Consider the following 51,794-nt stretch of genomic DNA (forward strand, 5'->3'; position numbering starts at 1 on the left):
TTCAGTTTGGCTATTCAAGCTTGTGATAACGAGCGTGGAGCCACGGTGAAGGAAAGGTTGACCGAGGTATTCCAGCGCTTCGGATTACCGGCTCGCATCAACGTTGATAACGGACCGCCTTGGGGCTCTCCACGTAACCCTGGTGAAATCACAGAGCTGAGTATCTGGTTGATTCGTCTGGGTATTCGGATCAGTTTCAGCCGCCCTTACCACCCACAAACCAATGGAAAGATTGAGCGTTTCCATCGCTCACTCAAGGCCGAAGTACTTGAAGGGCGTCAGTTTTCCACGCTCAAGGAAGCTCAAGCAGCATTTGATCGGTGGCGTGATGTTTATAACCTGCAACGGCCCCATCAGGCGCTGGACTACAAGGTGCCTATGGACCGGTATAGAGCCAGCCCATGGGCTTATCCGCAACAGTTACCAACCGTTGAGTACGGACCGGACGACGTATTAGCCAAGGCTTATCACAGCCGTTTTCGTTTTCAGAAACGCTACTTCAGCATCGCCAAAGGTTTGGCTGGGCATCACATCGCAATACGGCCCAACACTGAAGGTGATGGACTGTTTGACGTGTTTTTCTGCCATCACTTCCTACGAACGATCGACGTGAGCAAACCTGACTATGGTCCATAATGTGTCAACCATGTCCCCGCACATGTGTCCACCATGTGTCCGGTCCATACAGCGCTCTTCCAAAAGTGACCCGCTGTAAGAGCGGAACCCTAAGTAGCCGTTACCGCAGCAACGGATATGTACTCATTCCACTCCAACATCCTGGTCGGCCCCGAGGCCGCCATCGGGGGCAAGTCGAATCGTCGCACCGCCCCTCCCACATATAAGCCGCGGAGCATCAGTTAGATAGTCATAGGCTCCCAAGCCACCACAGGTTCAGGGCCACACCAAAGCCCTGTAGATCCCCACCCCTGGCAACCCCCCCCCCCACTATCCATTTTCGGCACAAATGCGCAAACCCCCCACAGGGCGGAATGGAACTTGCGTAATAACCGCCCCGTAAGCCTTGCAACTGAAAAAGGTTCGGTCAATGAACAACAACAATATGCTGGTGCCCACCGCCTCTGCGCTGGTTCGATCGACATTACCCTTCCAGCGTTGGCAGACGAACGACATCGATGAGCACGCTCGTAATATGGACGGTTGGCACGTTCGCTATGACCAACTATCACCGGGCCCCTTTACAGGGGAGCTGATCGAATTCCGCTCGGGCTGGATGCAACTGGCACGCGACCGCTCTAATCAGGCCATGATCAAAAGGGGAACGGCCTGGAAAGGCGCGATCACGTTCAGCTTGCCCCTGAGTGCCAGCGGCGCGCTGTATTGTTCGGGGCATCCGATCCATGAGCCTAGCCTGCTGGTCGCCCATGGCGAAAATCTTCCCGAACTGCTCACGCCACAACACTTGGATTTGCTCAGTGTGGCGATTGAAGAACAGGCGTTGGAGCATGTCCTGGATCGTCAGGGCAGCCAGTTTCGAATTACCGATCTTCCCAAGTGTTACCGCCTGGGCAACTCATCGGTGCAACGTGAACTCATGGCGCTATTCGATGAACTGGCGGGCTGCGATCAGGGGCGTGATGCGGTGCTGGGGCATGACTCGATCCGTCGCGGCATACGCGATGCGGTGATGCTGCACTTGTTGGAATTGGTGGCGCCGGATCAAGCGCCGCCGCTCAATCCCACGGCTCGCAAAAGGATGGTCGACCGCGCCCGCGAATACGCGTTGAGTCACCTCGACGAGCCGCTGTCGATCCTCGACCTGTGCAATCACATCGGCGCCAGCCGACGCAAGCTCCAGTACTGTTTTCAGGAAACCCTGGGGATCAACCCGGTGGCTTATCTGCGTGCGCTGCGCCTCAATGCGGTGCGACGTGAACTGCGAATGAGCACCCAAGCCCATGGCGTACAGGAAGTGGCGGCGCGCTGGGGTTTCTGGCACCTGAGCCGGTTCTCCAGCGATTACCGCACGATGTTCGGCGAAAGCCCTTCACAGACCCTGCGTCGCACTCAACTCTGCTGAAAACGGATAACCGGCTCACGTCACGCGTTACTAGGATGGCCCACACCACTTGATGGGAGGGGCATTCGATGATTAACAAGAATAATGCAAGCACCGTGCGTGTGACGCTGTTTACGCTGGGACTGGTCGGTTGCTGCGCCAGTGTGCACGGCACCGAGAATGGTTCGCCGACCACGGCCGTTGGTGTCTACGATTTCGGCGCGGGGATGATGCCGCCCGCCACGCCTTTTGGGACAGTGGGGGTGCGAACAGCGTTTTACTCGACCAATGTGCAGAAAGATCGCCACGGGCGTTCAGTTGACAACCATTTTTCTCTGGATGTCTTGTCCATCGCGGCCGCGTATATGCGCATGACGGATCACACCGTGCTGGGCGCTAACTATGGGTTCGGCATGGTGGTGCCATTTTTCAAGATGGACGCTTCCCTCCAGGTACCGACACCGGCCGGCCCGCTGAACCTGGAAGCCGATCCGTTTCGATTGGCCGACGTGCAATTTCTACCGGTGATCCTGCAATGGAATCTGTCGCCGAATCTGTTTATCAACACCCAGTTGCAGATCCAGACGCCCACCGGTGACTACGACAAGAATCGTCTGGTCTCCCCAGGGCTCAATCACTGGACGTTCTCGCCGATCGTCAACGCTACTTACATCACCGACAGTGGCTTTGAGGTTTCTTCCAGCTTTGAAGTCGACGTCAACACCCGTAACCCTGCCACCGATTACAAAAGCGGTGTGGAGTATCGGCACGAGTTTGCCGTCGGTCAGCATGTGGGGCCGTGGATCCTGGGCCTGGGGGGTTACTACTACCGCCAGTTCACCGACGACGATGCGCCCGGGCTGCAATCGGGCAACCGCGCGCGGGTGCTGGCCGTCGGCCCGGCAGTGAGCTACTTCAAGCCCGGCCTGCCGGCCGTGTGGCTGCATGCCTACAAGGAAACCGACGCCGTCAACCGTGCCGAGGGTTACACCGTGGCGCTGCGTATTTCTCAAAGCTTCTAAGGGGCTGGCCATGAACTCATCACATTCCGATTTTCCCGCACCACGGCAAGCCACCGGGCGCCGTGAAGGGCTGGTGCTGATGCTGGGCAGCAGCCTGACCATCATGGGCGCGGCCATGGTGGCGCCGATCCTGCCCAAGCTCGGTGCCGAGTTCGGCCCGCTGGAACCGCGTGCCGACTTGTTGGTGCCGTTGGCGGTCACCGGGCCGGCACTGGCGATTGTGCTGTGCGCGCCCCTGGCCGGCTGGTTGGCCGACCGGGTCGGGCGCAAGGCGTTGCTGGTGATCGCCACCCTGTTATATGCCGTGCTCGGAGCCATCCCGGCCCTGCTGGATAACTTGCCCTCCATCGTCGGTGTACGCCTGCTGTTCGGCGCGGCGGAAGCGGTGGTGATGACCTGTTGCGCCACGCTGATTGCCGACTATTGGCACGGCGAGGAGCGGCTGCGCTACATCAATCGGCAAGTGGTCACCATCGGTCTGGTCGGCTCGCTGTTCTATGTGGTGGGCGGCGCATTGGGCGAACACTCCTGGCGCCTGCCATTCCTGTTGTACCTGCTGCCACTGTTGTTGGTGCCGATGATGATCAAGGTGCTGTGGGAACCCGCGGTCGCCCGCCAACCCGTCGAGGTGGCTGAACAGGGCAGGGTGGCCGTGCTGCCCCTGGTGCTCGGTTATCTGCTGATCCTCAGCGGGATGGTCCTGAGCTTTATCGTGCCGATCCAGGCGCCGGTTTTACTCGTCAGCCTCGGCGTTACCTCAAGCACGATGATCGGGCTGTCGGCGGGGGGCAGCCTGCTGGCGACCCTGGGCGGTTCGTTAGCCTGGCCGCTGTTGCGCCGGAGCATCGGTATCCCCGGCTGCAATGCGCTGTTGCTGAGCCTGTTGGGCTTGGGGTTGTGGCTGCTGGTGCGAGCGCCGAGCTACACCATGGTGTTGCTGGCAGTGCTGATCCACGGCCTGGGCGCCGGGCTTCTGGTGCCTAACGCGATGGCGCCGGTGATGAATGCCCTGAGTGCGAAAACCCGCGGGCGCGGTTTGGGCGGGTTCACGGCTTTTCTGTATTTCGGTCAATTTGTCAGCCCGCTGGTGGTGGCCTTGCTCAGCGTTTACTCGGGTGACGTACGTCGTTCAATCCTGTGGCTGGCCTGCGCCAGCTTCGCCTCGGCCCTGGCATGGGCCCTGGCAGGCCTGCAAGCGCGGCGCAAAGCGCTCACCCAGGCATTCAGATCAAGTCATTCATAATTAATAGGAGATGAACATGGACATCCACAACCTGCTGGACAGCGAGGACGCCACCGGTTTGGCCGAGTGGGTCAGGCGTGGTGAGGTGCAGCCCGGCGAGCTGCTGGAAGCGGTGATTGAGCGTATCGAACGGATCGAACCGCAGCTGAATGCGGTGGCCGAGCGGCTCTACGATTCGGCACGGCAGGCGGCACGCGCGTCGCGACCCGCTCACGGTGTGTTTGCCGGGGTGCCGACCCTGGTCAAGGACCTGTTTTCGCCGGTCAAGGGGGCCGCGATGACCAATGGCTCGCTGGCGTTGGGAGGCGCTCGCGCAGACGTTGAAGCCGAAATAGTCACCCGTTTGCGCGGCACCGGTTGTTTGATTCTCGGCACCAGCACCTCTCCCGAATTCGGCACGTCCTACTCCACCGAGTCCACTCGCTTTGGCGTGACGCGCAACCCCTGGAACCTCGAGCATAGCGCGGGCGGTTCCAGCGGCGGCGCGGCGGCCCTGGTTGCTGCCCGTGTCGTCCCCTTTGCCCATGGCAACGATGGTGGCGGCTCCTTGCGCGTCCCTGCGTCATGTTGCGGTGTCTTTGGTTTTAAGCCGAGCCGTGGCCTGCTGCCGTCGGGGCCGATGATTGGCGAGGGCTGGGCCGGCATGGGCACCCCCCATGGGATTACCCTGTCGGTCCGTGACAGCGCCGCGTTGCTGGATGCCACGGCCGGGATCGACCTGGGCGCCCCTTACGCGGCCCCCCTGTCGGCACAGCCCTATGTCTGCGCAGTGCAACGTGACCCTCGACCGCTGCGGATTGCGTTGGTCGAGCAACTGGGACCCTGGCCGACCTCCGATGAGTCTGTGGACGCCGTGCGCCAGGCTGCCAGTGTGTGCCAAGCCTTGGGCCATCGTGTTGAGCCGGCCACGTTGCCGGTGGTGCTGCCGGAGTTTCTCGATAAGGTCTTCACCATCATTGGTGCAGGTACCCGGCATTACGTCGAGGTGTTGGGCCAGATGCGCGGATGTGCGGTACGGCCTGAGGAACTGGAGGCGCGCACCCGGATCATTCTGCGCACCAAGGGCGACGTCAGCGGCGCGCAGTACGCCGGGGCGGTGGAGTGGATACATGCCTTGGGCCGCCAATTGGCGATGTTCATGCAGGACTACGACGTGATACTCACGCCAACGTTAGCGCGTGAACCGGTACGGATAGGTGAGCTGGACCTGCAAGACGATCGCTTGAGCCTGGAGGCGTTGGTTGAGCGTTTCCACAGTTATTCGCCGTTCACGGCGGTGTTCAACGCCAGCGGGCAACCGGCGATGTCGGTGCCGCTGTACTGGAGCGCTGCGGGCTTGCCGATGGGCGCGCACTTCGCCGGTCGTTTTGGCGAGGAAAGTACCCTGTTCGCACTCGCCGCGCAGTTGGAGCGCGCCCAACCCTGGCGCGGGCGAATCCCGCCGTTCAATGCCTGCCGGCGGCCCGCTTCAGCGCTGTAATCAGGGGCGAAACAGGGTGGCTGCCAATGGTTATCAACGCGTACCACGGGTAGCCCCCTGTCGTTATTTTTGATCTTGAGCTACCCTTCAGATAAGGATTACAAATTATTTCGGAAAAGCTCCAGGCGTCACCACACAAATGCTCCAGCCTGCGGTAGGCCGACTGGTCGGCGTAGGCCAGGCAAGTCGGTGGCGCGATAGTCCATCCAGTCATTGCTGAGTGTTTTACCGCAGGAAGCACAGGGAAGAATCATTCGCGAAGGACAGGCAAAGGAGCTGTAGTGGCTGACGATGAAATGCTGCAAACCCTCGAGAGCGTGCTCGCCTGCCTGTCAGGTGCTGTGGTCGCGCTGGATCGAGCTGCTCGGGTGGTCGCAGGCAATCCCGCGTTCTCACATCTGCAAATCCAAAACGGCGTTCGCCCCGCCACGGGCTGCGAATTTATCTCCCTCCTGCGGTCCGAAGACCATGGGTTGTTTTACGCTGCCCTGGAAAAGGCGGCGGGGAAAACGCGCGCTGTTTTCGCGGCGTTGAGCCGGGTGTCGTGCGGGTTGGACATCTCGCTCACGGTATGGCGCGACGATTATTTTATTGTCGAGGTCATTGCCCGCCAGGCGCCATCGCCCCTGCAATCGAGTACCGAAAGCTTCTCGGACATTCCGCTCAGGTCCATTTTCGATTCCTCGGGTACCGGCCTGGCGCTGGTGGCGCTGGACGGTCGTTGGCTACGGGCCAATGGCGTCATCTGCACGCTGCTGGGCTATAGCGAGGCGCAACTGCAAGCCACCACGTTCATGGCGCTGACCCACCCCGAGGACCGCGAGGTCGGCAAGCAGTTGATCGACGAACTCAAGCGCGGTGCAAGGCCAGGCGCTACGTTGCATAAACGCTATATCCATCGCGACGGGCGCGTGGTGTGGGTCAGGTTGACCGTGGGCCTGGTACGGGATGATCAAGGCCAGCCGGTCTGCTTCGTGTCCCAACTGGAGGACATCACCGAGAATTGGCAGCTTCGCGAAACCTTGATGGGCAGCGAACTCAAATTTCTCACCCTCGCGGAAAACTCACCCAACATCATTGTTCGCTACGACCGCAATCTGTTACGCACTTACGTCAACCCGACCTTTCTGCTCTTGACCGGCCGGTCTTATGACGAGTCGATAGGCGTCAGCCCTGGCGAGGGCGCAGGTCACTATCTCAACCAGCTGCGTCATGTGGTTGCGACGGGGGAAACGGCGCAATTCCTCGACAGTTGGACCTTCGAGGGCAGTACCGAGTATGTCAGTTGTGCGGTCAGCCTGATGGCCGAGCGCAGTCATACCGGTGAGGTGATCGGCGTGCTGGCGCTGGCCCACGACATTACCGAGCTGCGCAAGCAACAGGTCCTGGAAGACGCGCGCCTGGGGATTTTCGAAAAAATGGCGACCGGCGGGGCTCTGGAGGAGACGCTGGCGTTGCTGGTGGGCTATTTGCAAATGGCCTTGCCCCATCGGTCCTGCGGGGTACGGCTGGCAGAGCCGCTCGGCATCGGACTGGCGACGTACAAGGCCTCTGCTGGACTGGCGGCATCCAGTCCCGCTGCTGGCTGGTCCGAACCGATCGTCGACAAACAAGGGCGCGTCCTGGGCATTTTCGAGTTGTCCCTGTCTCCCGGCGACGAGCCGGATGAGAGCGATATCCTGCGCGTACGCCAGACGTGTCACATCGCGGCGATCGCCATCGAACGCTGGCAGTCGGAGTCGTTACTCCGGGAGCGCGAGCGTCGTTACCGGGACATTTTCGACCACACCCTGGACATGCTGTGCCTGCTGGAAATGACCTCGGTCGGTGACCTGCGTTGCGTCGAGGTCAACCCTGCGTTGTTGCGCGCGCTGGGCAAAGCGCATGGCGAGGTGATCGATGAGAGCCTGGCGTCGATCTTTGGTCGGTTGAGCGCGCAAAAAATCCAGGCGCTTTGTGAGCAATGCACGGTGGTCGGACGCGTGATCGAGTCGGATGAGGGCATGGTGCTGCGTGACGAAGTTCGTCAACTGCACTTGACCCTGGTGCCGGTAGCGGACTCGGCCCGGGTGGCTCCGCGGATCCTGGTGATCAGTCGCGACATTACCCTGTTGGCCAGGGCTCGGCAGAAAGAACTCGAACGCCAGCACGACATCAACGCCCTGGTTGAAAACAGCCCGGACGCTATCGTGCGCGTGAGTGCGCATGGCCAAGTGCTGTACGTCAATGCGCAGCTGAAAAAATGGGTGGGCGGGGCGTGGCCGGAACTGATCGGAATGCCCATGGATGCGGTGGCCCCCCTGAACAACCAGGCTCAGCTGTTTCGCGAATTGGTGGCTCAGGTGATCCAGCAGAATAAAGCGACGGAGCAGGAGTTTCTCCTCTCGGGGTTGAAGGCCGCGCCCAAAGTCGTGCTGATCCACTTTGTGCCGGAGGTCGACGGCCAGCGGGTAGTCAGCGTGCTGGCGGTGGGGCGCGACATTTCCAAGCTGCGTGCTGCCGAGCGGCGGCTGGCCAATTCGAATGCACAGTTGCGTGATCTGTCGACCCGCCGCGAAACGGCGCGCGAAGAGGAGCGCAAACTGATCGCCAGGGAAATCCATGACGAACTGGGCCAGCACCTGACCGCACTGCGCATGGGCATATCGCTGTTGAGGTTTCAGTTCGGTGCCAGCACGCCCGAACTTACCCCGCAGGTCGAGCGGCTGATGGTACTGACCGATAAGACCATCCAGGTCGTACGGGATGTCTCCACCAGCCTGCGGCCGTCTGCGCTGAACCTGGGGCTGGTCTCCGGCCTGGAATGGCTGACAACCGAGTTTGTCACCCTGACCCGGGTTCCTTGCACGTTGCACCTGCCTTCGATTCCCCTGACGCTCCCCGATACCCACATCACCGCAGCGTTTCGCATCGTGCAGGAATCGTTGACCAATATCGCTCGCTACGCCGAAGCGACACAGGTCAGCGTCACCCTGAGCCCGCAGGAAACCCACTGGCTGCTGGAGGTCCAGGATAACGGCAAGGGGTTTGACCCGGATGCCGTTGGCCGCAAGACCTTAGGGTTGGCCGGGATGCGCGAGCGTGGCCTGATGCTGGGCGGCAAAGTGATTATTTTCAGCCATCCCGGACACGGCACTACGGTGCAAGCGTTCATTCCGATGCACAAGGATACGTACTGATGATTCGCATGCTGATTGCCGATGACCACACCATCATGCGCGAAGGGCTCAAGCAGTTGTTCATGCTGGTCGCCGACGTCCAGGTGGTGGCCGAAGCCGAGAGTGGTACCCAAGTGATCGAGCTGTTGCGCCAGGTCGAGATCGACCTGCTGCTGCTCGACATGAACATGCCGGGTATCAGTGGCGAGATCCTGATTGCCCGGCTGCATACCCAGTACCCGGATCTGCCGATCCTGGTGTTGAGCATGCATAACGAGATTCACATCGCGCAACGCGCACTGCGCGCCGGTGCGCTCGGCTACCTCACCAAGGACCGCGACCCCGAGACGCTGTTGGCTGCCATGCGTCGCGTGGCCAGTGGTCAACGCTATCTGGACCCCAACCTGGCCGAGCAGATTGCCCTGCAGAGCAGTGGCTTGAAGCAACACACCTACGTGGAAAGCCTGTCCGATCGCGAGTTCCAGATCCTGCGCTTGCTGGCGCATGGCATGAGCGTCAACCAGATTGCCGAGCAGTTGGTCATCAGCAACAAGACCGTCAGCACCCACAAGACGCGGCTCATGGAAAAGATGGGTTTCAGCTCCACCGCAGACATTGTGCGCTTCGCCATGACCTTGGGTATTTCGTGATCAACCCCCGCGGGTAGGGATTTTCCTACCCGGACTCCCGGTATCCCTACCCCAGAATAGGGATGGTCCGATGGCAGCGGTGCCATTATTGGGCCAGCATCTGTCTCAGGCAATCGAACAGCCGATCAACCGGCGACGAGATGCTTTGAATGGGAGACAGACCGTGAGCGAACAGACCACCCCGCCTTCGACCGCTTTGACGCTGTTTCCCGTGGCTTTGGCCGGTCTGCTCGGTGGCCTGGCAGTTGCCTACAGCAATGGCTTCAGTGCGTGGTCAGTGGGCGTGGCGAGTCTGTTGTTGGCGCTGTGCATCGGCCTGGGCTTTTGGGCGAACCGGGGCTACCAGGTCCAGTGGGCCCGCCTGCGCCAGCAGCTCGATCAGCCGGCAGTGGCCTCGGCGGCGTTGGCCGTCGATAACGGCCTGGCAGACGTGTGCCTGAGCGTGCTTCCGATCTGGTCGCGGCAGATAGAAGCGGCTCGAGCCATCAGCGAAACCTCCATCCTCAAGCTCAGCGAACGTTTCGGCACGCTGTCCTCGAACATCAGCCACAGCGTGGCCAGCAATGGCGGGCAAGACGCCTCCCAACAATTGGTCGACTTGCTGGAAGTCGGCCAGCAGGACCTCAACTCCATCGTGGTGGCCCTGCGCACCGCGCTGTCGAATAAAGAGAGCGAACTCAAGGAAGTCATGCAGCTATCGGGTTTCACCGAGCAACTTCAGCAGATGGCCAAGTTCGTCGGTGACATCGCCAGTCAAACCAACCTGCTGGCCCTCAATGCGGCCATCGAAGCGGCGCGAGCCGGTGAGGCCGGGCGAGGTTTTGCGGTAGTCGCCGATGAGGTGCGCAAGTTGTCGAGCATGTCCGGCGAAACCGGGCGCAAGATCAGTGAAACCGTGCTAACCGTCAACGCTGCGATTGCCCGCACGGTGCAGATGTCCCGCCATCACGCCGAGCAAGACACCGAGACCCTCGCCGATTCGGAGCGCGTGGTTTCTCAGGTCATCGAACATTTTCGCGCTACCGCCCAGACCGTCGTACGCAACAGCCATGACTTGCAGCAGCAGAGTGCCGGCGTCGCCGACGAGATTGCCGAGGTGCTGGTCGCCTTGCAGTTCCAGGATCGCGTCAGCCAGATGTTGACCCTGATTACCGGCGACCTGGGCAAGCTGCAGCAGCAACTGGACGAGCGCCAAGCGTCGAGCCTGAGTGGGCATGCGCTCCCTCCGATGCGCAGTGACCGTTGGCTGCAAGAGCTTTCAACGGCTTACACGATGCCGGAGCAGCACGCCATTCATGACGGTCAGCCGCACGCCAAGGCCGAGGCCAACGAAATCACCTTTTTCTAGAGGAGTTTTTCCGATGAGCAAAACCATTCTGATCGTCGACGACTCGGCCTCCATCCGGCAGGTGGTGAGCATCACGCTCAAAGGCGCCGGTTATGACGTCATCGAAGGCTGTGATGGCAAAGACGCACTGAGCAAGCTGGACGGCCGCAAAATCCACCTGATTGTCAGTGATGTGAACATGCCCAACATGGACGGCTTGAGTTTCGTCAAGGCCGCCAAGCTGCTGCCGGCCTACAAGTTCACGCCGGTCATCATGCTGACCACCGAGGCCGGTGATGCGATGAAGCAGCAAGGCCAGGCTTCCGGTGCCAAGGCGTGGATGGTCAAGCCCTTTCAGCCCGCACAAATGCTTACCGCCGTCTCCAAGTTGATCCTGCCATAGCGATGACCAGCGACTGCTGGCCAGGAGGTCTCCATGAAAAGCCCCACCCCGATGCTCCGTCGTATCCAGGTCATGGAAGGCCCCCTGACGATCTACACGGCGACTGAACAAAAAGACGTGTTGTTGTCGTTGTTTCCCCTGGCCCATGAGGTCGAGTTGGACTTGTCCAATGTCGACGAACTGGACAGCGCCGGCTTGCAACTGTTGATCCTCATCAAGCGCGAGTCGCTCAAAGAGGGCACGCAGTTGTTGCTGAGCAACCCCAGCCCGACGGTGACCGAAGCGATACGGCTCAGCGGCCTTGACGACTACTTCACCAATGCCTCTTTCCCCCTGTCGGTCGGAGCATGATCGTATGGCCCAGCCCATGAACATGGATGACGTGCTGCAGACTTTCATTGCCGAGAGTCGCGAACTGCTGTTGCAGATGGAAGATGCGCTGCTACAGATCGAGAAGTCGCCGCAGGACCTGGACACCATCAACGGCCTGTTCCGCGTCGCCCACACCATCAAAGGCTCGGCCGGCTTGTTTGGCTTGATGCCCATCGTTGAGTTCACCCATGTCGCCGAAAGCGTCCTGGATCGGGTACGCAGCCTGGAAGTGCGGGTCGACGAGGCGTTGAGTGCGTTGTTCCTCGACGCCCGTGACCATATCGGCCAATTGATCGACCTGCTGGCCGAGGATGGCAACCTCGATCGATTGGACGAACCGTTGCAGGTCCAGGGCCAACGCCTGGGTGAGCGGCTTGCCCTGTACCTGGACGGCTCGGTCGCGACCGCTTCGCCCACCCCTAAAGGGGAGCCGTCGTCGACGGATGAGCAAGGGGCAAGTCCTGGCCACTGGCATTTGTCCCTGCGCTTTGGCCCGGATGTCCTGCGCAATGGCATGGACCCCTTGGCGTTCCTGCGCTACCTGAGCACGTTGGGGCGCTTGCTGCATACCGTCAGCCTGTTCGACGCGTTGCCGCCCCTGGCGTCCATGGACCCGGAAACCAACTACCTGGGGTTTGAACTCGCGCTGGCCAGCGACGCTTCCCGTGAGGTCATCGACGGCGCCTTTGATTTTGTGCGCGACGACGCGATCGTGCAGATCCTCGCACCCCACGCCACTGTCCAAGCCTGCCGCGCGCACATCGATGCATTGCCGGAAGACAAGGCTGCGTTGCTCGAGCTGCTGGTGCGTTGCGGCACATTGACTGAGCCCCAGGCCGTGCTCGTCGCTCAGGAGGGCAAGCACGCAGCGGCCGAGACGCGCGACGAGCCTGATGCAACACAGGACTCGAACACGCCGGTGATCAAGGCCGGCAAGAGTGCAGCGAGTCATGAAAGCAACCTGATTCGGGTCGATGCCGGCAAGCTGGATCAACTGATCAACCTGGTCGGCGAGCTGATCATCGCCGGCGCCGGAGCCAACCTGGTGGCGGTGCGTAGCGGGATTGGCGAGATGATCGAGGCCACCAGCCTGTTGTCGCGGTTGGTGGAGGAGGTCCGTGACTCGGCATTGACGTTACGCATGGTGCAGATCGGCGCGACGTTCACGCGTTTCCAGCGTGTGGTGCGGGACGTATCCAAAGAGCTGGGCAAGGACATCGTGCTGCACATCGGCGGTGGCGAGACCGAGCTGGACAAGACGGTTGTCGAGCGTATCGGCGACCCGCTGACGCACCTGGTGCGCAATGCCATGGACCATGGCATCGAACCCGCGTCCACGCGCCTGCAACGTGGCAAGCCGGCCCAGGGCACGGTGCGCCTGAATGCCTATCACGAATCCGGCAGCATCGTGATCGAGGTGTCGGACGACGGCGGTGGCCTGGCCAAGGACAAAATCCTCGCCAAGGCCCGCGAGCGTGGCCTGGTGGGCGAAGGCCAGCAACCCGCGGACAAAGACATTCTGAATCTGATTTTCGAGCCGGGTTTTTCCACCGCCGACCAGGTCAGCAACCTGTCGGGGCGCGGCGTGGGCATGGACGTGGTGAAGCGCAATATCACGGCTTTGCGCGGCAGCGTGAGCCTCGAGAGCGAAGAAGGGCAGGGCACCACGGTGCGCATTCGCCTGCCGCTGACGCTGGCAATCATCGACGGTTTCCTGATCGGGGTGGGCAAGGCTTCCTATGTCATCCCGCTGAACATGGTCGAGGAGTGCATCGAGCTGGCGCCGGAGCAATCGGCAGGCACCGGCTACCTGGACCTCAGGGGCGATGTGCTGCCGATCTTGCGCCTACGGGACATGTTTGATGTGCAAGAACTTGGAGGTAACCGAGAAAACGTGGTCGTCGTGCAATACGCAGGCCTGCGTGCCGGCCTGGTGGTCGATCGCTTGCAAGGGGAGTTTCAGACCGTGATCAAACCATTGGGCAAAGTGTTTGGTGAGGCCCATGGACTGGGCGGGTTCACGATCCTTGGCAGTGGAGCCGTCGCCCTGATTCTGGATATACCCAATCTGTTAGGACTCGTTGCCAAGGACGCCACCCACCGTTCGATCCCAAGTCCTTTATCGACTCAATGAAGCGTCATCAGGAGTTCCTCGCCATGACCGTTATCAGAAACATCATGTTGTTGGTTTTCACGGCCGTACTGGGTGTTGTCGTGTTGGGCGGCACCAGCTTTTACCTGACCGATAAAATCAATACGAGCGCCAGTTATGCCAATGCCAATACGGTCCCCAGCTTGCTGGACATCGACCGTGCCGCCGCGGCCTTCACCGACCTTCATGCCTTGCAATGGCAGCATTTGAACGATCCCGAGAAAAATGTCGTGCCGAGTTACGCCGAGAGCGTGGCCCAGCGTTTCAGTGTCATTGCCAAAGCCCTGGATCACTATCAGGCCGAGTTGATCTCCGACGACCATGACACCGCACTGTTGAAGCAACTGCGTGGTCGCCTGGAGGAGTTCGCCAGCTTGCAGGCGCGTTTCGACACGTTCGTCGCCAGCGGCGATCAAGCCTCGGCCCGTGCCTTGATCGAGGCGAGCCAGCCCTTGCAAAACGCGGCGCTGACGGCGATCAGTGATCTGCGCGAATACAACCTGGAACTGGGGCGCAAGGGCCAACTGCTCGCGACCGCCACCGAGAAGAATGCACGCTACATCATCCTGTTGGTGAGTGGCCTGACGCTGTTGGCAACCCTGCTGATCGGTGGGTTGCTGGGGCGTAGCCTGATGCGCCAGCTCGGTGCCGAGCCGTCGGTGGTTCGAGCCTTCGCTGCACGTTTGTCCGCCGGCGAGCTGACGGCAAAGGCAACGCTGCGCCAGGGTGACACCACCAGCCTGATGGCGAGCATGCAGCAGTTGGGCGCGAGCCTGCATGAATTGATCGAGCAGATGGACCGTATGTCCAGTGAGCACGACAAGGGTGACATTGACGTGCAGATCGATGCTGGCCGCTTTCATGGCAGTTATCGCTCCATGGCCCAGGGCATCAACGATATGGTCAACGGCCACATCGCGGTCAAGAAAAAAGCCATGGCCTGTATCCGTTCGTTCGGCGAAGGCGATCTGTCGGCGCCGCTTGAGCGATTCCCAGGCAAAAAAGCCTTTATCAACGAAAACATCGAGCTGTTGCGCACCACTATCCTGGCGCTGATCAATGAGATGCAACACATGTCCAGCGAGCACGAAAAAGGTGACATCGACGTCATGATCGATGTGGATCGCTTCTCGGGTTCGTACCGTGATATCGGCCAGGGTATCAATGACATGGTCAGCGGCCATATCAGCGTGAAGAAAAAGGCCATGGCCTGTATCCGTTCGTTCGGCGAAGGCGATCTGTCGGCGCCGCTTGAGCGGTTCCCAGGCAAAAAAGCCTTTATCAACGAGAACATCGAGCAACTGCGGGCTAACGTCCAGGCACTGATCGAAGACACCCGCCAGATCAGTGACAGCGCGCTGATCGGCAAGCTGGACACCCGCCCTGACGTGACACGGCATCAGGGTGACTTCCGCCGCATCATCCTCGGCATCAATGGTTCGCTGGATGCGATCATCGTGCCGATTACCGAAGCCATGGAGGTGTTGTCGGCGATTTCCGGCGGCGACCTGACCCGTAGCATCAACGGCGACTATCAAGGCAAGTTCCTGGAGCTCAAGCACTCCGTCAACGGCACCGTGGAAAAACTCTCGGAAATCATCGCCGAAGTGCGCGGCTCGGCGGACTCGCTGTCCAGTGCCTCGGAAGAGATCTCCGCGACGGCCCAGAGCATGGCTCAATCGGCGTCCGAACAGGCCGCATCGGTGGAACAGACCTCGGCATCGATGGAGCAAATGTCGGCGTCCATTGCCCAGAACACCGAGAATGCCAAGGTGACCGATGGCATGGCGGGCAAAGCCAACAAGGAAGCGTCCGAAGGCGGTCGAGCCGTCAAGGATACCGTGGCAGCGATGAAGACCATCGCCGAGAAAATCGGCATCGTCGATTCCATTGCCTACCAGACCAATCTGTTGGCGCTCAACGCCGCCATCGAAGCCGCGCGTGCTGGGGAGCATGGCAAGGGGTTCGCAGTGGTGGCGGCAGAAGTGCGCAAACTGGCCGAGCGCAGCCAGATTGCCGCGCAGGAAATCGGTGAAGTGGCCAAGAACAGCGTGGCCTTGGCTGAACGCGCGGGCAACCTGCTGGACGAGATCGTGCCGTCGATCGCCAAAACGTCGGACCTGGTGCAGGAAATTGCAGCCGCCTCCGAAGAGCAATCCATCGGCTCCGAGCAAATCAACAGCGCGATGTCGCAGATGAGCCAACTGACCCAGCAAAACGCGTCGGCTTCCGAGGAACTGGCTGCGACGGCCGAGGAGATGAGCGGCCAGGCCGAGCAGTTGCAGGAACTGATGGGCTTTTTCACCGTACAGACCAAGCGCGCCGGGCGGACGGTCTCGATGCCCGCCACCAGCCGTGCGACGTTCACCCATGATCAGGACAGCCATTCAGAGAGCGGTGGTTTCGTCCGCTTCGGGAGTTGACCCATGAGTGCCTCAGCCGTTATGTCGGGCACTTTCGAGCCACCACTGCAAGTCGAGGAACCCTTGCAGTACCTGACCTTCCTGGCGGCTCAGGAGATGTATGCGGTCAACACCCTGAGTGTTCGCGAAATCATCGAATACAACCAGGTGACCAGCGTGCCGATGATGCCGGCGTTCCTGCGCGGGGTCATTAACCTTCGCGGTTCGGTGGTGCCGGTGGTGGACCTCAAGGCCCGGTTTGGCCAGGGGACGACGGTCTTGGGCAGCCGCACGTGCATTGTCATCCTGGAGGCGGCGAAGGAGGGTGAGTCCCAGGTCCTGGGGGTGGTGGTGGACTCGGTCAGCGAAGTGATCGAGATACTCGATGCGGATATCAAGCCCGCCCCCGCCTTCGGTAATCACATTCGCACCGACTTCATCCGGGGGATGACCAAGGTGCGAGGCGACTTTGTCACGCTGCTGCAAATTGAGCATGTTTTGTGTGTCGATGAGATGGCCGGCTTGATGAAAGTGTGACGCGAACGGCCGCGCCCCCAGGCGCAGGCGGACAGTAACTGATCCGAGGTGAATCATGGCGCTATCCATCGAAAATCCAGGCAATGCCACGGCCTCGAGCCCAGGCCAGTACCTCACCTTTGAGCTGGGGGAGGAGATGTTCGCCGTCGGCACGCTCAACGTACGAGAGATCATCGAGTATGGGCCGATCACCAGCGTGCCCTTGTTGCCCCCCAGCATTCGCGGGGTGATCAACCTGCGAGGCGCCGCGGTACCCATACTGGACCTGGGGGTGCGCTTTCGCGGCGAACGCACCGTACAGACCTCAAGGACCTGCTTTGTGATCCTCGAGGTGCAGACCAATGCCGTGCGCAAGCCGGTGGGCATCATTGTGGATGCGGTCAGCGAAGTGCTCGAGATCGCCGGGCAGGACATCGAACCCTCGCTGAACTTCGGTACCGACGTCAGGGCTGATTTCCTGTTGGGCATCGGCAAGCTGGAGAGCGGTTTCGTGCTGTTGCTGGATGTCGGTCGGGTGCTGTCCCTGGAGCAGGTCGATGCACTGGCGAACCTTGAGTCTTCGCTGCCTGCGACCGTCTGATTCTTTCTTGGAAACGTCCTTATGAACGTGATTCTGTCCGACGCCGAGTTTCAGCAATTTCGCAATCTCATTCATCAGATCGCGGGCATCAGCCTGTCCGATGCGAAGAAACAGTTAGTGAGCGCTCGGCTGGCCAAGCGCCTGCAAGTGTTCAAGCTCACGAACTACGGCGCTTACTACAAGGTGCTGATGCAGGACAGTGCGGAACTGCAGGTGGCGATCGACATGCTGACCACCAACGAAACCTATTTCTTCCGCGAGCCCAAGCATTTTGATTTCCTGCGTGATGTGGCGCTGCCCGAACTGCGCGGCAGCGGGCCGTTGCGCGTATGGAGTGGCGCGTGCTCGACCGGGGAGGAGCCCTATACCCTGGCGATGGTCCTGGCGGACAACCTCGCCGGTCGGCCCTGGGAAATTGTCGCGTCGGACATCAGCAGCCGGGTATTGGACAAGGCCCGCCTAGGGCGCTACCCCCTGGACGGGACACGCGGGATTCCCGAAGCACTGCTGCATAAATATTGCCTCAAGGGTGTCGGTACCAACCACGGGTGTTTCATGGTCGAACCGGCGCTGGCGTCGCGGATCGACTTCCAGGCGATCAATTTGAATAACCCGTTGCCGAAACTGGGGATGTTTGACGTCATCTTCCTGCGCAACGTGATGATCTATTTTGACAACGACACCAAAGTGCAGGTCGTCAAGCGGCTGGTCAGCCACCTCAAGCCGGGTGGGTATTTCATTGTCAGTCACTCGGAGAGCCTCAATGGCATCACCGATGAGCTGCGGCTGGTCAAGCCTTCCATCTACCGGAGGCCACATGCCTGATTCCCGCGAGGTGTTCCTGAATCCCGGCGAGTGGTTTTTCGGCGCTGGCTCGATTCGGCTACGAACCGTGCTGGGGTCGTGTGTGGCCCTGGTGTTCTGGCATCCCCGGCACTTGCTGGGCGGCATGTGCCACTACCTGCTGCCGCAGCGCGCGGTGGCCAAGCCCGGTGTGCTGGACGGGCGCTACGGCAATGAGGCACTCGAATTGTTGCTCGCACGGATACACGCGAGCAAGGTCCGGCCTGCCGAGTTCAGGATCAATGTCTACGGTGGTGGGGACATGTTTCCCGGGCTTGCGCGTGCGGATAACCACTACGTCGGGCAACGCAATGTCGAGCAAGCCAGGCGACTGCTCGACCTGCACCAGTTGCCTTGCCACAACTTCCACGTGGAAGGCGTGGGGTATCGCACCGTGGTGCTCGATCTTGCCACTGGCAACATTGAACTCAACTACCTGGCCCTGCAACGACCCCCCGGCAGACCCCATGGAGAGCGTACGACATGAGCCTTATCAAAGTGCTGATCATTGACGACTCCGCCGTGGTTCGCCAGGTACTGACGGCGACCCTGGGACAAGACCCCGCTATTGAAGTGATTGGCGCAGCCGCGGACCCGGTGTTCGCCATGGAAAAAATGAACAAGCAATGGCCGGATGTCATTGTGCTGGACGTCGAGATGCCACGGATGGACGGCATTACGTTCCTCAAGAAATTGATGGCCGAACACCCCACGCCGGTGGTCATCTGCTCCACATTGACCGAGAAGGGCGCGGCCACCACCATGCAGGCACTGGCTGCCGGCGCGGTGAGTATCGTGACCAAGCCACAACTCAATTTGCGCCAGTTTCTGACCGACAGCGCCGATGAACTGGCCGGTGCCGTCAAAGCCGCAGCCCGGGCCAACATGAAGCGGATGGTGCCGTCCGGGGAGCGGGTCCCCGTCAGGTTGAATGCCGACGCCATACTGCCTGGGAGCACTCAGGCGATGGCGCGCACCACCGAAAACATCGTTGCCATCGGAACGTCCACGGGAGGGACGCAAGCGTTGGAGCTGGTGTTGACCGCCTTGCCCAGGGTCTGCCCAGGCATTGTGATCGTGCAGCACATGCCTGAACACTTCACGGCGGCGTTTGCCGAGCGGCTCAACCGGCTGTGCGAGATCGAGGTCAGAGAAGCCAGGCATGGCGACCGGGTCATGCCCGGCTGTGCGCTGATTGCACCCGGTGGCCGGCACATGTTGCTCAAGCGCAGTGGTGCCCAATACCAGGTAGAAATTGTCGACGGGCCTCCCGTCAGTCGGCATCGCCCTTCGGTGGATGTGCTGTTTCGCTCGGTTGCCCGCAGTGCGGGGGGCAACGCCCTGGGCATCATCATGACGGGCATGGGGGACGATGGCGCCCGCGGCTTGAAGGAAATGCACGACAACGGTGCCCGCACCCTCGGCCAGGATGAACAGTCCTGTGTGGTGTACGGCATGCCCAAGGAGGCCTTCAAGCTGGGGGCCGTGGAGCGTGAGCTGCCCCTTGAGCATATTGCGGCGGCGATTTTGCAGTCGACGCATCAGCGTCGCTGAGGCTTCGGTCCGTGTGTGAGGGGCGGCAGGACACCCTGCGCCCCAGGCTCAAAGACTCGCGTTTCGACAATGTGGTCTGGGGTTCGGGCTAGAGCTTTTTCGCCATGTCCCTTAACACGAACTTCTGGATCTTGCCGGTCGAGGTCTTCGGCAACTGCGTGAACACCACCGTGCGCGGGACCTTGAAGCCCGCCAGGTGTTCTCGGCAGAAACTGATGATCTCGGCTTCGCGGACGTGGGGGTGGTCGGCCTTGAGGGTGATGAAGGCACAGGGCGTTTCACCCCATTTCTCATCGGGGCGGGCGACGACGGCTGCTTCCATGACGGCCGGGTGGCGGTACAGCACACCTTCGAGTTCGATGGTGGAGATATTCTCGCCGCCGGAAATGATGATGTCCTTGAGCCGGTCGCGGATTTCCACATAGCCGTCGGGGTGGGTCACCGCCAGGTCGCCGGTGTGGAACCAGCCGCCTTCGAACGCTTCGGCGGTGGCGGTCGGGTTCTTCAGGTAGCCCTTCATCACGGTATTGCCGCGCATGAAAATCTCACCGATGGTCTGGCCATCATGGGGCGTGGGTTCAAGGGTTTTCGGGTCGGCGACCATCACGCCTTCCAGGGTCGGGTAGCGCACACCTTGGCGTGCCTTGATCTGCGCCCGTTCTTCCAGGGGCAGGGCATCCCATTCGGCGTGCCAGGCGCAGAGGGTCACCGGGCCATAGACTTCGGTCAGGCCATAGACGTGGATGACCTTGATGCCCATTTCTTCCACGGCACCGATCACCTTGGCCGGTGGAGCGGCGCCGGCGACCATGGCGTTCACCGGGTGGTCGATGGCGGCCTTGGCCGAGTCCGGCATATTCACCAGCGCGTTGAGCACAATCGGCGCACCGCACAAGTGGGTGACCTGGTGCTCGCGGATCAGATTGAGGATTTTCTGCGGATCGACTCGGCGCAGGAACACATGCACCCCGGCCAAGGCCGTGATGATCCACGGGTAGCACCAGCCGTTGCAGTGGAACATCGGCAGGGTCCACAGGTATACGGGGTGGTTGCCGATCGCCCAGATCATCTGGTTGCCCAGGGAGTTGAGATAGGCGCCGCGGTGGTGATAGACCACGCCCTTGGGGTTGCCGGTGGTCCCCGAGGTGTAGTTCAGCGAAATGGCCTGCCATTCATCCTCCGGCCACTGCCAGGCGTAGTCCGGATCGCCTTCGGCCAGGAAGGCCTCGTAGTCCAGTTCGCTGACCGGCTGGCCTTCGCCGTATTCCGGGTCGTCGACGTCGATCACCAGCGGCGGATGGTCCAGCATGCCAATGGCGGCATGCACCACGTCATGGAACTCGCGGTCGGCGATCAGTACCTTGGCTTCGCCGTGGGCCAGCATGAACGCGATAGCCTCGGCATCCAGGCGCACATTGAGTGCATTGAGGACCGCGCCAATCATGGGCACGCCGAAATGCGCTTCGAGCATGGCCGGGATATTGGGCAGCATGACGGCCACCGTGTCGTTTTTGCCAATCCCGCGACCAGCCAGGGCAGACGCCAGGCGTCGGCAGCGACGATAGGTTTGCGCCCAGGTGGCGCGCACCGATCCGTGGATCACGGCAGGGTAGTCGGGATAGACGCTGGCGGTGCGTTCGATGAAACTCAACGGCGAGAGGGCGATGTGATTGACGCTGGTCGGCGCGAGGCCTTGCTCGTAAATGGACATGGTGCAAATACCCGGTGGCTGATTATTAGCTCTATTGGTCGAGGTGCTGGTGCTGGCCGCTCGGCGGACAACGCTGGCCTTGAGGCTTTAGCGTAGGCAAGCCGGCCCCAGCAGGAAAAGCGCGGTGACTTCTCCGGCCGCTTTTATATACTGTTCGCACGGATATATGGAAGTACTACCTGAGTTGTATAGTATATCTACTATATTTCGCTCACCGGCTTTCCCTCTGCATAGGTTCGATGATGATAGGCAACTCTGTGCGCGTGCCGCGCTGCTCGCCGCTGCTCGATCATGACCCGCAGCCGAGCCTCCTGTTGGACGCCCAGGCCCGGCCGCTGGAACTCAATGCGGCGCTGCGGGTATTGCTCGAGCAGCTGTCCCTGGCCGAGTGCGAAAGCCTGTTGCCGGTCAATTACGTGTCGCTCGTCCAGGCGTGCCTGGGGCAGGCGCGGGCGATCGAAAATGTCGAGGCGCAGTTCGCCGACCGCATCCTGGTGTGGACCTTTATTCCCGACCCTGGGGGCAATCGCGTACTGGCCCGTTGCCGGGACGCCAGTGCGCAGATTGCCGCCGAGCGCGAATCGGTCAAGGCCAGGCGCTTGTACCGGCTGATCATCGAAAACACCACCGACCTGATTTCCCGGCACACGCCCGACGGCTGTTTTCTCGATGCCTCGCCGGCGTCCTGGGCCTTGCTGGGGTATTGGCCGGGGGAGTTGCGTGGGCGCCCGGCGCAACGCCTGTTTCACCGCCAGGGCTTGGCCAGGCTGGCGCGTCGCGCCCGTGAGGGCCTGGAGCAGGACGGTTACTACACGATGACCTATCGCATCCGCCATCGTCAGGGGCATTACCTGTGGTTCGAGACGGCCTGCCGGGCAATCCGCGAGACCTACACGGGGGCGGTGGTGGAGGTGGTCAGCGTGTCCCGCGATATCACGGCCAGGGTCCAGGCCGAGGAAACCACCCGGCGCCTGGCCGAGGTGGTGGAGGCCCACACCGACCCCGTGTTGTTTATCCAGCCCGGCGGGGCCGTGACCTATCTCAACCCTGCCGCTCGACGCATCCTGGGGTTGCTTGAATCGCCGCAGATGCCGAGCCTGGCGCAGTTTCTCGGCAGCGAGGTCCTGGCCTGCCTGCACCGCGAAGGCTGGAGTAATGCGGAACGCCATGGCCGCTGGAGCCTCGACACGCGCCTGCAACCGCTGGGTGGGGCGGTGACGGTGCCCGTGGTGCTGATGTTGCTGGCGCATCGCTCTGCCAGCGGCGAGCGTTTTTATTCCCTGGTGGTTCGCGACCTCACTGAACGGGAGTTGCGCGAGGCTCAACAGCGTCATCACCAGGATGAACTGGCCCACACCGCGCGCCTGGTGACCCTGGGGGAACTGGCGTCGGGCATTGCCCATGAAATGAACCAGCCCCTGGCGGCCGTGGTGAACTACGCCAACGCCAGCCAGCGTTACCTGAGTGCCCTGGGCAGCGACTCCCCGGCGGCCGAACGGGTGGCGCAGGGCCTGGAGCGGATCTCCGTGCATGCCAACCATGCCGCGCAAGTGATCAAGCGCCTGCGCGCATTCCTGCGCAAGGGCCGACGGCGCATGGAGGCGTTGAACCCCCGGGAGGTGGCCCGCGAAGCGGTACGCCTGTGCGCCTGGGAGGCCGGCGATTGCCAGGTGACGATCGAGGATCGCCTGCCGGATAATCTGCCGCTGATCTACGCCGACCGCGTGCTGCTGGAGCAGGTGCTGTTGAACCTGCTGCGCAATGCCATCGAGGCGAATCGCGAAGCCCATCCCGGCCGGCCCTCGCGCCTGGTCATCGGCGCCGTGGCGCAGCGTGACGGCTGGGTGCAGATCGACGTCAGCGACCAGGGCCCCGGTGTATCACCGGCCCAACTGGAGCAGATATTTACCCCGTTCTACACCAGCAAGGCCAATGGCCTGGGCCTGGGCTTGTCCATGAGTCGCAGCATCATCGAAGGTTTCGGTGGCGAGTTGCAGGCTGTGCCGATGTCGGCAGGCCTGCAAATGTGCTGTCGCTTGCCGGCACATGCCCAGGGCGGTGCAACACAACAACAACAGGAATGAAGGCATGGTCAGCGTGACGGAACAGGTGGTGTATGTGGTGGATGACGACCAGGGGATGCTCGACTCGACCGTCTGGTTGCTGGAGTCGGTGGGCCTCAAGGCGCTGCCGTTTACCAGTGGCCGCGACTTTCTTGAGGCCTGCGACAGCCGCCTCAATGCCTGCGTGCTGCTGGATGTGCGCATGCCCGGCATGGGCGGCCTGAATGTCCAGGAGCACATGCGCAGCCGAGACTTGCACCTGCCGGTGATTTTCGTCAGTGGCCACGCCGACGTGCCGATCGTAGTCCGTGCCTTCAAGGCCGGTGCCCATGACTTTATCGAAAAGCCCTACAACGAACAGTTGCTGCTGGACAGCGTGCAGCAAGCCCTGAGCAAAGCCGATCAACACCACAGCCTGGGCGAAGGGCCTGCGCGGGTCCAGGCGCGCCTGCAACAACTGACGCCACGGGAGCGCGATGTGTTGCTCCCGCTGGTGCAGGGCTACACCAACCGGGAAATCGCCGAGCAGTTGGGTGTCAGCGTCAAGACCATCGATCTGTATCGCGCACGGGTGATGAAACGCATGGCGGCCAGTCATTTACCGGAGCTGGTGGGCATGGCGATTGCCGCCGGCCTGGTCGACCCCCTGCACCTGCGCTGAGGCGGCTCAGGCCACGGCAACCTGCAGGCTCGGCCGGTCACTGGGCCTTGTCGCCAGCATGCGCTCGATGGCACCGGTGAGCAGGTTCTCCAGCAGTTCGGTGCGTTCCGCCTCATCCAGCGCCTGATCGGCCAGCCAGCTCGGCGCGTTGTTCAGCAGCGTGGCGATGGCGTGGCCAGCGGCTTGCAGGGCCTGGGCACTCAGGCGCCGCGGCCGGCCGAGCATCTGCAACAGTCGGCGTTCGTATTGTTCGCGCAACTGCCGCACCCGCAGTTGCTGGTCTTGCGTGAGACAACCGCTGTCACGCTCCACCAGGCGGAAATGCCAGGGCATCTCTTCATGCAGCCTCAGGTGCGCGTGGATCAGCCGTTGCAGATTGTCCTGGCGCGAGCGTGGTCGCTGCTCGACGCGCCCCAGGGTGGTCAGCAGTTCTTCGTAGAACTCTTCGATCAGGTCCAGCAGCAGATGCTGCTTGCTGGGATAGTGGTGATACAGCGAGCCCGGGGTGAGCCCCAGGCTACTCGCCAGCTCGCGCATGCCGACTTGACCGAAGCCTTTGCTGGCCAGCAGTTCCAGGGCCTTGTTGCGGTGTTCGCACAGGCGCGAGCGATATTCAGCCATAGCTATGGAAGCCGCGCCCGGTCTTGCGCCCCAGGTAACCGGCGGCGACCATCTCCCGCAGCAGCGGGGCGCTGCGGTATTTGCTGTCCTGGAAGCCGTCGTAGAAGGCCTCCAGGATCGCCAGCAGGGTATCCAGGCCGATCAGGTCGGCCAGTGCCAGCGGGCCGATCGGCTGGTTGCAGCCCAGGCACATGCCGGCGTCGATGTCTTCGGCGCTGGCCAGGCCCTCCTGGAGCACCAGGATCGCTTCGTTGATCATCGGCACCAGGATGCGGTTGACCACAAAGCCTGGGCGATTGCCGGCGGTGATCGCGGTTTTGCCCAGGTACTGGGCCAGCTCGATGGCCTGGGCGTGGGTCGCGTCACTGGTCTGCAGGCCCCGGATCACTTCGATCAGGCCCATCACCGGCACCGGGTTGAAAAAATGCAGGCCGATAAAGCGCTCGGGGGCGTTGACGCTCGCTGCCAGTTCGGTGATGGACAGCGACGAGGTATTGGAGGCAATCACGCACCGCTCATCGACGTGCGCGGCGATCTGTTGCAACACGCGTCGTTTCAGCTCGAGGTTTTCCGTGGCGGCCTCGATCACCCATTGCACAGGCGCCAGGCTGGTGTAGTCGGTGCTGGTGCGGATCTTGTCCAGGGCGGCGTGCTTCTGCGACTCGCTGAGCAGCCCCTTGCTGACCTGGCGATCAAGGTTCTTGCCCACCGTGGCCAGGGCTTTTTCCAGGGCACCGGCGCAGATGTCCAGCAAGGTCACGTTAATGCCGGCCACTGCGCAGACCTGGGCGATGCCGTTACCCATGGTGCCCGCGCCGATTATGCCGATAGTCTGCAAATTCATCGTCAGTCTCTCTTCTCAAGGTGCGCTGCCTTTGCAGGGCAGGCACGCCTTGCAATACGGAGCATTGGGCGAGAGTCTAGGGCCCGACAATGTGGCGGCCTATGCCGTAACCTGTCAGTTGTATTGGCGTTTCTTACCATGTTCACGCTACAGGACCCCAGAATGATGCCCACGCGGGAAAAGGATTCGGTTGCCGTCTACTTCGTGCAGGTCATGATCCATGCGCTGCGCGACCAGCCTGAGCGGCAGGCCGCGGTGCTGGCCGAAGCGGGCATTGCGCCGGCGCTGCTGAATCAGCCCGAGGCCCGGGTGCCGGCCAGTGCGTTTGCGGCGTTATGGCTGATCCAGATTCGCGAGTTGAACGACGAGTTCTTCCGGCTCGACTCCCATGGCATGCCGCCGGGCAGTTTCGCCCTGATCTGCCGGGGGCTGATCCAGGAACCGAACCTGGGCAAGGCACTCACCCAGTGCCTGGCCAGTTTCTCCCTGTTCCTGCGCGATTTTCGCGGCAGCCTCAGCGTGCAGGGCAAGCGCGCGGTGCTGCGCCTGGAGGCCGGCGGCGGCGATGACGACACCCGTCGTTATGGCGAAGAAACCTTTCTGGTGCTGATGATCAGCCTGCTGTGCTGGTTGGGTGGCCGACGCGTGCCCATCGATCGCGCCGATTTCCGCCATGCCCGTCCGCCCCAGAGCGACGACCTGTTGCTGTGGGGCTACAACCTGACGTTTGGCGCCGAGCGCACCGAAATCGAATTTGCCAGCAGCTACCTGCACCTGGCCGTGGTCCAGGACCTGGCTTCGCTCAAGGTGTTCCTGCGCAGCGCGCCGCAATGGCTGGTGATCCGCTTTCGCAACCCGCATGGCGTCTCGACCCAGGTGTACCAGCGCCTGCGTGGCAGTCACTACAGCCAATGGCCGGCCCTGGAGGACTTGGCGGTGGACTTGCACATGAGCCCCAGTACCTTGCGCCGACGCCTGGAGCGCGAGGGCTGTTCGTTTCAGGAGATCAAAGATGAAGTCCGGCGCAGCATGGCGCTGGAGCTGCTTTGCCAGACACGGGCCAGCATTGGTGAAATCGCCGCGCACAGCGGTTTCCAGGAGCCCAGCGCGTTTCATCGGGCCTTCAAGAAGTGGACCGGTGAAAGCCCTGGCCGTTACCGCGACCGCGTCCAGGGCAAGCCCTAATGCCATTCAGTCAGGGCTTTTTTGTAGGAGCGAGCTTGCTCGCGAAGAACCCGCAGGCGCCGCGTTCATTCAGGAAGCACGCGTTATCGTTGACGTTCTTCGCGAGCAAGCTCGCTCCTACAAAAAGCCTTAACTGAATGAGCCCGCTCCCCACCGTTACAGTGTTCCTCCTTCAGTGAGAGTGTCCGTTTACGTCAGTTTTTCGACGGATTTGGTAATTGCCAGGGCGCACTCGCTCAACGCTCAATAGCGCTATGTGCTGCGGGCTCCGCAGTACACCTGGGTTTTTGCCGATGGCCGTTTGGGTCAATCGCCAGCGGCGAAGGCGGTAGCAGCCTGTCTAACGAGTCAACGAGGAAAGCAGCAATGAGTGGTTATGCCCATCCGTACCGCGATACCGAATTCGTGCTGGAGGAATTGGTCGGGTTTGAGCGGTTATGCGCGAGCGCCGGGCTTCAGGATGTCAATAACGAGTTGGTCTCGGCCATTTTGAGCGAGGCCGGCCGCTTGGGTTCCGGCGTGCTGGCACCGCTCAACCGGGTCGGCGATACCCAGGGGGCGCGGTTGGGCGAGCAGGGTGTGCAGGAAACGCCGGGGTTTGCCGATGCCTATCGGCAGTTCCAGGAGGGCGGCTGGCCCTCGTTGACGGCGGCGGAGCAGCATGGCGGGCAGAACCTGCCCAACGTGATCGGCACGGCCGTCAATGAAATCTGGCACAGCGCCAATATGGCGTTCGCCCTGTGCCCGATGTTGACCCAAGGCGCCATCGAGGCCATTGCCCATCACGGCTCGGCCGAACTGCAGGCGCACTACCTGCCCAAACTGGTCAGTGGCGAATGGACTGGCACCATGAACCTCACCGAACCGGATGCCGGCTCCGACCTGGCCGCGATCAAGAGCCGGGCGGTCCCCCAGGGCGATCATTACCTGATCAGCGGCCAGAAGATCTTCATCACCTGGGGCGACCACCAGATGACCGACAACGTCGTGCACCTGGTGCTGGCGCGGTTGCCAGAGGCTCCGGTGGGCGTCAAGGGCCTTTCATTGTTCGTGGTGCCGAAGTTCTTGCTCGACGCCCAGGGCCGGCCAGGTGCGCGCAATCATGTGCAGTGCATTTCCCTGGAACACAAACTGGGCATTCATGGCAGCCCCACCTGCGTGATGAACTTTGGTGACCCCGAAGGGGCCGTCGGCTATTTGCTCGGTGAACCGCACACGGGCCTGGCCTGCATGTTCACCATGATGAACCACGCCCGCCAGAGTGTCGGGTTGCAGGGGCTGGCGATTGCCGAACGGGCCTACCAGCAGGCGCGTCAATACGCCAAGGACCGCCTGCAAGGCTCGCGTAAGGACGGCAGCCGTTTCTCGATCATCCACTTTCCGGATGTGCGCCGGATGTTGTTGCAGATGAAAGCGTCCATCGAAGCCATGCGCGCGTTGGCCCTGGTGGCCGCGGCGGAAGTCGACCGTGCCGCGTGCGCAGCCACGGCAGACCTTGCGCGCGAGCATCAGGGCCGGGTCGACCTGTGGACCCCGATCGTCAAGGGCTGGCTGACCGAGCTGGCCCAGGAGGTCACCTCCCTGGGCGTGCAAATCCACGGCGGCATGGGGTTTATCGAAGAGACCGGCGCGGCCCAGCATTATCGTGACGCCCGTATCCTCACCATTTATGAAGGCACCACCGGTATCCAGGCGCTTGACCTGGTTGGGCGCAAGACCCTGCTGAACCAGGGCGAGCTGTTGAACAACCTGCTGGATGAAATGCATGAAACCGTCGAGCAACTGCACCGCATCGACGCCCTCGCGTACCAGGCGGTGACGCTGGAGGCCGCACTCGGGGCCGGACGCCAGGCCTTGTCCCTGTTACTCGACCAGGCCAAACACGATGGGGATTGGGCGGGCAGCGTCAGCGTTAACTACCTGATGCTGTTCGGCTACCTGTCGGGCGGCTGGCTCATGGCGCGCTCGGCGGTGCAGGCGCATGCGCGCCTGGCCGCCGGCACGGGCGACGCCAGCTTCCTTGAAGCCAAGGGCATCAGCGCACGTTTCTATGCCGAGCAACTGCTGCCCCGCGTGCACGCCTTGCTGGCGGCGATCAGCGCCGGGAGCGCGAGCATCATGGCGTTGGAGGAAGAGCAGTTCTGACCGCCGCGTTGTAGCGTCTGCAGCCGGGGGTACCTCACGGCTGCAGACGCCATTGGCCAGGGCGGCGTCAGTTGCATGTGTTATGAGGTAATAACGTCGAAATTGGCCGCTGTGGCGATAAATGGGGACAAAAACGCTGCCTGCCATTCAACATTCATAAAAACGTAACAACACTGCTGCAAAGTTCGGGAGCCCTTAAACACAAGGAGTTCCCTTAATGAAAAGCTTGATGAAGTCTGTTGCACTCGCCGTTACGGTATCGCTGTGCGGCACCACGGTGTTCGCTGCCGAGAGCGTCCGCCTGACCGGCTCCGGCGCCAGTTTCCCTGCACCGATCTACCTCACCTGGTTCAAGGACTTCAGCAAGAAAAGCGAAGGTGTCACCGTGGATTACCAATCCAAGGGCAGCGGCGCGGGTGTACAGGACTTCCTGAATAAAACCGTCGACTTCGCCGCCAGTGACTCGGCGATGAAAGACGAAGACATCGCCAAGGTCGCCGAAGGCGCGCAGTTGCTGCCGATGACCGCGGGCGAAATCGTGCTGGCCTACAACCTGCCGGGCAACCCCAAGGGCCTGAAGCTGCCACGGGATGTGTACTCCAACATCTTCCTGGGCAAGATCACCAAGTGGAACGATCCGCAGATCGTCGCCGCCAACCCTGACCTGAAACTGACCGATACGCCGATCACCGTGGTTGTGCGTGCAGACTCCAGCGGTACCACGGCGGTCTTCACCAAGCACCTGGCAGCGATCAATCCGCAGTTCCAGAAAGAGCTGGGTGAGGGCAACACCGTCAACTGGCCAGCCAGCGACAAATTCATCAAATCGCCCAAGAACGATGGTGTGACCGCCACCGTACGCCAGACCCCGGGCGCTATTGGCTACATCGAATACGGCTTCGCCAAGCTGGCCAAGGTTGACTTTGCCCAACTGCAAAACAAGTCCGGTCATTACGTCGTGCCGAACGCCGAAAGCGGTGCCGAAGCCCTGGCCGCGGTGAAAATGCCGGAAAGCCTGGTGGCCTGGCTGCCGGACCCGGACGGTGCCAAGTCGTACCCGATCACCTCCTACACCTGGATGATCTTCCGCAAGCAGAACGGCAACCCGGCCAAGGCCAAGGCCATGCGTGAAATGGTCGAGTACAGCCTGACCGAGGGGCAGAAAATCGCCGACTCGATGGGTTATATCCCGCTGCCGAAATCGGTCGTGGACCAGGTTCGCAAAGCGTCCGCCAACATCCAGTAACGCGCTTAGGGCCTCTCTCGGTGTGTGCTGCCAGCCATGCCGGGAGCGCTTCCCCCCTGTTCCGGAACTCGCCAATGAACACACCTTTTGTCGTACCGGTTAACCCGGATTCTGCCTGCCAGCCACCGTCTACGAAGGATTTCCTGGTTGACCGGACCTTCCGTGCGCTTGCGCGAATAGGGGTGGTGCTGGTGCTGGCATTGGTCTTTGCCTTGGTCTTCGAGGTGGGACGCAAAGCCCTTCCCGGCATGGAAAAGCACGGTTTTGACGTATTGCTCGGCAGCGTCTGGGACGTCAACCAGGGCAAGTACGGCATTCTGCCGGCTATTTGGGGCACGCTGTACAGCGCCCTGATCGCCTTGTTGATCGCCGGGTTTTTCGGCGTCAGCATGGCGATTTTCCTGACCCAGGACTTCCTGCCCGCAAAACTGGCCGCCGTGTTTCGTACCATCGTCGAATTGCTCGCCGCGATCCCCAGCGTGGTGTACGGCCTGTGGGGCATCTACGTGGTGATTCCGGCCATTCGCCCGCTGACGGCCTGGTTGAACACTGAACTGGGCTGGATCCCGTTTTTCGGCACGTCCTTGAGCGGGCCGGGGCTGCTCCCGGCGGCGCTGGTACTGGCCATCATGATTCTGCCGACCATTGCCGCGGTGTCCCAGGACGCCCTGACCGCCGTGCCGATGAAAACCAAGCAAGCGGCCTATGGCATGGGCACCACCCATTGGGAAGCGATCCTCAAGGTGATGGTCCCGTCCGCCGCCACCGGTATTTTCGGCTCGCTGGTCCTGGGCCTGGGCCGCGCGCTGGGTGAAACCATGGCCCTGGCCATGCTGGTCGGTAACGCGAACAACATCTCCCTGTCGCTGTTTGCCCCGGCCAATACCCTGGCGGCCTTGCTGGCGCTGAACTTCCCCGAAGCCGGGCCGAACGAGATCGAGGTGTTGATGTACGCGGCACTGGTGCTGATGTTGATCACGCTGATCGTGAACGTCTTCGGCTCCATGATCATGATGTATGCCCAACGGGGTAATAAGTGATGACTGATCTCACTGCAGCAACCGACCTGACCGCGCCCGCAGGCGCGATGCCCAGCTTGCAGCGCAAGTTCGAAGGCCGCGCCCTGCGTAGCCTGGTATTGACCACTCTGGTCTGGGGCGGCGCGCTACTGGCCAGCGTGCCGCTGATCTCCGTGCTCTACATGCTGATCATGCGCGGCGGGGCGCGCCTGAGCCTGGAAGTGTTCACCGAGTTGCCTCCGACGGGGTTCGAGACGGGCGGTGGCTTCGGCAACGCCATGGCCGGCACCTTTGTGATGGTCGGTATCGCGGCGGCTATCGCCGTACCGGTCGGCATCATGGCGGCGATCTTCCTGGCCGAACTGGGGCCGGACAGCAAGCTGGCCAACGCCTCGCGCTTTGCCGCCAAGATGCTCACGGGGCTGCCTTCCATCCTGGCCGGGGTGTTTGCCTATGCCCTGGTGGTGATGACCACCGGGACCTACTCGGCCCCGGCGGGCGGCGTGGCACTGGCGGTCCTGATGCTGCCCATCGTGGTGCTGACGGCGGAAGAGTCGATGAGGATGGTGCCCAAGATCATGAAGGATGCGGCCTACGGCATGGGCTGCACACGCTCGCAGGTCATCTGGAAAATCGTCTTGCCCACCGGCCTGCCGGCGATCCTCACGGGCGTCATGCTGGCCGTGGCGCGAGCGGCGGGCGAAACCGCGCCGTTGTTGTTTACCGCGCTGTTCAGCAACTACTGGATCTACCACGACGGCAGCCTGGCCGTCATGAATCCGACGGCCTCGTTGGCCGTGCTGATTTACAACTTTTCAGGCATGCCCTTCGACAACCAGCTTGAGCTCGCCTGGGCGGCCTCGCTGGTGCTGGTCATGATCGTGCTGGTCGTAAATATCGTCAGCCGTATTTTCGGCAAGCCCAAGTATTGAGAACGGGAGCACCTGAATTTTGAACGTATCAACTGCGCAACGAGCCGCTCCGTTTGTCACCCAGGCGCCTGTGGTCATGGACTGCAAACTGGACAAGATTTTCTACGGCAACTTCATGGCCGTGCGTGACAGCCATGTGCCGATCGAAAAAAACAAGATCACCGGCTTCATCGGGCCTTCCGGCTGCGGCAAAAGTACCGTGCTGCGTAGCCTCAACCGCATGAACGATCTGGTGAAGGGCTTTCGCTTCGAGGGCCATGTGCATTTCCTCGGGCAGGACGTCTACGGCAAGGGCGTTGATCCAGTGGTCGTGCGCCGCTATATCGGCATGGTGTTTCAACAGCCGAACCCGTTTTCGATGAGCATCTTCGACAACGTCGCCTTCGGCCTGCGCCTCAACCGCTACAAGGGCGACCTGGGTGATCGCGTCAAGCACGCCCTGCAAGGCGCCGCGCTGTGGGATGAGGTCAAGGACAAGCTCAAGGTCAGCGGCCTGTCGCTGTCCGGTGGCCAGCAGCAACGGCTGTGTATCGCCCGAGCCATCGCCACCGAGCCGGAGGTGCTGTTGCTCGACGAGCCTTGTTCCGCGCTGGACCCGATCGCCACCCGCCGGGTCGAGGAACTGATGGTCGAGTTGAAGAAGGACTACACCATCGCGCTGGTCACCCACAATATGCAGCAGGCCATCCGCGTGGCGGACACCACGGCCTTCTTCTCAGTGGACATTTCCCAGGGCACGCGCACCGGCTACCTGGTGGAGATGGGCCCCACCGCGCAGATTTTCGACAACCCGCGCGAACAAATGACCGGGGACTACATCAGCGGCAAGTTCAGCTGACCCACTTATCCAACGTTTCTCAGGATTGCCAATGCCTGCAACACGTCGCCTTGATTTGCCCGCGATCGAACGCGCACTGCGTGAGGTACAGAGCCGCTTTGCCGAACTCAGCCGGCACTTTACCGAGCCGCGCGACCCCTTGACGGACGAAGTGCTGCACAACGTGCTTGAAGGCTACGCGCTGATTGACGATTATGTCGCTCGCGGCGTCGACCTGTTCGATCTGCAGCAACTGAACCTGATGCTGGAGATCAACGCCACCGTGCTCTGCGGCAAGGACCCGGTGCGTCGGCTGGAATACGCCCAGCACCTGGCGGCCACCGAGGAGCACTTTTTCAACAACGTTGAAGGTGGCATCAAGGACTTGTACAACTGGTATTGCGCGTATCGCAGTGAGTCCGTGTGGAAGCGTGCCGCGGGTGTGTATGTGCGCATCCTCAGCAAGCCGCAATTGTTCATCGAGGGCAACAACCGCAGTGGCTCGCTGATCGTCAGCTACTTGCTGATGCGCGCCGGGTTGCCGCCGTTCGTGCTGACGCTGGATAACGCCGAGGGCTATTTCAACCCGTCCTCGGTCATACGCAACTCCGCCAAGCATGGCGTCAAGGCGTTGTACGAATTGCCCAAGATCAAGAAAAAATACGCTGCGTTCCTGGAAGATAAGGCGCCTGATCCAATGAAGTTTTTCCTGAGCGACACCGCCGTGCCTGCCTATCAGGGAGGCCTTTGATGGGACGGTATTCAGTGACCGACACGCTCCAGCGCCTGTTCAAACGCCCGCGCATCCGTATCTCGTTTGATATCGATGACACATTGGCCTGCCAGCTCCACCATAGCGCCGTCGAACGCAGCCGGCTGCCGGCCTGTGTCCACCGGTTGCTCGGCGAGCCGCTGCGCCTGGGGACACGCGCCCTGACCCGCGAACTGCGCCGCCAGGGTTGCAGCATCTGGGTCTATACCTCGTCCGGTCGCACACCGTCCTATATTCGGCGTTGGCTCATGCTGTATGGCATCCGTGTCGACGGTGTGGTCAACAGCGTGCTGCACAACCGTGCGCTGACGGTGCATGGCCTGTCGAATACCCCCTCCAAATTTCCGCCGGCCTTCGATATCGACTTGCATGTCGATGATTCCGAAGGTGTGCGCAGTGAAGGCCATGACCATGGTTTCCGCGTGGTCGTGGTGGACCCGCAGGACGAAAACTGGGCACAGCGAGTGCTGGATGCCGTCGCTCATGTCCAGGCGCAACTCGCCCGGCAGCAACCGCTCAGGCACCCACAGCCTGCGCGACCACGGGCGCAAGTGTTCTCCTCCTGAGCATGGGTATCTGCTTGGGCTCAACGCTGAACACCCGGTAGATAGGGGCTGCTGTGGCGAGCGGGCTTGCTGTGGTGAGAGGGCTTGCTGTGGCGAGCGGGCTTGCCCCGCGTTGGGCTGCGCAGCAGCCCCAGTCAAGAAGAGCGCGGTGTATCAGACACTCTGTAGAGGCTGGTTTTGGGGCTGCTGCGCAGCCCAACGCGGGGCAAGCCCGCTCGCCACAACAGGTCTGTGTGCCGGGGCGATCGCCGGAATACGCCTTTCAGCGCATATGCAGAATAATCGGGCTGCTGCTGGCCGGGTCTGTATGCCCGCGCAGCTTGGCCACCGCCTTCGCGTCGACCGCGCCACCGCTGTTGCCCCAACTGCTGCGCACGAAACTCAGAACCTCGGCGATTTGCGCGTCGGTCAGTTGCTCGCGGAAGGCCGGCATGCGGTACGCGTCCGGCACGCCGGCGGCGACGATGCGTTGCGAGCCGTTGAGGGTGATGTTGATCGCCGAGGCGTCTTCCTTGGCCAGTGCCGAGGTGGCGCCGGCCAGCGGTGGCATCCACTTGGGTTGGCCCTTGCCGTCAAGGCCGTGGCAGGAGGCGCAGCGGGTCGCGTAGGTGTGCGCGCCGGGGGAGTCCGGGCGCGCTTCGGCGGTCACGTAGTGCCAGGGTGTGCCGTCGCGCTGCGGGTCGCCGGGCAGTGACTTGAGGTAGCGCGCGATGGCCGCCAGGTCGTCGTCAGCCATGAACTGGGTGGAGTTGTTGAAGGCTTCGGTCATCGAACCGTAGACCACCGCGTGTTGATTACGCCCGCTCTTAAGGAACTGCACGATCTCCGGTTCGCTCCAGCGCCCCAGCCCGGTGTTGGGGTCCTGGCGCAGGCTGGGGGCGTACCAACCGTCGAGCAGGGCGCCGGCGAGGAACGGCGCGCCGGATTCGTCGAGGGCCTTCTCGTTGAAAGCCAGGCCGCGCGGCGTGTGGCAGCTGCCGCAGTGGCCCGGCCCCTGGACGATGTAGGCGCCGCGGTTCCACAGCGCGTCCTGGCTGGGCTTGGCCGCGTAGGTGGCGGTCGGCGCGAACAGGCCATTCCACAGCGCGATGGGCCAGCGCATATTCAGCGGCCAGGGAATATCGCTGGGGATATTCGGCTGCTTGGCCGGTTGCACGCCATGCATGAAAAACGCGTACAGCGCACGCACGTCGTCGTCGCTGAGCTTGGCATAGGACGGGTAGGGCATGGCCGGGTAGAGGCGTCGACCACCTGGCGCTACGCCGTGGCGCACCGCGCGGTCGAAGTCGGCCAGGCTGTAGGCGCCGATGCCGGTGCCCTGGTCGGGGGTGATGTTGGTGGCGTGGATAGCTCCCAGCGGCGTGGCCATCTCCAGGCCGCCGGCAAACGGTGCCTTGCCCGGCAGGCTGTGGCAGGCCACGCAGTCGCTGAGGCGGGCGACGTACTCGCCACGGCTGATCAGGGCCGGCTCGCTACTGGCGGCCGCTTCCTGTGCGAAGGGTGAAGCGGGCTGGCGGTTGACATACCAGGCCAGCAGCGCGGCGGCGACCAGGCCGGCCAGCGCGAGCCAGCCTACGGTTCTTGCGAATCGGCGGTTGTTCATGGGCGTTCCTTGTCGGTTAGCTGAAGGTGTATCGGCTCAATGGCAGGCTGCGGATGCGCTGGCCAGTCAGCTGCGCGACCGCATTGGCCACCGCCGGCGCCACGGCAGGCAGCGGTGGTTCGCCGATACCGCCCATCTTTTCGCCACTTTCGACGATCTTGACGTGCACCTGGGCCATGCGCGAAGGCGGCAGGATCGGGTACAGGTCGTAGTTGCGCGCACGTGGCTTGCCGTCCACGTACACCGCTTCCTCCAGCAAGGTTTGCGACAGGCCCAACGCCACGGCGCCATTGACCTGGGCCTCAATGATCGCCGGGTTGACGATGCTGCCCGGATCGATGGCTTCCCAGATCTGGTGCACCTTGACCTGGCCCTTGTCGATCGACACTTCGGCGATCACTGCGGCGTGGGAGCCAAACGGCGAAGCCATGGCCACGCCGCGCGCGCGTCGGGTGCCATCCTCGGCGGTGTAGGGGCCACGCTTCCAGCCACCGGACAGCTCGCCCACCGCGTTGAGCAAGGTGGTCAGCCGTGGGTTGTCGCGCAGCAGGTGCAGGCGCAGCTCAAAGGGATCGCGGCCGCCTTTGTCCGCCAGTTCATCAAGGAACGCTTCGTAGAAGAAGTCGTTGAGCGAATTGCCCACCGAGCGCCAATAGCCGAGCATGGCCGGGCCCTTGACGTAGATCTGCGCGATGCGTTTGTTGGGGATGGCGTAGCTCTTGCCCGACAGCCCTTCAAGGGCCGTGGGGTCGAGCTTTTCGCCCTGTTTGCCGGCGATGGCTTCGGTGGGGCCTTCGGTGGCGCTGACTGCCTCGATTGCCACGGGCAAGCCTTCGGCGTCCAGCGCGGCGCGGAACTTGACCACCGCCACCGGGCGCAGCACATCGCGCAGAAACTCTTCCTCGCGGCTCCAGATCAACTTGATCGGACGGCCCACCGCCTTGGCCAGGGCGATGGCCTGCGGGTACGGGCTGGCCGAGTCATACAGGAAATGGCGGCCGAAAAAGCCGCCCAGCAGGGGCGAGTGCAGGTTGATTTTGGACGGGTCGAGACCGGCGCGCTTGGCGATGTCGGCGCGGAACAGGTCGGGCGCCTGGTTGGGCAGCCAGATGTCCAGCGTGCCGTCGGGGTTGAAGCGTGCCAAGGCCGACGGCGGCTCCAACTGAGCGTGGTTGACGTATTGATTGTGGTAGGTGGCTTCGACCTGAGTCTTGGCGCTTGCCAGGGCGGCGGCGACGTCGCCTTGGTTTTCGTCGTCGCGGGCCGGGCCTTGTTGGGCCGCAAGAAAATCACGGTACGTGTCGCTGGAAAAATTCGCCGGCATCACGCGCACGCTGGCATCGGCGGCAGCTTCCTGCCAGTCGACCTGGATCGCCTCGACGGCGCGCTTGGCGTGCCACCAGCGTTCGGCCACGACGGCGACCGCCCCAGGCAGTTGATGCACCGAGTGCACGCCTTTCATGGCTTCGACCTGGGCCTGGTTGCGCAGGCCGCCCACGCTCATGCCCAGGCGCGGCGCGTGCTGCACGGCGGCGTGGAGCATGCCGTCGACCTTCATGTCGATGCTGTATTGCGCCTTGCCGGTGGATTTGTCATAGGCATCCAGGCGCTTGACCGGCTTGCCGATCCAGCGGAACTGGCTCGGGTCGCGCAGGGTGATGCTGGCCGGGTCGGGCACCGGCATGTCCAGCGCGCGACTGGCCAGCTCGCCGTAGCCCAGTGAGCGGCCAGACGCGGCATGAACCACACGGCCCGGCTGGGTGGTCAGCTCGGCCAGCGGTACGCCCAACTGCTCGGCGCCGGCCTGCAACAGCATGGCGCGGGCCAGGGCGCCGAGGCGGCGCATGGTCGGGTAACTCATGCGCACCGACATGCTGCCGCCGGTAATGCGCATGCCGTTTTCCATCACCACATACGCTTCACCGGGCGGCGCGGCTTCGACGATGAACGTGGCGGGGTCGGCGTCCAGCTCTTCGCCGACAATCTGCGCCATCGCGGTATGGGTGCCTTGGCCACCTTCCATGAAGGGGCTGAGCAGGCGCACGCTGCCGTCCGGGCGGATCTCCAGGAACGCCGGCACCTGGGTGCCGCGTTCCGCCGTGGCGGCGGCCTGCACCCGGGCAGAGCCCAGCGGCAAGCCGAATCCGATGACCAGCGCGCCCACGGCCGTGCTGGCCAGAAAGCGCCGGCGCGACAGGTTGATGGGCTCGCTCAGCGACAGGTCGGGTAGCTCGTAGCGCGTGTTCATCAGGCGTTCTCCTGCTTGGCCAGGTCATGCACCGCGGTACGAATGGCGTTATAGGTGCCGCAGCGGCACAGGTTGACCATCGCTGCTTCGATCTGCGCATCACTCGGCGCGGGGGTGTGCTTGAGCAGCGCGGTGGCGGCCATCACCTGCCCGGACTGGCAGTAACCGCATTGCGCCACTTGATGCTCGACCCAGGCGGCGACCACCCGCTGGCCCACCGCATCGGCCTCGATGGCCTCGATGGTGGTGATCTCGCGACCGACCACACCCGCCACCGGCGTGACGCAGGAACGCACCACGTTGCCGTCCACCAGCACCGAGCAGGCGCCGCATTGCGCCAGGCCGCAGCCGTACTTGGTACCGGTCAGCCCAAGGTCATCACGGATGACCCACAGCAATGGCGTGTCGGCGTCGGCATCGACCTGATAGGACTTTTGGTTGATTCGTAGCTCCATGATGCATGGCTCCGTGGCTCATCGGCTGATCTTCGGTCGGTGGGGCTTTTTTCTTATGCGAGCGACAGGCGCTCATTGTCGAACTCTAGACCAGGGGGCAAGGGCTATCTATCAAAGCGCCGATAAGTCGGAGGATCAGGCAAGTATTCAAGAGGATTGGGCGATCGCGGCGCGGCAGGCCGCTCCCGGTGCGGACCTGTTCGGCTTTCGGGGGGCGTCTGGTTGGGGGCGGTGTATCAGTTGGCAAAGCAGCCGTAGGCGTGGCGGAACATCCCCACCGGCCTACGGCTCATATCAATCAACGAAACGCTGGCACGACCTGCTCGATAAACAGCGCCAGGGATTTCTTCTTCTCGGCGTGGGGCAAGCTGTTGTCGCACCAGAAGCTGAACTCATCCACGCCCAATTCCTGGTAGTACTTGATGCGCGGGATGATCTCTTCGGCGGTGCCGATCATCGCGGTCTTGTGCAGGCTGTCCAGTTCGAACTCGGGGCGGGCGGCGAATTTTTCCTCCGGGCTTGGCGCCAGGAAGCCGTTGACCGGCACCTCTTTGTTGCCGAACCAGGCATCGAAGGTGCGATAGAACTTGGAGATCGCCTTGGCCCCGACTTTCCAGCCCTCTGGATCGTCGGCGGCGTGTACGTGGGTGTGGCGCAGCACCATCAATTGCGGGCGCGGCACCGCCGGGTTGTTGTCCAGGGCGGCCTGGAATTTGTTCTTCAGGTCGAGCACCTCTTCATCGCCTTTCATCAGCGGCGTGACCATCACGTTGCAGCCGTTGGCCACTGCGAAGTTGTGTGAGTCCGGGTCGCGGGCGGCGATCCACATCGGCGGGTTGGGCTTTTGGATCGGTTTGGGCACGCTGGTGGAGGTGGGGAACTTCCAGAGGTCGCCATCATGGGCGTAGTCGCCCTGCCACAGTGCGCGCACCACCGGCACCATTTCGCGCAGGGCCTGGCCACCGTTGGAGGCGGGCATGCCGCCGGCCATGCGGTCGAATTCCACCTGGTAAGCGCCACGGGCCAGGCCGACTTCCATGCGGCCGTTGCTGATCACGTCGAGCAAGGCGCATTCACCCGCCACCCGCAGCGGGTGCCAGAACGGCGCGATGATGGTGCCGGCGCCCAGGTGAATGGTGGTGGTCTTGGCCGCGAGGTAAGCCAGCAACGGCATCGGGCTGGGCGAGATGGTGTATTCCATGGCGTGGTGCTCGCCAATCCATACGGTGCTGAAACCACCGGCTTCGGCCATCAGGGTCAGTTCGGTCAAGTCTTCGAACAGCTGGCGGTGGCTGATGCTTTCATCCCAGCGCTCCATGTGTACGAACAGGGAAAACTTCATGACGCTTACCTCGGATCTATTGTGATCGGCCTGTCGACTGCGGGCCCTTGAATGCTCACGCCCTTGTGAAGCCTGCCAGTGATGACGGCTGTTCGGCGGATTGATTGTTGGTATACCATAATACGGAATATCCGCAAAACTTTTCTCTCCAACGGTCGCACTCTCACCTCACAAGGAAGGCGAGCTAGATGAACATAAAACAAAAATTGATCCTGGCCTTTACGGTGATCGCCAGCCTGCCGGTGATTCTGGTGGCTGTGATGATCATCCTCAACGTGCGTCATGAAGCACGGGATGGCTTTATCGACGGCAGCGAGCGCGAGATCCGCCAGGTCGACAACGCCATGCAGCTGTTTTTCGAGGGCATCAGCCAGAACGTCGCCTACCTGGCAGCGCACCCGCAGTTGCAGGGCATTGATGGCGATGTGAAACGCTACCTGGCCGCCGATGCTGCGCGCGTCGCCCCCGGCGTGCGTGACGAGCAGGTGTTCAAACTGTTCGAAGGCTTGGCCAAGAGTCATTCGGCCTATACCTATCTGTCCTTGGGCACCGAAGACGGTGGTTATGTGTTCTGGCCCGGCGACCCCCAGCTCGCCAGCTACGACCCGCGCACGCGTCCCTGGTACAAAACCGCGATGGCGCAGCCGGGCAAGACCCTGCGCACCCAGGCCTACTACTGGGCCGCCGACGATGTGGTGCTGGTCAGCACCGTGCAAAGTTTCAACAGCCGCCAGGGCAAGCCGGGTGGGGTGGTGAATATCGACGTATCGCTCAAGCAACTGACCGACCTGGTCAAGCAGATCAAGTTGGGCGAGAGCGGCTACCTGATGCTGATGGAGGCCGACAATACCGTACTGGTCGACCCGAATGACCCGTCCCATAACTTCAAGGCGCTGGGCGAGTTGGGCGAGGGCTACCGGCAGTTGAGCGAGGCCGGCCAGGGTTTGGTCCAGGTCGAGCTGGCGGGGGAGCGCTACATGGCGCTTGTCTGGCCATCCAAGGCGTTGGGCTGGCGATTTGTCGGGGTGATGCGCGAAAGTGAAGTGATGGCCGGCGCGGCGCGCCTGACCTGGCTGATCGCGGCCATCGCGCTGGTGTGCGCGGTGCTGTTTGCCGGGGTCGGGGCCTGGTTTGCCGGGCTGATCGTCAAGCCGATTCGCGGCGTGGCCAGTGGCCTGGAAGGTATCGCTCAAGGCGAAGGTGACCTGACCGCGCGCCTGGCGATCAAGGGCCGCGACGAGACGGCGCAACTGGCCGGCTGGTTCAACCAGTTCCTCGAAGCGATCCGCACGCTGATTCAACGCATCGGCCAGGCCGCCGGGCAGATCCACAGCAGCTCTGGCAGTGCCACTGAAGTCTCGGTGGAAATGGCCGAAGTCGCCTCGCGCCAGCGCGAAGCGGTGGATATGGTCTCCACCGCGTTTCATGAAATGGTCGCCACTTCCAACGAAGTCGCGCGTTCCTGCAGCCAGGCCGCCGACTCGGCCGACAACGGCCAGCGCCAGGCCCATACCGGGCAGCAACAGATCGACGCGGCGGTGAACAGCGTGGGGCGCCTGAGCGAAGAAATCGGCCACTCCGCCCAGGCCATGGAGCAACTGGAAAAAGACAGCAACGACATCCAGTCGATCCTCGGCACCATCCGCTCCATCGCCGAACAGACCAACCTGTTGGCGCTGAACGCCGCCATCGAAGCCGCGCGGGCGGGTGAGCAGGGCCGTGGTTTTGCGGTGGTGGCGGACGAGGTGCGCGCGTTGGCCAAACGCACGTCGGACTCCACCGGCGAAATCGACGGGCTGCTGGGTAACCTGGCGCGGCGCACGCACCAGATGGGCAAGCAGATGCATGCCAGCCTTGAGGTGTCCCAGGAAACGGTGGTGTCGATCAACGACGCTCGCGAAAGCTTCGGGTTGATCCGCGAGTCGGTGGACGTGATCCGCGACATGAACACGCAAATCGCCACCGCCGCGGAAGAGCAGCACCAGGTGGCCGAAGACATCAATCGGCATATCAGCCAGATTCACGGGGATGCGCAATTGGTGGCAAGCCTGGCCGACGCCACACGCCAGGATGCACAGCAATTGACGGCGTTGTCGCAGACGTTGAATCAACTGGTCAGCCGGTTTCGAACCTGACCTGTATCTGGCCGTCATCCCGCAATCAAACTGTGGGAGGGGGCTTGCCCCCGATGGCGGTGGGTCAGCGACAAATAAGCGGGCTGTCCCACCGCGATCGGGGGCAAGCCCCCTCCCACATGTCTAACCGAGTACACCAGACACGACTCCGGTTGGCTCTAAGGCACACAGAAGCCAGAGCAAAACCTGACCGAGGGCTGCCTGATGATTGTGTGGCTCAGGCCGGCAGCGGCAGGGCGCCCATCTTGCCGTGACAGTACACCAGTGGCCCGGCGTTCTGCTGGGGCACGATCAGGTTCTTCACCGAGCCGACCATGATCGCGTGGTCGCCGCCTTCGTATTCGCGCCACAACTCGCACTCGATCACCGCCGTGGCATTGGCCAGGATCGGGTTGCCCAGTGCGCTCAAGGTCCATTCGATGCCTTGCGCCTTGTCCTTGCCCTTGCGCGCGAACGCGTAGGCTTCGCTTTGCTGGCCTGCGGAAAGGACGTGGATGGCAAAGCGCTTGTTCTTGATCAACACCGGGTACGAGTCGGAACTGTAGTTGGGGCAAAACAACACCAGGGCCGGGTCCATGGATAACGAGCTGAAGGCGCTGGCCGTCAGCCCGACGATTTGCCCATCATCATCGAGCGTGGTGATCACGGTGACCCCGGACGGAAACGAACCCATCACTTGTTTGTAGATGGCGGCATCGATCATGGGACGGTCCTCTGCGGTTTAAGCGGCTTTTATAGGTTTGTAGGTATGATGGTATACCGTAATACAGTCCGTGCAACCGCTTTTTCAATCACCCGATGAACGTCGATCCTGGCTCTTACAGCCAATAAATACGGGGACTATGCCAGGAAATAACCGCGTGCCCTGTGGCACACTTGCGGATCAGATGCGCGCTGAGACTACGGATCAGTCTTGTGAAAATGTTGGAATACCATAATATGGTGTTCATCTGAGGGGCGGCCGCAGAGCTCCCCCGGTTTGGCGTCAAACAACTATAAGATCAGACAAACGCGAGTTCATTTCCATGCCCCAGATGTCCCGGCAAGACCCCCTGATCGAGCATCACACGGTCGATTACGTCCCCCTCGCAGAGCGCCATGGAAAGGCCCGCGACCTGTTCACCTTATGGTTCAGCACCAACATTGCACCGCTGCCCATCGTCACCGGCGCCATGGTGGCCCAGGTGTTCCATCTCAACCTGGTGTGGGGGCTGTTGGCGATTGCCCTTGGGCACCTGCTCGGCGGCATCGTGATTGCCCTCGCATCGGCGCAGGGCCCGCGCATGGGCATCCCGCAGATGGTGCAGAGCCGGGGCCAGTTCGGCCGTTACGGTGCGCTGCTGATCGTGTTCTTCGCCGCGCTGATCTACATCGGTTTCTTCATTTCCAATATCGTACTGGCGGGCAAGTCCATCGTCGGCATCTTGCCGTCGGTCCCGGTGCCGGCAAGCATCCTGATCGGCGCGCTCGCCGCCACGGCTATCGGCGTGATCGGCTACCGCTTTATCCATAGCCTCAACCGTATCGGTACCTGGGTGATGGGCAGCGCGTTGCTGGCGGGGTTCGTCTACATCTTCGCCCATGACCTGCCGGCGGACTTCCTCACCCGTGGCGGCTTCAACGCGGCCGGCTGGCTGGCCACCGTATCGCTGGGGGTGATCTGGCAGATCAGCTTTTCGCCCTACACCAGCGACTACTCACGCTACCTGCCGGCGGATATCGGCATCACTCGGCCATTTATCGCGACTTACCTGGGCGCGACCCTTGGCACCATCCTGTCCTTCGCCTTTGGCCTGGTCGCGGCACTGGCCACCCCCGAAGGCACCGAAGCCATGCTCGCCGTCAAGCAAGCCACCGGCTGGCTGGGGCCGATCCTGATGGTGCTGTTCCTGCTCAACATCATCAGCCACAACGCCCTGAATCTGTATGGCGCGGTGCTGTCGATCATCACCTCGGTCCAGACCTTCGCCAGCCACTGGACCCCCAGCATCAAGGTGCGCGTGCTGCTCTCAGGCGTGATCCTCGCCGGTTGCTGTGTCGTCGCGTTGGGCGCGTCGGCGGACTTCATTTCGCAATTTATCGGCCTGATCCTCGCGCTGTTGCTGGTACTGGTGCCGTGGGCCTCGATCAACCTGATCGACTTCTACGTCATCAAGCGCGGGGTCTATGACATTGCCTCGATCTTCCAGGCGGATGGCGGGGTGTACGGGCGTTTCAATCTGCATGCGATCGTGGCGTATTTCCTTGGCATCCTTGTGCAACTGCCGTTTGCCAATACCTCGCTGTATGTGGGGCCGTGGGCCAACCTGGTGGAAGGCGCGGACTTGTCGTGGCTGGTGGGGTTGGTGGTGACGTGTCCGTTGTATTACTGCCTGGCGACACGTCAACACACCCAGAAGGTCAGGGCGGGGCGGTTGGGCTATACCGACTGATCCACGCCGCCAAACTCCTCCAATGCATCCACTAACGCGCCCTCGAAGTATTCCTTCGAGGCGCGATCCCACAGGATATGAAACGCCGGCACCTCCACACTCCCTGTGTGGATGACAATCCCATTCACCCGCGCCACCGACGTCTGCGCCACCATGCCCGGTTTGAATGTCGGGTGGCTGAGGTCGACGCCGCACAGCTTGGCCATGACCTGGGCAATCACACCGCCGCTGAGCCGCACACAGGCATGGCTGTCCTGGCGCGGCAGCAGGTAGTTGGCGCGGTGGTCGAGTTCCCAGCGCGCTTCTTCATCGGCGATGCGCTGGCCCTCATCCTGGGGGCTGCCCAACAACAGGTATTCGTTCTGCGACAGGCGCGCCACCCAACCGCCGTCGGCCTGCGCGAGTGCGCGGTTGGGCGCACCGGGCAGGGTGAAGCCGCGTGCGCTGAGGTACTCGGCGCTTTGCGTACCGCGAAAGCCAACCCGGGGCAGGTCGGTCTGATCTTGCAACTGGCAGGCAGGCGTGAACAATTCGTGGGCTTTCAGACTGGTCATGGCTTAACCCTCCTGGCGTTGGTTGGTGGGGTCGAAGAACGGCAGTTGCACCACCTCGGCCTGGACGACGATGCCGCCCTCGACGCGAATCGGAATGCGCTGCCCCGGTGTGCTCTGGTCGATCCCGGCATAGGCCAGGCCGATGATACGGCCCAGGCTGCTGGAGTATTCGCAGGAGGTGACGTTGCCGCTGATGTCCGCGCCGTTGAGCACCAGGTGGCCTTCCAGCGGTTGTACGCTGCCCTTGGGCAGGCTGAAGCCCACCAGTTTGCGTTTCAGCGGTTGGGCTTCGAGGATGTCCACCGAGCGGCGGCCGACGAAAAACGGCTTGGTGCGGCTCACTGCCCAGCCCATGTCGATTTCCGCCGGGTGGGTCATGCCATCGGTGTCCTGGCTGATGATCACGTGGCCTTTTTCCAGGCGCAGCAGGCGTTGGGTCTCGACGCCGAAGGGGCGAATGTCAAAGGCCTTGCCGGCCGTCATCAACGCGTCCCACAACGCCAGGCCGTGGCGCGCCGGTACGTGGATTTCATAGCCCAGTTCGCCGACGAAACCCACCCGCAGCAGGCGGGCCTTGGTCCCGGCCACCGTGCCCTGGCGCACGCCCAGGTAGGGGAAGCCTTCAGCACTGAGGTCGAGGTCGCTGCACACCTGTTCCAGCACCTTGCGCGAATCCGGCCCGGCCACGTTCACCGCACAGATCGCTGCCGTGACGTTGGTCACGTCCACGTCCAGGCGCCACTGCGCGTTCCACTTGAGCATCTGCTGGTAGATGCGGTCGACGCCGCTGGTGGTGGCGGTGACGTAGAAATGCTTGTCGGCCAGCCGCGCGCACACGCCGTCGTCGATCACCACGCCGTGTTCGTTGGTCATCAGCGCATAACGCGAACGGCCCACCGGCTGCTTGAGGAACGCAAAGGTGTACATGCGGTTGAGCAGTTCGGCGGCGTCCGGGCCGCGTACATCCAGGCCGCCCAGGGTCGACACATCGATCAGGCCAACCTTGTTGCGCACGTGCAGCGCTTCGGCCTGCATGCAGGCTTCGCGGTCCTCGGGCTTGCCATAGTAGGCCGGGCGTTGCCAGATACCGGCAGGCATCATCTTCGCCCCGGCTTGCACATGGCGCGCGTGCATCGGCGTTTGGCGGTAGGGGTCGAAGGCACGCCCGGCGACATGCGCGAGTTTTTCCGCCACGAATGGCGGCCGTGCGGTGGTCACTCCGGTTTCACTGATATTGCGCTGGGTCGCCCAGGCCACCAGCCGCGCGGTCGGCAGCGCCGAGTGGCGCCCCTGGGACGGGCCCATGCCGACCGTGGAGTAACGCTTGACCAACTGCACATCGCGGTAGCCGATGCGGGTGGCGTTGACGATGTCCGCCACTTGCAGGTCTTCGTCAAAATCCACGAAGTCCTTGCCCTTGGGGTGCGGGAAGATTGGCCAGTGGAAGTTGACCTGGGCTTCGCTGCGCAGCGGCACGCGCGGGCTGGCAGTCTTCAAGCCGAGGGCGAGCACACTGTCGGCGGCGGCATTGGTGGCGTCTGCCAGCACGTTGTCCAACTGGTGCCGACCGTGCACGGAGCCGGCCACATTCAGGTTCTGCGGTAAACCGCTGAGGCTGAACTCCGCACGCGAGTCGTCATAGGCCAGCTTGCCACCGGCCTGGCACAGCAACTGATAGACCGGCATATAACCGGCGGACATGCACAGCAGGTCGCAGTCGATCACTTGCCCGCTGGCGCTGACCTGGCCCTGGCCGGTGATCTGACGCACGTCGACGCCCTTCACATGGCGCAGGCCTTTTTCATGCAGGGCCTCGAACACCGTGCTGTTGGTCAGGCACGGGATCTTACGCTGGGCCAGGGCCGCGGGCAGGGCGTTGTCTGCCGGAGCGTGACGCAGGTCGATCACGGCGGCCACGTCGACGCCCTGGTCATGCAGGTCGAGGGCGGCGAGGTAGCCGTCATCGTTGCCGGTGAGCACCACGGCGCGCTTGCCGGGCTTGACCGCATAGAGCTTCATCAGGCGTTGCGCGGCACTGGTGAGCATCACCCCCGGTAGATCGTTGTTGCGGAAAACCACCGGTTGGTCGAACGAACCGCTGCACACCAGGCACTGTTGCGCGCGCACCTTATACAGGCGCTTGCCCTGGATCACCGGCAGGTAGTTGTCGGTAAACCAGGCATTGCAGGTGGCGTCGGTGAGCACTCGGATATTCGCGTGCTGCTGCACCGCGTCCAGCAACTCGCGGCGCAAGGTGTCGGCGCGGGTGCCGGCGATATCGAAGCGCGCATAGGTCAGCGACCCACCGAGGATCGGCTGCTGTTCGATCAGCAACACCTTGGCTCCGGCATTCGCGGCGGTCAGCGCGGCCTGCAAGCCGGCGGGGCCGGCACCGATCACCGCGAGGTCGGTAAACAGGTAGGCCTTGTCGTAGTACTCAGGTTGGAATCTCAGGTCGAGCACGCCCAGGCCGGCCTTTTTACGGATGATCGGCTCCCAGACTTTCCACATGCCCTTGGGCTTGTAGAACGAGCGATAGTAGAAACCCACCGGCATGAACCTGGAGAACTTGCCCAGGTAGGCGTCCTTGTCGTTGTCCAGCGAACCGTTGACGTTCTGCGCCGTTACGGCCAAGCCGGCGGACAGCGCGTGGGCATCGGCCAGCACGTTGGGTTCGCGGGGCAGTTGCACCAGGCTGTTGGCGTCCTGGCCGGCCATGGTCAAGGGGCCGCGTGGGCGGTGGTATTTGAACGAACGCGACATCAGGAAGCGCCCGTTGGCGAGCAGGGCACTGGCGATGCTGTCGCCCTGTAAACCTTGGTAGGGCAGGCCGTCGAAACTGAAATCGAGTGGCTGGTCACGCTGGATCAGCAGGCCCATGGGGGCGGGGAGGCGGTTCATCCGGCGATCTCCTTGGCGGTGGTGAAGTCGACGCGGGTGGTGAATAACTCGCGGGGATCGAAGGTGCGCAGGATTTCATCGGTGACCGTGTGGCGTTCGGCGAGGAACCAATAGCTGGAGGGCGTGTGCATCCACCATTCGCGCACCACACCGGCGAGGTTGTCGGTGTTGAACACGTAGTCGGCCCATTCGGCATCGCTGCACGTCACTGGGTCGGGCATCGGTTTGAATTCACCGCCATAGGTGAACTCGCTGATATTGCGTGGCCCGTTGAGCGGGCACATCATGATTTTCATAGTCCGCTCTCCGTCAGTGACTGGCCGCCGTGGCGCCCATCTCGTTGACTTGCTGGAAGGTCGAGAAACGTTCGAGACCAAACGGCTTGATCAGCTCCGGCACCTTGCCGCCGCTGGCGACCAGCTCGGCCATGGTCTTGCCGCAGATCGGCGTGGCCTTGAAGCCCCAGGTGCCCCAGCCGGCGTCGAGGTAGTAATTTTTTACCGGCGACAGGCCCATGATCGGGCTGTAGTCGGGGGTCATGTCGGTGATCCCGGCCCACTGGCGCATCAACTTGGCATTGGCGAGGAAGGGGAACATCTCGATGGCATGGGCCAGCAGGCTTTCCTTGAGGTCCAGGGTCGAGCGCGTGTTGAACAGCGGGTAAGGGTCGGAGCCACCGCCGAACACCACTTCGCCGCGGCTGGTTTGCTGCACGTAACAGTGCAGCGCCGAGGAACTGACCAGCGGATCGAGGAACGGCTTGAACGGCTGGGTGACCATGGCTTGCAGCGGGAAGGTCTGGATCGGCGAGCGAATGCCGGCCTTGGCCATCAGCAGCGAGCTGTGCCCGGCAATCGCCTGCACCGCGCAGCCGCACCGGATGGTGCCGCGATTGGTCTTCACCGCCGTGATGGCGCCGTTCTCGATCACCAGGTCCTGCACTTCGGTGAGCTGATGGATTTCCACGCCGCGTTTGGCCGCCTGCTTGGCGTAGCCCCAGGCCACGGCGTCGTGGCGCGCGGTGGCGCCGTCGATATGCCAGAGCCCGGCGATCACCGGCAAGTGGCCGGGGTCGAGGTTGAGGCTGGGCACCAGCTCGCGGATCTGCTGGCGGTCGATCATTTCCGTACGTCCGCCGAAGTGCTTGTTGACCTCAGCGCGCTGGCGGAACGAACGCACGGTGGCGTCGGTGTGGGCCAGGGTCAATTGGCCGCGCTCGGAGTACATGATGTTGAAGTCGAATTCGTTGGACAGCGACTGGAACATCTTCACCGACTCGGCATAGAAACGAACGCCTTCGCTGGTGAGGTAGTTGGAGCGGATCACCGCGGTGTTGCGCGCCGTATTGCCGCCGCCCAGGTAAGACTTTTCCAGCACTGCGATATTCGTGATTCCGTGGTACTTGGCCAGGTAGTAGGCGGTCGCGAGGCCATGGCCGCCGGCGCCGATGATCACGACGTCATAGCTGGCCTTGAGTTCCTTGGGCGGCGGTAGATCCACCTCCACCGGGTACTCCGAACTCAGTCCGTATTTCAATAGATTGAATGGCATACGGCCTCCGATTGGCTGCGTAAGGTGTGGTGTTGCGCGAGGGCGGCGGCCACGGTGTTTTTCATCAGGAAGGCAATGGTCATCGGCCCGACACCGCCGGGCACCGGGGTGATGGCGGCGACATGGGGCAGGGCGCTGTCGAAGTCGACATCGCCCACCAGGCGGCTGCGGCCGTCGTCGTCGATGCGGTTGATGCCGACATCGATCACCACCGCGCCAGGCTTGAGCCAGCTGGCGTCGATCAAGCGTGCACGGCCTACGGCGGCGATCACGATATCGGCCTGTTTGCACAGGGCCTGGGCATTTTGGCTGCGCGAATGCAGCACGGTCACCGAGCAGTCCGCCTTGAGCAGCAGCGCGGCCATGGGTTTGCCGACGATGTTCGAGCGGCCGATCACCACCGCGTGTTTGCCGCGCAGGTCGCCGCAGGTTTGCTCCAACAGGTACAGGCAGCCGCTCGGCGTGCACGGCGTGAGTACCGCGCGCCCCTGGCTGAGGCCGCCGACGTTCTGGCTGTGAAAACCATCGACGTCCTTGTCCGGTGAGATGGCCTCCAAGGCACGCAGTTCGTCCATCTGCGCCGGCAACGGCAATTGCAGGAGGATGCCGTGGATCGCCGGGTCGGCATTCAATTGGCCGATCAGGATCAACAGTTGTTCGGTGCTGGTGTCATCGGGCAGGCGATGCTCCACGGAGCGGATGCCCACCTCCTCGGCGCGCAGGATCTTGTTGCGCACATAGACCTGGCTGGCCGGGTCGTTGCCCACCAGGATCACCGCCAGGGCCGGTTGAATGTCTTGCGCATGCAGGTGCGCCACGTCCTCGCGCACTTGCAGCAGCACCCGCGCGGCGGCGGCTTTGCCGTCGATCAGTGTGGGCGCGCTCACCGGAACACCACCGTTCTGTCCTGGTTGAGGAAGACGCGGTGCTCCAGGTGGTACTTGACCGCCTTGGACAGGGCCACGGTTTCGGTGTCGCGGCCGATGGCGACGAGGTCGTCGGGCTTGTACACGTGGTCGACGCGCTGTACTTCCTGCTCGATGATCGGGCCCTCATCCAAGTCGCTGGTCACGTAGTGCGCGGTGGCGCCGATCAGCTTCACGCCGCGTTGATAAGCCTGGTGATAGGGCTTGGCCCCCTTGAAACCGGGCAGGAACGAATGGTGGATATTGATCGCCCGCCCCGACAGTTGCCGGCACAGGTCGTCGGAGAGGATCTGCATGTAGCGCGCCAACACCACCAGTTCGGTGCGGGTGTCGTCGACGATCTTCATCAGCTCGGCTTCCTGCGCGGCCTTGTTGTCCTTGGACACAGGCAGGTAAATAAAGCGAATACCCTCACGCTCGGCCATGGGCCGCAGGTCGAGGTGGTTGGAGACGATGGCGGTGATGGTCATGTCCATCTCGCCCTTGTGGTAGCGGTAGAGCAGGTCGGTGAGGCAGTGGTCGAACTTGCTCACCATCAGCATCACGCGCATCGGCTCGCGGGTGTCGTACAGTTCCCACTGCATATCGAAGGCCTGGGCGACCTCGGCGAAACCGTCCCTGATCTCTTGCAGGTTGCCCGCATGGCCATCGTTGAAACGGAACACCGCGCGCATGAAGAAGCGGCCGCTGAAGTCATCGTCGAACTGCGCCATCTCCCCGATGTAGCACGCCTTGTCTGCCAGGTAGGTGGTGACGGCAGCGACAATGCCGGACACCGCGGGACAAGTGACTTTGATGATGAAATGGTTTTTTTCGTGTTGCATGACACGTCCTCGGGATGATGGCGGCAGCTCATCGCATAGCGAAAAAATGTCTGAGGACAGCAGGCTCATTCCTTGAGCGCGTTTTCTTGTGGGGAATAAAATATTCCTGAAGTGGCTTTATAGGGGAATGGGGGCGGGGCGTCTAGGGGTTTTGGGAAAGATTTTTAACTGGGGGGAAATTTTTTGGTTGGGTTGGGTTGGGTTGGGTTGGGTTGGGTTGAGTACATATCCGTTTCTGCGGTAACGGCGGCTGGCGGTTCCGCTCTTACAACGGGTCACTTTTGGCAAACGCCCGGGATGCCGGCCCAGCCAAAAGTAACCAAAAGGTCTGTGCCCCACCACTCGGCACCTCGCCTAGGCTCGGTGTGCCCTCACTCCGGCTTTGGAGCGTGGGCCGCCGTCATGGGCCATCCCTGGCCCAGGACGGCTAACCCGGCGTCCTGCCGGGTTACCCACGCTCCAAAGCCTGCGTTCGGCCAGCGTGGTTTAACGGGGCGCCGA

At 62.3% G+C, this 51,794-nt stretch carries 42 protein-coding genes and 3 pseudogenes; 31 read left to right on the forward strand and 14 right to left on the reverse strand.

Annotated elements, in window-relative coordinates:
- The 18 genes and pseudogenes from AC1Q6I_RS29010 to AC1Q6I_RS29095 all read left to right on the forward strand — a co-directional run.
- A partial coding sequence (locus tag AC1Q6I_RS29010) for an integrase core domain-containing protein (protein ID WP_492618411.1) occupies positions 1 to 636 on the forward strand: 636 nt, incomplete at its 5' end.
- A gap of 409 nt (positions 637 to 1,045) precedes the next feature.
- Positions 1,046 to 2,038, forward strand: a complete 993-nt coding sequence (locus AC1Q6I_RS29015; protein WP_102624670.1) for a helix-turn-helix domain-containing protein — start codon at positions 1,046 to 1,048, stop codon at positions 2,036 to 2,038.
- A 68-nt stretch (positions 2,039 to 2,106) separates the two neighbouring features.
- Positions 2,107 to 3,039 (forward strand): SphA family protein, encoded by a 933-nt coding sequence (locus tag AC1Q6I_RS29020; RefSeq protein ID WP_102624671.1) that lies wholly within the window; start codon positions 2,107 to 2,109, stop codon positions 3,037 to 3,039.
- Between the two features lie 10 nt (positions 3,040 to 3,049).
- The gene (locus AC1Q6I_RS29025) at positions 3,050 to 4,282 is read left to right on the forward strand and encodes an MFS transporter (protein ID WP_102624672.1); all 1,233 of its coding nucleotides are present in this window, start codon (positions 3,050 to 3,052) and stop codon (positions 4,280 to 4,282) included.
- Between the two features lie 16 nt (positions 4,283 to 4,298).
- Positions 4,299 to 5,762 (forward strand): amidase, encoded by a 1,464-nt coding sequence (locus tag AC1Q6I_RS29030; protein ID WP_102624673.1) that lies wholly within the window; start codon positions 4,299 to 4,301, stop codon positions 5,760 to 5,762.
- A 281-nt stretch (positions 5,763 to 6,043) separates the two neighbouring features.
- Entirely contained in the window at positions 6,044 to 8,941 is a 2,898-nt protein-coding gene (locus AC1Q6I_RS29035) for a sensor histidine kinase (RefSeq protein ID WP_256581281.1), read from the forward strand.
- Complete coding sequence (locus AC1Q6I_RS29040; protein WP_024074636.1) at positions 8,941 to 9,570, forward strand: response regulator; 630 nt, start codon at positions 8,941 to 8,943, stop codon at positions 9,568 to 9,570. The genes AC1Q6I_RS29035 and AC1Q6I_RS29040 overlap by 1 nt, the downstream gene beginning before the upstream one ends.
- Positions 9,571 to 9,640: 70 nt before the next feature.
- The gene (locus AC1Q6I_RS29045; protein ID WP_102624674.1) at positions 9,641 to 10,918 is read left to right on the forward strand and encodes a methyl-accepting chemotaxis protein; all 1,278 of its coding nucleotides are present in this window, start codon (positions 9,641 to 9,643) and stop codon (positions 10,916 to 10,918) included.
- Positions 10,919 to 10,931: 13 nt separating this feature from the next.
- Positions 10,932 to 11,300, forward strand: coding sequence for a response regulator (locus AC1Q6I_RS29050; RefSeq protein WP_024074638.1), 369 nt, complete (start codon positions 10,932 to 10,934; stop codon positions 11,298 to 11,300).
- Positions 11,301 to 11,333: 33 nt separating this feature from the next.
- Complete coding sequence (locus AC1Q6I_RS29055; protein ID WP_102624675.1) at positions 11,334 to 11,651, forward strand: STAS domain-containing protein; 318 nt, start codon at positions 11,334 to 11,336, stop codon at positions 11,649 to 11,651.
- Positions 11,652 to 11,655: 4 nt separating this feature from the next.
- A complete protein-coding gene (locus AC1Q6I_RS29060) occupies positions 11,656 to 13,806 on the forward strand; it encodes a chemotaxis protein CheA (protein WP_173903826.1) in 2,151 nt (716 codons plus the stop codon).
- Between the two features lie 23 nt (positions 13,807 to 13,829).
- A pseudogene (locus tag AC1Q6I_RS29065) lies at positions 13,830 to 15,125 on the forward strand (MCP four helix bundle domain-containing protein); the annotation flags it as partial.
- Positions 15,126 to 15,212: 87 nt separating this feature from the next.
- Positions 15,213 to 16,247, forward strand: a complete 1,035-nt coding sequence (locus AC1Q6I_RS29070) for a methyl-accepting chemotaxis protein (RefSeq protein WP_431196647.1) — start codon at positions 15,213 to 15,215, stop codon at positions 16,245 to 16,247.
- Between the two features lie 3 nt (positions 16,248 to 16,250).
- Entirely contained in the window at positions 16,251 to 16,763 is a 513-nt protein-coding gene (locus tag AC1Q6I_RS29075) for a chemotaxis protein CheW (RefSeq protein WP_223840712.1), read from the forward strand.
- 55 nt (positions 16,764 to 16,818) lie between these two features.
- The gene (locus AC1Q6I_RS29080) at positions 16,819 to 17,343 is read left to right on the forward strand and encodes a chemotaxis protein CheW (protein ID WP_069075672.1); all 525 of its coding nucleotides are present in this window, start codon (positions 16,819 to 16,821) and stop codon (positions 17,341 to 17,343) included.
- 21 nt (positions 17,344 to 17,364) lie between these two features.
- Positions 17,365 to 18,168, forward strand: coding sequence for a CheR family methyltransferase (locus AC1Q6I_RS29085; protein WP_024074644.1), 804 nt, complete (start codon positions 17,365 to 17,367; stop codon positions 18,166 to 18,168).
- Positions 18,161 to 18,673, forward strand: a complete 513-nt coding sequence (locus AC1Q6I_RS29090) for a chemotaxis protein CheD (RefSeq protein ID WP_024074645.1) — start codon at positions 18,161 to 18,163, stop codon at positions 18,671 to 18,673. The genes AC1Q6I_RS29085 and AC1Q6I_RS29090 overlap by 8 nt, the downstream gene beginning before the upstream one ends.
- Entirely contained in the window at positions 18,670 to 19,740 is a 1,071-nt protein-coding gene (locus AC1Q6I_RS29095; RefSeq protein WP_024074646.1) for a protein-glutamate methylesterase/protein-glutamine glutaminase, read from the forward strand. Before AC1Q6I_RS29090 ends, AC1Q6I_RS29095 begins: the two co-directional genes overlap by 4 nt.
- Before the next feature lie 88 nt (positions 19,741 to 19,828).
- On the opposite strand, the gene AC1Q6I_RS29100 is transcribed toward AC1Q6I_RS29095, so the two are convergent.
- A complete protein-coding gene (locus AC1Q6I_RS29100) occupies positions 19,829 to 21,451 on the reverse strand; it encodes an acyl-CoA synthetase (protein ID WP_024074647.1) in 1,623 nt (540 codons plus the stop codon).
- Between the two features lie 239 nt (positions 21,452 to 21,690).
- On the opposite strand from AC1Q6I_RS29100, the gene AC1Q6I_RS29105 reads away from it, so the two are divergent.
- Positions 21,691 to 23,535, forward strand: a complete 1,845-nt coding sequence (locus AC1Q6I_RS29105) for a PAS domain-containing sensor histidine kinase (RefSeq protein ID WP_069075673.1) — start codon at positions 21,691 to 21,693, stop codon at positions 23,533 to 23,535.
- A gap of 4 nt (positions 23,536 to 23,539) precedes the next feature.
- On the forward strand, positions 23,540 to 24,175 hold the full coding sequence (locus AC1Q6I_RS29110) for a response regulator transcription factor (RefSeq protein ID WP_081329171.1): 636 nt from the start codon (positions 23,540 to 23,542) through the stop codon (positions 24,173 to 24,175).
- Positions 24,176 to 24,181: 6 nt separating this feature from the next.
- Here the strand turns inward: AC1Q6I_RS29110 and AC1Q6I_RS29115 are convergent, their stop codons facing one another.
- Both AC1Q6I_RS29115 and AC1Q6I_RS29120 read right to left on the reverse strand, forming a co-directional pair.
- Positions 24,182 to 24,796, reverse strand: coding sequence for a TetR/AcrR family transcriptional regulator (locus AC1Q6I_RS29115; RefSeq protein ID WP_069075675.1), 615 nt, complete (start codon positions 24,794 to 24,796; stop codon positions 24,182 to 24,184).
- Complete coding sequence (locus AC1Q6I_RS29120; RefSeq protein WP_024074651.1) at positions 24,789 to 25,640, reverse strand: 3-hydroxybutyryl-CoA dehydrogenase; 852 nt, start codon at positions 25,638 to 25,640, stop codon at positions 24,789 to 24,791. Before AC1Q6I_RS29120 ends, AC1Q6I_RS29115 begins: the two co-directional genes overlap by 8 nt.
- A 162-nt stretch (positions 25,641 to 25,802) precedes the next feature.
- Here AC1Q6I_RS29120 and AC1Q6I_RS29125 point away from each other — a divergent pair, with 162 nt between their 5' ends.
- The 8 genes from AC1Q6I_RS29125 to AC1Q6I_RS29160 all read left to right on the forward strand — a co-directional run bounded on the left by AC1Q6I_RS29125 (position 25,803) and on the right by AC1Q6I_RS29160 (position 34,322).
- Positions 25,803 to 26,825, forward strand: a complete 1,023-nt coding sequence (locus AC1Q6I_RS29125) for an AraC family transcriptional regulator (RefSeq protein WP_024074652.1) — start codon at positions 25,803 to 25,805, stop codon at positions 26,823 to 26,825.
- A gap of 366 nt (positions 26,826 to 27,191) precedes the next feature.
- A complete protein-coding gene (locus tag AC1Q6I_RS29130) occupies positions 27,192 to 28,970 on the forward strand; it encodes an acyl-CoA dehydrogenase family protein (protein WP_069075676.1) in 1,779 nt (592 codons plus the stop codon).
- Positions 28,971 to 29,187: 217 nt separating this feature from the next.
- Positions 29,188 to 30,216, forward strand: a complete 1,029-nt coding sequence (gene pstS, locus AC1Q6I_RS29135; RefSeq protein ID WP_069075677.1) for a phosphate ABC transporter substrate-binding protein PstS — start codon at positions 29,188 to 29,190, stop codon at positions 30,214 to 30,216.
- A gap of 74 nt (positions 30,217 to 30,290) precedes the next feature.
- Positions 30,291 to 31,256: a phosphate ABC transporter permease subunit PstC gene (gene pstC / locus AC1Q6I_RS29140; RefSeq protein ID WP_024074655.1), complete on the forward strand. Its 966-nt coding sequence runs from the start codon at positions 30,291 to 30,293 to the stop codon at positions 31,254 to 31,256.
- Positions 31,256 to 32,167 (forward strand): phosphate ABC transporter permease PstA, encoded by a 912-nt coding sequence (gene pstA / locus AC1Q6I_RS29145; protein WP_024074656.1) that lies wholly within the window; start codon positions 31,256 to 31,258, stop codon positions 32,165 to 32,167. Before pstC ends, pstA begins: the two co-directional genes overlap by 1 nt.
- Positions 32,168 to 32,243: 76 nt before the next feature.
- Positions 32,244 to 33,005: a phosphate ABC transporter ATP-binding protein PstB gene (gene pstB, locus AC1Q6I_RS29150; RefSeq protein WP_017847588.1), complete on the forward strand. Its 762-nt coding sequence runs from the start codon at positions 32,244 to 32,246 to the stop codon at positions 33,003 to 33,005.
- 31 nt (positions 33,006 to 33,036) lie between these two features.
- Positions 33,037 to 33,735 (forward strand): hypothetical protein, encoded by a 699-nt coding sequence (locus AC1Q6I_RS29155; protein ID WP_024074658.1) that lies wholly within the window; start codon positions 33,037 to 33,039, stop codon positions 33,733 to 33,735.
- Entirely contained in the window at positions 33,735 to 34,322 is a 588-nt protein-coding gene (locus AC1Q6I_RS29160; protein WP_024074659.1) for a hypothetical protein, read from the forward strand. Before AC1Q6I_RS29155 ends, AC1Q6I_RS29160 begins: the two co-directional genes overlap by 1 nt.
- Positions 34,323 to 34,584: 262 nt before the next feature.
- On the opposite strand, the gene AC1Q6I_RS29165 is transcribed toward AC1Q6I_RS29160, so the two are convergent.
- From AC1Q6I_RS29165 to AC1Q6I_RS29180, 4 genes are all read right to left on the reverse strand, one after another.
- Complete coding sequence (locus AC1Q6I_RS29165) at positions 34,585 to 35,925, reverse strand: c-type cytochrome (protein WP_102624676.1); 1,341 nt, start codon at positions 35,923 to 35,925, stop codon at positions 34,585 to 34,587.
- 16 nt (positions 35,926 to 35,941) lie between these two features.
- The gene (locus tag AC1Q6I_RS29170) at positions 35,942 to 38,173 is read right to left on the reverse strand and encodes a xanthine dehydrogenase family protein molybdopterin-binding subunit (protein ID WP_102624677.1); all 2,232 of its coding nucleotides are present in this window, start codon (positions 38,171 to 38,173) and stop codon (positions 35,942 to 35,944) included.
- On the reverse strand, positions 38,173 to 38,628 hold the full coding sequence (locus AC1Q6I_RS29175; RefSeq protein ID WP_024074662.1) for a (2Fe-2S)-binding protein: 456 nt from the start codon (positions 38,626 to 38,628) through the stop codon (positions 38,173 to 38,175). Before AC1Q6I_RS29175 ends, AC1Q6I_RS29170 begins: the two co-directional genes overlap by 1 nt.
- 298 nt (positions 38,629 to 38,926) lie before the next feature.
- Positions 38,927 to 39,970, reverse strand: a complete 1,044-nt coding sequence (locus AC1Q6I_RS29180; RefSeq protein WP_102624678.1) for an LLM class flavin-dependent oxidoreductase — start codon at positions 39,968 to 39,970, stop codon at positions 38,927 to 38,929.
- Positions 39,971 to 40,314: 344 nt separating this feature from the next.
- Between AC1Q6I_RS29180 and AC1Q6I_RS29185 the strand changes: the two are divergent.
- Together AC1Q6I_RS29185 and AC1Q6I_RS29190 are read left to right on the forward strand one after the other, a co-directional pair.
- Positions 40,315 to 41,247, forward strand: a pseudogene (locus AC1Q6I_RS29185) (cache domain-containing protein); the annotation flags it as partial.
- A 261-nt stretch (positions 41,248 to 41,508) separates the two neighbouring features.
- A pseudogene (locus AC1Q6I_RS29190) lies at positions 41,509 to 42,105 on the forward strand (methyl-accepting chemotaxis protein); the annotation flags it as partial.
- Positions 42,106 to 42,322: 217 nt separating this feature from the next.
- Here the strand turns inward: AC1Q6I_RS29190 and AC1Q6I_RS29195 are convergent.
- Positions 42,323 to 42,808, reverse strand: coding sequence for a flavin reductase family protein (locus tag AC1Q6I_RS29195; RefSeq protein ID WP_024074665.1), 486 nt, complete (start codon positions 42,806 to 42,808; stop codon positions 42,323 to 42,325).
- A gap of 322 nt (positions 42,809 to 43,130) precedes the next feature.
- On the opposite strand from AC1Q6I_RS29195, the gene AC1Q6I_RS29200 reads away from it, so the two are divergent.
- Positions 43,131 to 44,537, forward strand: coding sequence for a purine-cytosine permease family protein (locus AC1Q6I_RS29200; RefSeq protein WP_102624679.1), 1,407 nt, complete (start codon positions 43,131 to 43,133; stop codon positions 44,535 to 44,537).
- Here AC1Q6I_RS29200 and AC1Q6I_RS29205 read toward each other — a convergent pair.
- Genes AC1Q6I_RS29205 through purU form a run of 6 tightly spaced genes read right to left on the reverse strand, consistent with a single transcriptional unit; the run spans position 44,525 to position 51,293 of the window.
- On the reverse strand, positions 44,525 to 45,091 hold the full coding sequence (locus tag AC1Q6I_RS29205) for a sarcosine oxidase subunit gamma (protein WP_069075683.1): 567 nt from the start codon (positions 45,089 to 45,091) through the stop codon (positions 44,525 to 44,527). The genes AC1Q6I_RS29200 and AC1Q6I_RS29205 overlap by 13 nt on opposite strands.
- 3 nt (positions 45,092 to 45,094) lie before the next feature.
- Positions 45,095 to 47,992, reverse strand: coding sequence for a 2Fe-2S iron-sulfur cluster-binding protein (locus AC1Q6I_RS29210; protein WP_069075684.1), 2,898 nt, complete (start codon positions 47,990 to 47,992; stop codon positions 45,095 to 45,097).
- Positions 47,989 to 48,288, reverse strand: coding sequence for a sarcosine oxidase subunit delta (locus AC1Q6I_RS29215; protein WP_024074671.1), 300 nt, complete (start codon positions 48,286 to 48,288; stop codon positions 47,989 to 47,991). The genes AC1Q6I_RS29210 and AC1Q6I_RS29215 overlap by 4 nt, the downstream gene beginning before the upstream one ends.
- A 13-nt stretch (positions 48,289 to 48,301) precedes the next feature.
- Positions 48,302 to 49,543, reverse strand: coding sequence for an FAD-dependent oxidoreductase (locus AC1Q6I_RS29220; RefSeq protein WP_024074672.1), 1,242 nt, complete (start codon positions 49,541 to 49,543; stop codon positions 48,302 to 48,304).
- Complete coding sequence (gene folD, locus AC1Q6I_RS29225) at positions 49,525 to 50,430, reverse strand: bifunctional methylenetetrahydrofolate dehydrogenase/methenyltetrahydrofolate cyclohydrolase FolD (RefSeq protein WP_069075685.1); 906 nt, start codon at positions 50,428 to 50,430, stop codon at positions 49,525 to 49,527. Before folD ends, AC1Q6I_RS29220 begins: the two co-directional genes overlap by 19 nt.
- Positions 50,427 to 51,293, reverse strand: coding sequence for a formyltetrahydrofolate deformylase (gene purU, locus AC1Q6I_RS29230; protein ID WP_024074674.1), 867 nt, complete (start codon positions 51,291 to 51,293; stop codon positions 50,427 to 50,429). Before purU ends, folD begins: the two co-directional genes overlap by 4 nt.
- Positions 51,294 to 51,794: the final 501 nt, after the last annotated feature.

The sequence above is a fragment of the Pseudomonas sp. MPR-R2A5 genome (assembly GCF_058793055.1).

Excerpts from the sequence above, each read along its gene's own strand:
- AC1Q6I_RS29015 (WP_102624670.1), top strand. The coding sequence starts at position 1,046 with ATGAACAACAACAATATGCTGGTGCCCACCGCCTCTGCGCTGGTTCGA.
- AC1Q6I_RS29020 (WP_102624671.1), top strand. The coding sequence starts at position 2,107 with ATGATTAACAAGAATAATGCAAGCACCGTGCGTGTGACGCTGTTTACG.
- AC1Q6I_RS29025 (WP_102624672.1), top strand. The coding sequence starts at position 3,050 with ATGAACTCATCACATTCCGATTTTCCCGCACCACGGCAAGCCACCGGG.
- AC1Q6I_RS29030 (WP_102624673.1), top strand. The coding sequence starts at position 4,299 with ATGGACATCCACAACCTGCTGGACAGCGAGGACGCCACCGGTTTGGCC.
- AC1Q6I_RS29040 (WP_024074636.1), top strand. The coding sequence starts at position 8,941 with ATGATTCGCATGCTGATTGCCGATGACCACACCATCATGCGCGAAGGG.
- AC1Q6I_RS29045 (WP_102624674.1), top strand. The coding sequence starts at position 9,641 with ATGGCAGCGGTGCCATTATTGGGCCAGCATCTGTCTCAGGCAATCGAA.
- AC1Q6I_RS29050 (WP_024074638.1), top strand. The coding sequence starts at position 10,932 with ATGAGCAAAACCATTCTGATCGTCGACGACTCGGCCTCCATCCGGCAG.
- AC1Q6I_RS29055 (WP_102624675.1), top strand. The coding sequence starts at position 11,334 with ATGAAAAGCCCCACCCCGATGCTCCGTCGTATCCAGGTCATGGAAGGC.
- AC1Q6I_RS29060 (WP_173903826.1), top strand. The coding sequence starts at position 11,656 with ATGGCCCAGCCCATGAACATGGATGACGTGCTGCAGACTTTCATTGCC.
- AC1Q6I_RS29075 (WP_223840712.1), top strand. The coding sequence starts at position 16,251 with ATGAGTGCCTCAGCCGTTATGTCGGGCACTTTCGAGCCACCACTGCAA.
- AC1Q6I_RS29080 (WP_069075672.1), top strand. The coding sequence starts at position 16,819 with ATGGCGCTATCCATCGAAAATCCAGGCAATGCCACGGCCTCGAGCCCA.
- AC1Q6I_RS29085 (WP_024074644.1), top strand. The coding sequence starts at position 17,365 with ATGAACGTGATTCTGTCCGACGCCGAGTTTCAGCAATTTCGCAATCTC.
- AC1Q6I_RS29090 (WP_024074645.1), top strand. The coding sequence starts at position 18,161 with ATGCCTGATTCCCGCGAGGTGTTCCTGAATCCCGGCGAGTGGTTTTTC.
- AC1Q6I_RS29095 (WP_024074646.1), top strand. The coding sequence starts at position 18,670 with ATGAGCCTTATCAAAGTGCTGATCATTGACGACTCCGCCGTGGTTCGC.
- AC1Q6I_RS29100 (WP_024074647.1), bottom strand. The coding sequence starts at position 21,451 with ATGTCCATTTACGAGCAAGGCCTCGCGCCGACCAGCGTCAATCACATC.
- AC1Q6I_RS29105 (WP_069075673.1), top strand. The coding sequence starts at position 21,691 with ATGATGATAGGCAACTCTGTGCGCGTGCCGCGCTGCTCGCCGCTGCTC.
- AC1Q6I_RS29110 (WP_081329171.1), top strand. The coding sequence starts at position 23,540 with ATGGTCAGCGTGACGGAACAGGTGGTGTATGTGGTGGATGACGACCAG.
- AC1Q6I_RS29115 (WP_069075675.1), bottom strand. The coding sequence starts at position 24,796 with ATGGCTGAATATCGCTCGCGCCTGTGCGAACACCGCAACAAGGCCCTG.
- AC1Q6I_RS29120 (WP_024074651.1), bottom strand. The coding sequence starts at position 25,640 with ATGAATTTGCAGACTATCGGCATAATCGGCGCGGGCACCATGGGTAAC.
- AC1Q6I_RS29125 (WP_024074652.1), top strand. The coding sequence starts at position 25,803 with ATGATGCCCACGCGGGAAAAGGATTCGGTTGCCGTCTACTTCGTGCAG.
- AC1Q6I_RS29130 (WP_069075676.1), top strand. The coding sequence starts at position 27,192 with ATGAGTGGTTATGCCCATCCGTACCGCGATACCGAATTCGTGCTGGAG.
- pstS (WP_069075677.1), top strand. The coding sequence starts at position 29,188 with ATGAAAAGCTTGATGAAGTCTGTTGCACTCGCCGTTACGGTATCGCTG.
- pstC (WP_024074655.1), top strand. The coding sequence starts at position 30,291 with ATGAACACACCTTTTGTCGTACCGGTTAACCCGGATTCTGCCTGCCAG.
- pstA (WP_024074656.1), top strand. The coding sequence starts at position 31,256 with ATGACTGATCTCACTGCAGCAACCGACCTGACCGCGCCCGCAGGCGCG.
- pstB (WP_017847588.1), top strand. The coding sequence starts at position 32,244 with ATGGACTGCAAACTGGACAAGATTTTCTACGGCAACTTCATGGCCGTG.
- AC1Q6I_RS29155 (WP_024074658.1), top strand. The coding sequence starts at position 33,037 with ATGCCTGCAACACGTCGCCTTGATTTGCCCGCGATCGAACGCGCACTG.
- AC1Q6I_RS29160 (WP_024074659.1), top strand. The coding sequence starts at position 33,735 with ATGGGACGGTATTCAGTGACCGACACGCTCCAGCGCCTGTTCAAACGC.
- AC1Q6I_RS29165 (WP_102624676.1), bottom strand. The coding sequence starts at position 35,925 with ATGAACAACCGCCGATTCGCAAGAACCGTAGGCTGGCTCGCGCTGGCC.
- AC1Q6I_RS29170 (WP_102624677.1), bottom strand. The coding sequence starts at position 38,173 with ATGAACACGCGCTACGAGCTACCCGACCTGTCGCTGAGCGAGCCCATC.
- AC1Q6I_RS29175 (WP_024074662.1), bottom strand. The coding sequence starts at position 38,628 with ATGGAGCTACGAATCAACCAAAAGTCCTATCAGGTCGATGCCGACGCC.
- AC1Q6I_RS29180 (WP_102624678.1), bottom strand. The coding sequence starts at position 39,970 with ATGAAGTTTTCCCTGTTCGTACACATGGAGCGCTGGGATGAAAGCATC.
- AC1Q6I_RS29195 (WP_024074665.1), bottom strand. The coding sequence starts at position 42,808 with ATGATCGATGCCGCCATCTACAAACAAGTGATGGGTTCGTTTCCGTCC.
- AC1Q6I_RS29200 (WP_102624679.1), top strand. The coding sequence starts at position 43,131 with ATGCCCCAGATGTCCCGGCAAGACCCCCTGATCGAGCATCACACGGTC.
- AC1Q6I_RS29205 (WP_069075683.1), bottom strand. The coding sequence starts at position 45,091 with ATGACCAGTCTGAAAGCCCACGAATTGTTCACGCCTGCCTGCCAGTTG.
- AC1Q6I_RS29210 (WP_069075684.1), bottom strand. The coding sequence starts at position 47,992 with ATGAACCGCCTCCCCGCCCCCATGGGCCTGCTGATCCAGCGTGACCAG.
- AC1Q6I_RS29215 (WP_024074671.1), bottom strand. The coding sequence starts at position 48,288 with ATGAAAATCATGATGTGCCCGCTCAACGGGCCACGCAATATCAGCGAG.
- AC1Q6I_RS29220 (WP_024074672.1), bottom strand. The coding sequence starts at position 49,543 with ATGCCATTCAATCTATTGAAATACGGACTGAGTTCGGAGTACCCGGTG.
- purU (WP_024074674.1), bottom strand. The coding sequence starts at position 51,293 with ATGCAACACGAAAAAAACCATTTCATCATCAAAGTCACTTGTCCCGCG.